We start from the raw sequence: 57,147 nt of genomic DNA, 5'->3' as shown, positions 1-57,147 counted from the left end.
ACAAAACCAGAGGAAACAAAGCCAGAACAAACAAATAAAGATGCAATCAGTGCGAAAGTAACATCAGATTGGGGTAGTGGTGCTGTTGCAGACTTTACAGTAATAAATACAACAGGTAAAGATTTAAACAACTGGATATGTACATTTACAACAAATCGTAAAATCACATCTGTATGGAATGCAACAATTGTAGCAGAAGAAGGTAATACTTATACAATTACAGGTCCTAGCTGGCAAGCAAATTTAGGAGCAGGTCAAAGTTATACATTTGGTTGTCAATTAGAAAGTGGTTCAGGTGAAATTATTATAGCTAATGTAGTGCTTAAATAATAGTCTAATAAAATAATAAGTTGTTTAAAAGTAGCATAACACAAAAATTAAGTGTTCTTAAAATCTTAAAAATATGTGTTATGCTATTTTTTGTTTACCAATATTATAAATGACTATTGAATAAATTTTATGTAGTGGAAAATTTTGTATTATATAAAAATTATAAGTTTATAGAAAATTTTGAGAAGTGTGTGAATCTTATGGATTTAAAAAGTTTTGAAACAGTATATGAAATGCGTAGCATTAACCGTGCTGCCAAAAACTTATATATTAAGCCACAAGGCTTAGGAAGCATTATTAGAACGTTAGAAAAGAAATTAGATATTACTTTATTTGAGAGAAATCAACATGGGGTTACCCCAACAGCAGGAGCAGAATTATTACACAAACGCTCTGAAGGACTTATTGAACAGTTTGAAGAGATTCAAAATGAAATGGAACAGTTTAAAGATTAAGAGGTGAAATTGCGTGTAGGATGTGCCTGTGGTGCATTTAATGTGATGCCTTTTGAGCAGCTTCAAATATTTATGAAGAAGAATTCACAGATTAAAGTGGAACTTTGTGAATATAGCAATGAGGAAGTGAAGCAGCTTCTTTTAGCTTCAATGCTAGAATATGGATTTTATCATAGGGAGCTGGCAGAAACTAGGAATCAAAAGTGATAAGGCAGCAAGTTGCAGTGTGCTGAGCATTTTACAATGTATCATGAGCTTAGAAAGTGCTGTCATATGAAAGGTTTTGAAGCTAATATTATTGCTAAGACGGCAGATATTAATTTTCAACATAAATTATGTAGAAAGAAGATGGGTGTGGCCTTTTACCTGATTTTGTAAAGAAAGATTTCAATATGACTCATTTAAAGGCCATTCCTTTTAAGGAGAAGATAAAATGGGAACTTTAGGACTTGCTGATATACAAGGTGGATTTGGTCGTGTAACTATTCCTACAAACTTAGGAGAATTTCCACCGGTAGCACCATCAGCTATTCTACACCGCTGGCTTAATAAAACTTGTCGTCCTTTAACAAAAGAGGAGATTAGAAGCATTATAAAATCTTTCGGAGATGGTGCTTTTAATGCAAAACGTGTCGGATTTGATGAGGTTGAAATTCATGCTGTACACGAAAGCTATTTAATTGACCAATTCGCTATTTCTATGTTTAATCAAAGAACAGATGAGTATGGTGGAAGCCTTGAAAAACGCTTACGTTTAGCTAGAGAAATTGTAGAAGAATCAAATTAAGATGTGGAGAAGATTTCCCAGTAGCACTTCGCTTCAGTGTGAAGAGTATGATTAAAGATTGGCGTGAAGGAGCACTTCTAGGAGAAGAATTTGAAGGAAAAGGCCGTGACATTGAAGAAGGTTTAGAAGCCGCTAAATTATTAGTACAATATGGCTATGATGCATTAGATATAGATGTTGGTGCATATGGATAATTTTGATATGGCTTTAGAAGCATTTGAAAATGGAGATTGTGATATCATCAGTTTAGGTAGACCAGTACTCGCAGATCTTGATTACGTTAATAAATTACGTACAAATAGATACTGTGAAGTGCGACCATGTATTTCTTGTCAAGGAGCTTGTATGGGACGTATTCAAGAATTCTCTATGATTAACTGTGTTGTTAATCCACAAGCAGCTAGAGAACGTGTGACACGTTATGAACCAATTACAAAAGCTAAAAAAGTTGCTAATATCATGTACAGCATTTGGGATGCTTTTGAAGTAGCAAATCATATTTAATAAACGATGAAATAGATTCATATTAAGTGAATAGATAAAGAAAAAGAAGCTATGGTGAAGGAAAGCATGCACTATAGCTTCTTTTTTGATTATTTGGGATGTTATAAAGGTGATTCTTTTTACTTTAAAAGGTCCTAATTATTTAAGTTAGCAAGTAAATCAACGATTCTCTGCCTTAAAAGCGGGTGAACTTTATAAGGTGAAATCTGTGCAAGGGGTTCTAGGACAAAGCCTCTTTTATGCATTTCCGGATGAGGAATAATAAGCTGTGGGGAATCTGTGATTAAATCATCATAAAAGATGATATCTAAATCTAAAGTACGAGGTCCCCAGTGAATAAGGCGTTCACGTCCTGCAGCACCTTCAATCTCATGCAATAAATCTAGTAATTCATCTGGTGGAAGTAATGTACGTAGTTCGAGGCAGGCATTTAAGAAATCATCTTGTTCAAGATAGCCTACTGGCTTTGTACAAATAAAATCAGAAACCTTAGTGACCTCACAGTTAGGATTTTGTTTAAGTGCTAAAATGGCTTCCTCTAAATAGTTTTTTGTATTGCCTATATTAGAACCTAAAGCAATGATAGCTGTATGCCATTTTCTGGTGAGGCACACGGAAACATAATCTACAGGTAGACCAATAGGTGCCCAAGGTTTTTTAATCTCTAATGTGATTTCTTCAAGATTTTTAAAGTTTAAAAGTAGTTTATGAGCTAAATGTTCTGTTACGGTTTCAATAAGCTGATAAGTGTTTTCTTTCATAAACTTTGTAATGAATCCAGCCACTTCACCGTAATGAATAGAAGCGGTTAAATCATCTTTTAATCCAGCTTTTCTTACAGAAGTAAAAAGGGTAGCATTTATAATAAATTTTTGTCCAAGTACATTTTCTTCTTTAAAAACGCCATGGTTTGCAAAAACTTCTAGATTAGTAATTTTGATTTGATCCATGATATACCTCGGTTAATTAAGCGTTTAAGATAGCCTCACTCATAAGGAGGGCACGTTTATTTTCTTTTACATTATGTACTCTAAAGAAGCAGCAGCCTTTCATAAGTCCCATAATAGTTGTGGCTATAGTACCTTCGATACGTTCATCAGCAGGCAAGTTTAAAGCAAGGCCAATCATAGATTTTTTGAAGCACCTAGTAAGATTGGATAACCTAAAGTTTGTAAACGCTCTACTTGCTGCATAACTTTTAAGTTAGTCTCATAGTCTTTGGCAAATCCAATGCCTGGATCTACTAAGATTTTATCTTTCGCAATGCCTGCGCTTAAAGCAAGGTTGATGCTTTCTTGTAAATCTGATAAAACATCTTCCATAAGATTGTTATAACTGTCTGTAGTGCGATTATGCATTAGGCAGCAAGCGACCCCAGCAGTGGCTACAATGGATGCCATATTAGCATCATATTTAAAGCCCCATATATCATTAATTAAATCAATGCCAGAAGAGATGGCACTAAAGGCTACTTTACTTTTATAAGTGTCGATGGATAAAGGCGTATCAAAACGTGATTTAAGTGCTTCGATAACTTTGCAGACTCTTTCAATTTCTTCTGCGTCAGAAATCTGGGTATAGCCTGGTCTTGTAGATTCGCCACCTATATCAATAATATCTACCCCTTCTAATATCATTTGTTCAGCATGTTTTAAGGCAGCATCTAAGTTGTTGTATTTGCCACCATCAGAGAAGGAATCGGGTGTAACATTTAAAATTCCCATAATGTAAGCATGATGCTTTGTATCAAAATTTTTATTACCGATAATCACTTGTCATACACTCCTATACATAATTGTTTTATAATGATAATTTCCTATATAAAGGTTCCTTTAAAGTATAATTTCTAGATTTTTCTTTTCATTAGGCCAGTTACAAGTAGAATGTGCATTGCAAGCAAAGCACATTCTAGATTGTTTATCAGCTTCTTGAAAGAGAGCTATAATGCGTTTGGTTTCAGCGCTTATAGGCGCATTGGTGTCATCTACATCCAAAGTAAAGCCGCGATGATAGCGAATCATTTGTACAATGAGTTTAATTTCAGCATTTGTATAGCCACAGTCCTTTAAGATAGCTGGCGCTAACTGTGCACTTGCTTTCTCGTGAGGAATACTTTCTTTATATTGTTGAAATTTACCGATGTCATGGAGTAATGCTGCGGCATAAATGATGGACTGATCTAAAGAAATTTCTGCTGTTAGTATTTTGAGATAGGTTAGTCTGGCCACATCCATAAAATGACTCATATTATGCTTACAATAAATACGTTTGTTTTCACACGCTTTTATAGCATGTACATAGGCCATAAAACTTTTGTGCTTCAAGATAAGATTGACACGTTCCATTCTTTGTGTAATCAAGATAATCCTCCTAAAGTTTGATTTGATTTAATTATTATATATTAAAGTGAAAAAGTTGTAAAATCTTAATTTATTTAAATTCTTTTATTTGTAAATAATTAGCAAAAAAAGTTTCTTGACAATAATAACAATAAAGCAAAGTGGAATAGTTAGATTAAAGACAAAGTTATCACAATGGCGAGTATTCCAGTAGTTGCGGTAATTTTACTTGCTGCATTTTCATTAAATGTGGCGATTGAGGCAAGCCGTGCTGGTGAAAGTAGTAAAGGCTTCGCAGTAGTAGTTGCTGAAATTAAAAAATTATCTGAATAAACAAGTATAGAAACAAAAGTGATTGATAACCTTATCAAAGAAATTAATCAAAAAATTGATAAAGTACAATTAGTAAATAAAGCTGTAGTAAGTAATATTGATAGTACACTTGAGATTACAGACCAGTTTGCGAAAGCGGTTACAGATGTAACTAAGGCAACTCAAAGTAGTACAGGTGCAATTAATGAGTTATTTACAACAATCGAAGAACAAAATAAATCAGTTTTAGAGATTGCTAGTGTTGTAGGAGAAATTAGTGAAGAAGCTAAAGAAGTACAAGAACAAGCACAAATTACAACTGAGATTACAAATAAAGTATCTGAAGCGATGGTGGATAATATTGAAGAGATTGAGAAGCTTATGAAAGATACAACTCAATTAAAAACAGAAATTGAGTTCTTTAAAACAAATAATTAGTATTCAATACTATTTAATACATAGAGTTAGTGCCGAAGGCACAAAAATATAGAGTATAAAAGTTTCATAAAAGTAGGCTATTTAGTTGTTAAGTAAATAAGCGCTATTATCTTGGATTGTAGAAAATACATTAGCATTATTAGCATCTAAAGGTAATTTAATCATTTTATCATTTTTTGGATAAATATAGAAGCTTTATTAAGTGCGCTTGTTTTAATCTCAAATATGAATTCTGTAGCACTATTTACGTAAATGCTAGAGATAAGTGAATCATTTTGTGCATCTAAGTTTATTGAAGATAATAGATAAGGTCCGACTGAGTTAGCAGCGTATTGTGGGTTTTTAAAACTTGTATCTGTAAAAGATACTAAGATTGCTACAGTATCTTGATCAAAGTCAGAGAGATTAAGCTTGAAGTATTAGCTACAGAATAAGAAGCCATAGAGCTTGCAGTGCTATGTGGATTATTGAATGATGTACCTTCTAATGTTACTTTGATACCGATATGAGCTTTATAATATATAAGCTTGAACCTGTTGTCATAGAGTAAGGTGAAACACTTACCTTTACGTCAGGCTTAATTTGAATAGCAGGGCCAGTTGTTACCAAAGTTCTAGAAGGCGTTGTAGTGGCTGCAATTCTTTCTCTATGTAAGCGACCAGAATATGTGTCTAGAGGCCCTGCATAAATGTTAGAAAATGATCCAGTTACTAATAAATAAGTAATACGTTTGTTTATTATTAAAGCCTTTCTTCATAAGTTAAGTGTATTATTATATATTGTTAAAAAGTGTAAAAAATACCGATTATTATATTGGATAAAATAGGGTCTTGTTTTAGTTATATAAAATATTGGAAATATTATTTACAAAACATAGTGTTTAACTTATCATAGAATATATAAAAGAAGTACTAAGCAAGACGAGATTTAAAAATAGATATATTAATAAAGTTTGTATTAATAGAGGGAGATTAATATGAGTTTAAAAAACAAAAAGTATAAGATTGCAGTAGCTGGTACAGGATATGTAGGCTTATCTAATGCTATTTTATTAGCACAGCATCACGAGGTAGTAGCGGTAGATATTATGCCAGAAAAAGTGGCACTTATTAATGAGAGAAAATCACCTATTGTAGATAAGGAAATTGAAGAATATTTACAAAATCATGAGCTAAATTTGGAAGCAACATTGGATGCCGAAAGTGCTTATCAAGATGCAGATTTTATTATTATTGCAACACCAACTAATTATGATCCTGTTAAAAATTATTTTAATACAAGTTCTGTAGAATCGGTTATTGAACTTGTGACTAAACTTAATAGTACAGCAACTATTGTGATTAAATCAACGATACCAGTAGGTTATACAAAGAGTGTACGTGAAAAGTATCATAATGAACGTATTATTTTCTCACCTGAATTTTTACGTGAAGGCCGTGCATTATATGATAATCTTTATCCAAGCCGAATTATTGTAGGGAGGCCGGAAACAGAGGAAATGATGGCTGTTGCTGAAATCTTTGCCGGCTTATTAAAAGAAGGGGCTATCAAAGAAGAGGTAGAAATATTATTTACGGATTTAACAGAAGCAGAAGCTATTAAATTGTTTGCCAATACATATTTGGCCCTTAGAGTAAGTTTCTTTAATGAATTAGACACATATGCAGAAGTGAGAGGATTAAATAGTGGGGAAATTATAGAAGGAATAGGACTTGATCCTAGAATTGGTACACATTACAATAATCCAAGCTTTGGATATGGTGGCTATTGCTTACCTAAAGATACGAAACAACTTTTAGCTAACTATAGTGATGTGCCACAAAATATTATGACAGCTATAGTAGATGCCAATCGTACAAGGAAAGATTTCATTGCAGAACGTGTCCTTGAAAAAGCAGGATATTACGATAATGAAGATTCAAAACAAGGTATATAGGAGTAGATGGCATCCCTGGAAAGCAAGTAACTGTAGGGATTTATCGTTTAACTATGAAAGCTAATAGTGATAACTTTAGACAAAGTTCTATTCAAGGGGTTATGAAGCGAATTAAAGGCAAAGGTGTAAATGTGGTGATTTATGAACCAACCTTAGAAGAAGGCAGCATGTTCTTTGGCAGTGAAGTAATTAATAACTTACAAGTATTTAAAGAAAAATGTGATTGTATCATTGCTAATCGATATAATCCAGAGCTGGCAGATTGTGAGCAAAAAGTTTATACACGGGATTTATATAGAAGAGATTAGATATAAAAAGGCATCAGTATAAAACACTGGTGTCTTAATTTTTATATATTTTTAAAATTAATCATTTTATTTAAATATTCTTGAATATTGTAAAATGTATTATGCTTTTGCAAGCTTTTAACACAAAGCAAATGGTTGGTTTAAATAATAGCGTGGTAACTGAGACATTAACTAAAGTAGAGACTGCCCAAGATAGCTTATTAAATAAAAGGTGAGAAGTTAATTAGCCCCACAAACAAACTTAATAAGAGTGCAAGTAGCAACAGTTATGGTATGTTTATTAGATGTAGTGTACTAAACTGCATAATAGTTAATAACAAGTTATAAAAAAGCTGCTAATGAAGGGAAGACTTTCATTAGCAGCTTTTTTATGTGTATGTGAGCAAACTTAGAAGAGAGGCACCATGAAGTAAAGGGCTGAAATTGCAGGAATATCAGAGGGTGAACGAAAGGCTATGGGAAGCATAGGAGGTGTAGGAAGTGCTGGCATAATAAAAGGATCTTTATGGGTGTAAGTTATTGTTTTTAAGCCTTCCTCCCCATTTTCAGCAATGATATAACTATATTCTTCTCCAGATAGAGATTGCCAAGTAAGTTTTTTCATGTGGCATGCCACATGGAAAATAAGTTGAAATGACTAATGTTTGATTATGAAGGGTTTCAAAACTGCCAAGTGTTTGAAAATCATCAAAAGAATCTGTTTGTTCATTATAAACTAATCCAGTAAGCTTGACATTTTTAATAGTACCAATAACCTTAACTTCTAAATATTCACCATAGCCCATTCCCTGAAGTGTTAAAGTGTCTCTATCTTTTAATGAAGTTGGCTTTTTATAACAAGGTGTGAGTTTGATAAAGGTTTGAGAAAGTGTGTTAGAAAAAGAAGTAAGTGAGTGGGCAAATATAGGAAATGTTAGAAAACAGCTAAATAGCAAAAGTAAGCTATATATTAAGAGAAATTTAATAAAAATACATAAATACCGCTTCATTATAATCACCTCATTGATAAGTAGTCCTAACTTTAGTCTATGAAAATATAGAAATAAATATGAGAAAATAGTATAAATGATAAACGCATAGATTTGTCTCAAATTGCAAAAGTTAAAGCTAGACAATAATTTAGTGAGGTAAAATTATGAATGAGACAAATGTTACAATAAGTGCCAATGAGCTTTTGGTACTTTTGGGCGTCGTTGGGATAATCGGAATTATAGGAGGCTGGTTAAGTCATAAAATTAAAATACCAGATGTAGTAATTTATTTACTAGCAGGTATAATTGCTGGGCCTATATTTTTTAATTTTATCAATGTGACAAGCTTTCCAGTAGCTAATGAAATCATTGTTAGCTTTGGCTCTTCATTCATCTTATATGAAGGGGGGAGGGAAGTGAAGCTCAAGGTATTAAGCGAAGTTAAATATACAGTGGCATTATTGGCCACAGTAGGGGTAGTTATTTCTATGTTGATTGTAGGGATAGGTGTTTATTTAATATTTGGGGTACCATTTATATATTGTTTATTATTAGGTGCTATTATTGCGTCTACAGATCCAGCCAGTTTGATTCCTGTATTTAGCCAAGTAGACATTAAAAAAAGCTGAAACAAACAGTTATTAGCGAATCAGCTTTTAATGATGCAGTAGGTGCTATTTTGGTAACTACACTGATTTCAATTGTTGTATCAAGAACTTTTGTAGCAAGTAGAAGTGTAATAGAACTTTTAATTATGGTGTGTGTAGGTGCCATTGTGGGTATTGCTACAGGTTTTATTTCGGAGTTAGCTTCAGCAGAAAAGGTTTATGGGATTTTTAGAGAATTTGGACCTATTATTTCTGTACTAGAAGTTATTTTTGCTTATGAAATTGCAGAATCATTACATGGTAGTGGCTATATGTCTGTATTTATAGCGGGACTCATTTCAGGAAATAAAGCAAGATTTGGATTATGGGCACCTAAAGAAAGCTTTGAATCAGCTACACATTTTAGAGAAAATATAGCGACACTTTCTAGAATGGCTATTTTCGTTGTTTTAGGAACACAAGTGGATATAGATATTTTAGTTTCTTATGCATCACGAGCTGTTTTAGTTGTACTCATTTTAATGTTTGTAGCAAGACCAATTGTTATTTTAGTTTGTGTTGCATTGGACCGTAAAGCAAAATGGCAGAAAAATGAACTTTTATTTATGATGTGGGTCAGAGAGACAGGCGTTATTCCGGCAGCTTTATCTGGTGTAGTGAGTTCTATGAGGATTGCAAATTATGAAATGATTTCATCTGTGGTTTTTATGACTATCTTAATTACCTTATTATTACAGGCAAGTACTACAAAGTGGATTGCTAAGAGATTAAATGTATTAGAAAAGTAAATGCATTAAATCAAATATAAAAGTGAATAATGATGATAGAGGAGTATTGGCATTAAGTAGCATATGCTCCTTTTTATATAAGTATATTAAAAATAAATTTACATAAAAAATTAAATAAGTTAAAATATATTATATAATTATTGAAAATAAAAACATATCACCATTTATAAAAGGATATTATTTAGAAGGAGGAGAAGTTTATGAAGATTAAGTTGATTTTTTTGGGCGATGAAGTAGTGGATTTAAGAGAAGCAGGATTAATGTATGGTTTGAAATCAACGCATTATTATAAAAAGGTATCAACTGATCTTTATGAATATGTCCATGTAAAACAAGCTGAAGTCAAAGCACTTTATCATGAAGTAAGCATTAAAAGTGAAATGACTGTACTAGTGGTATTAGAAACTTTAAATGAAGAAAGTATAGCTATTATTAAAGACTTAAAGACAAGGTATTTAGGTAAACTTCATGCATTTATAAAAGATTTAGGTGCGAATAAAGCGGCGGAACTTAAGGTGTTAAATCAAGCCTATAATTATGTACCAGATATAGGAATTAAGGAACTGGTGAAACAAATCTTTAAAAACTGGCAATATGTTTATACATTACCATGTGTGACGCTGAATTTATATAGTAAAGATGAAGTTGATTTAATTAAGATTAGTGAGATTGAAGATGTGTTTTATGACTATGTAGGTGAAGAAACAAAATTTATACTTAACTGGTATAAGCATGATAGCGCAGGTGAAGAAGTGTATTTTTTAGCTGAAGGAAGTCAAAATAATTAAATAAAAATTAAAGAAGATATCGTGTTTTAGCGATATCTTCTTTAATTTTTATAAACATCTAAGAACTTTACATAAATTGATATTATTGGTGAATTGAGATAAAATTAAAGAGAATGAAATGTTAAAGTTAGCTGTGTGTGCTACGATTTTATATGGGGAAAAGAGTTATATTGTAGGTATGACATTATGTTTTGGTTCAATAGGTTCTCATTTGACACCATTACTATTTTGTAAGGAAGTGTAGGGAAAGAGCATATAAACATATTGGTATCATGTCCACCAAGCATTGCGCCAAGTAAATTTGTGCAGTACTTGAAAGGAAGAAGTTTTAGATTATTACAAGAGCAATTTCCTGAATTGCAGAAAAGGTATTGGGGACAACATCTATGGGCAAGAGACTACTTTTGTGCAACAGTAGGAAATATAACAGAAGAAATGATGAGAAATTATATTGCTAATCAGGAAACTGATGAGAAAGATCAAATCTTCAAGATAGAAGATGAGTTTCAGTCATGATAACAAGCTTAAGCTTAGGTCTTTGAGAAGACTGAAGTCTTACATAGCGACTTTTAGTCGCACACATTTATGTGTAATTCCACCTACTTTAGTAGATTGGTTGTTTAAAAGGTTTTGAAGCACTTTTAAGATGGAAATCAGAAGAATTTGGGTTTGTTTTACCAGCTGATTTTATTCCGTTAGCGGAGAAGAATAGCCATATTATTCAAATAGGCGAATGGTTTTTAGAAACAACTTGCATACAGTTTAAAAAGATGTTAGAAGAATATGATACAAAGAAAGTATTATTCATTAACAATTTCTGTACTTAAATGAAAAGGAATGCGATTATGTGCAAGGATACCTCTGAGGAAGACCAGTGATAGAAGCGGATGTTAATGCATTATTAACGGCATTGGCAGAATAAGATTCTAGAAAACAGAAGCAGGCTAGCAGGGGATGAAGAAAAAGATACTACTGAGCTTAAGTATAATAATCACGTTCTTGGGTATAGGAATAATTAAATAAGAAAGTGACCTTAACTATATAGTAAATGTGGTAGTTGGAAAGGCAGAAAAAAGTAGTGAAGAAGAAACATACATTACAGGTATATTAAGAGAGCATTTCCTATTTATCTAGAGAAATCTATGAGAATATATTGCTGATTATGAATAAATTGTATTTTGAAAATTATTATATTAGTGAAGAAAATATAGATGAAGCAATGTAAGTATTACAAAGGGTAGAAGTATATAAAAGTGAAACTAAGCAGATTGGAAAATATACATTAAAGAGATTAGTAAGTGCATTAGATAAATCTGGGCAGTATGAAGGAGCTAATCGATATGAAGCAGAGCTTGTAAAGTATTATACTGCAGCGTCTGAAGTATTAAATATTGATTATGAATTATATTTCCTAATAGGGATAGTAAGTATTTTGACAATAAATATAGCATTTAATAAAAAGGGAGAGCAAAGAGCTAATAATATCATTAATATGATAACAGTAGGCAGTGAAAATAATGTAAAATACGAAAAAGTTAATTCTAAAAGAAGAGAAGGATTAAAATTGCAATGGGTGAGTTAGATGGTATATAAGAAGAATTACAAAATATTGAAAAAACAAATAGAAGAACTTCAAATTGTAAGGTACTTAGGAATCAGTGCAAATTATAGTATGGCTAGAGCAGAACTTGCCCATGCAGAAGGCAATATAGAAGGAGTTATGAAATTTTATACTAAGGCCTTAGAGGCAGAAGATAGATTGTTTAGGAAAAGAAGTCATTAATATGCTCAATGAAGTTGGCGCATATAAGCAAAGCAGCAGTTACTATGAACAGCCACAGCAGTGGTATGAGCATGAAGCAGAAACGATTAATAAGGGCTATTTTGATTATGTAGTGTATAAATATGAGTATATTAGTGTATATGCCAATTATAAATTGTTATGTGCCCAAATGGCACAGGTGAATGGTGATATAGAGGTGGCAATAAATTTTTATAAAGAAACTTTGACTCTAAATGAAATGCCATTTACTAAATATACTTTAAACAAGCTAATTAGTCTATTAAGTGAATATGAGAGATATGAAGAGGCCAATGAATATAAAGCAGAGTTGATTAAACATTATGGTCAAGAGGCTACTACATTGGGACAAGATTATTCTGATTATGCACTTTATAAATATGAGTATAATCAGAATATTTTAAAAGAGACAAAATTTAAAATACGTATGTATATTTATGTAATTTTTGTGGCGTGCCTTGTGTTAGGAGGTATTATTCGCTTTTATTTAAGGAATAAAAAGCTTGTAGAAGTGAGTAGATTAGATGGACTTGCGAAAGCCTATAATAGAAGATATTTTGAAGAATATTGTAATGCCTTAAAAGCAGGAGAAACAGCATTTGCTATTATTATATTTGCTATCGATTATTTTAAAAAGATTAATGGCACCTATGGGCATTTAGTAGGCGATTATACTATTAAACAAGTTGTAGAAATTAGTAAACAAGTCATACTAGATCAAGGAAAAGTCTTTAGATATGGCGGTGAAGAATTTGTAGTCATTGTAGAGAATAAGACTATAGAAGAAGTAAGACAAATAGCAGAAGCTATCAGAAAAAGTATAGAAGACTATACTTGGGAAAATGAAATGCATGTTACAGTAAGTCTTGGAGTGAAAGAAACAACCCATGATTTGCGAGACATTTTTAATAGTGCGGACCAAAACTTATATGTAGCTAAATCAAATAGAAGAAAACAAGTGATAGATACTAGACTAGTATCAGCAATGCATTTGGCGAGTTATATTGCTATTAATATAGGAAGTGTTGAGGGTATCTTCTTATTTTTTTGGATTGTGGTAGAATGGGCATGATATGTTAGAAGACAATAGGATAATAGGTAGGAGCGTGTAGACATGAAGGATTTAACAAAAGGAAGTCCTAATAAACTTATTGTGCAGTTTGCAATTCCTATTTTGATTGGGAATTTGTTTCAACTGTTTTATAGTTTAGTGGATACAAGAATCGTAGGAAGTACGCTGGGAGATAAGGCATTGGCGGCAGTTGGAGCTACTAGTACTTTAAATAATTTGATTATAGGATTTTTAATAGGACTTACTAATGGATTTGCTATTATTGTAGCGCATAGATTTGGTGCTAAGAAATATGATAGTATGCGCAAAGCTATAGCAGGCACTTTAAAGCTTGGCATTTTAATTGCTTGTATTTTAACAGTACTTAGTATAACCTTTTTAACAATTATTTTAAGATGGCTTAATATGCCAGAAGAACTTATGGCAGATGGCAGTTTATACATACGCGTTATTTTAATGGGAATGAGTGCAGCTATGCTTTATAATGTATGTGCCAGCATTTTACGTGCCATAGGCGATACAATGACACCACTTATGTTTTTAATTGTTTCAACTGTATCCAACGTATTTTTAGATTATTTATTTATTTTAGGCTTTAAAACAGGTGTAGAAGGCGCGGCGTATGCCACAGTTATTTCTCAAATAGGAGCGGCTATATTATGTTTCTTATATATGTGGAAGAAATATCCGATTTTACATTTAAGCAAAGAGGCATTCAAAGGAGAAGAAGGCCTTACAAAAGAGCTTTTAAGTTCAGGTCTTTCTATGGGACTTATGCAATCATTTGTTTCCTTTGGAACTGTAGCACTTCAAAGTGCAATCAACACATTAGGAACCAATACAATTGTAGCCCATGCAGGTGCTAGAAAAGTGACAGAAATATTTATGCTACCATTTAGTGTACTGGGAATGACTATGGCAACTTATTGCTCACAAAATTTAGGAGCAGGTAAACCAGAGAGAATTAAAAAAGGATTATGGCAAGCTTTAATAATGGCTTGGGCATGGTGCGCTTTAGTAGTTATTGCAAGTTATACAATTGCACCAATATTAATTAAAGGCATTACAGCAACTAAAGTAGATGAAGTTGTAGAGACAGGAAGTTTATACTTACGTATTGATACACTTTTATATTTTGTACCAGCAGTTATTTCTATTATTAGAAATTCACTTCAAGGTATAGGCGATCGTATTACACCAATCTTCTCAAGTTTCATTGAGCTCATAGGCAAAGTGATTATCGCCATCTGGCTCACACCAATTCTCAAATACATGGGCATAATCTTAGCTGAACCAATCGTCTGGATACTGATGGTCATTCCACTTATAATCAAAATATTCACAACTCCAAAACTCAAAACTACCGAACCAATAGAAGAGGCTATATCACAATAAAAAATAAGATGATTTATAAATCACTTCATAAATAAAGAGGTACTGCAAAATAAAACCATGCAGTACTCTTATTTTTATATACGATACTAATCTACCTGTGGAGTGATTTGATGATAACCTTAGTGAAGAGAAGCAATGCGTTTTTAGGTCGAGTGTCCGAGCAAAGCGAGTTTTCGACCGTTGCATTGCTTCTCAAACTTAGGCTATCACAAATCACGGAAGGTGTAGTTAGTAGCAACGACTACTCCTGCGGCCTATTTATCCCAATCTTACAAAGAGATGTCCATAAAGATTCCTAATGTTGCTAATGAGCAATAATAGTTACCTAGGGCTCTAGGATTTTTGGCGAGTTTCATAAAGTCCTCATATGTAGCATTATTGTATTCTGATGATTTTGTAGCAAGTGCTTTGTTTTGCTCTGTTATAAGTGTAGATTTAACTGTATTTGTTGCCATTTTTGTACTAACTTCTGTACGGCTGGCTGTGCTACTTAAAGTACGTTTGGCAAATGTATTATTTGTAGCTAAAGCTTCACTTAATTTCTTTTCATCAAGTTTTAATGTACCATCAGTTGCTTTTTGAATACCAATACTAGCAAGATTGCCTGCACTTACAGTAGTAGTAATATCGTTAGAAGCCTTAAGTGTATTAAGACGTGTTGTATTACTATTAGAATTAGCATCTAAGAACTTGGTTGTACTATTATAGGCAGCTACATAATTTTTAGTAGCAGCTACAATATCAGAAGAGTTTTCTTCCGTAGCTGTTAAAGTGGATTTAAGTTTAGTGGTAGCCTTATCTAAATTTGAATAGTTTGTATCAAAGGTAGATAAAAATTTGCTGGCAGAAGTAGTAGTTTCTGTAGAAGCTACTTGGTTTGGATGAGATGTACTTCCATACTTAGCTACAATAGCATATTTGCTAAGGGTATTATAGTGTCCGATTTGAGACATAAAAGTAGAAGTAGAAATACTTGTACGATTAGCAAATATGTTATTTGAATAAATACTATTTCCATAGCCTGAAATATTCATATCAATCACCTCCTTTATTTGTATATCGGAAATATAAAATAATAGAATATATTGGAATGAACTTAATATAATTATAATGTAATAGTGCCTAGCAAAGTGAATGTTGTCTATTTTATGGAGGAGATGATTACTGTGAGCAAAGAGAATAATAATTGGCTTGTTAAATTGGATTATGGTTCTAAGAAAAAGCTTACAACTAGGAAGAGTAAAAAAGAGGCACAAACAATGGTCTTTATTAATACAAAAGTAAAAAATATAGACTATGAAAAGGAAGTAATCTTTCATTATCGCGACAGTAATTCAAATGAGTGGAAACGACATGCTGCTAAATTTAAAAAGATGATTAATGATGAAGAAGAAATCTGGAGCGATATATTGAAGTTTAAAGGTGAGTATGTAGAGTATGCCATTCAGTATGAAGTAGGCGGAAATACATACTGGGATAACAATGGCGGAAAAAACTATAAAACCTACAAAGATGGTGCAACAATTAAATAAGATAGAGAAAGAGAATATTACAAAATAAACTGGTACCTATAGATTAGATACATAGAAAAAGTGTGCGTAGTCTATAGGTACTTTTTGTGTATACTTATAAATGACTTGGAGGAAATACGGGATTATGAGTAATTTAAACGTTTATTTATAGAAGATTATTTACGTGAAAAATCTCCTAAATGAAATTATTGAATGCCAAGATACTAAAAATCAAGCTATTAGAGAAGCAACTAGAACTGTTAAAAAAAATTAGACGTGATAGAAAGGAGACTGGTAAACAACAGCTTAAATCTAACAAATCAAGAAACATATAAACATAGAAAAATGGCTAGAGCAACTAAAGAACATAGAGTAGTCCCAAACTTACTTAATAGAAACTTTAAGCAAGGTATACCTGAGAAAGTATTATCAACTGATATTATATATCTGCCATATGGTAATAACTAGATGGCTTATTTATCATGCATAAAAGATGGAAGTAGTAATGATATTTTTGTCCATTATGTTTCTGGGCGTATTACACTTGATATTTGCAACAATAACTATAGAGAAGCTTATTAAAGCTCATAAAGATGAACTGCATAAGGATGCATTTATTCATTCGGCTCAAGGCGTTCATTATACAAGTCCAAAGTTATTAAAGGAAAATAATCTAGGCCAATCAATGTCAAGACGTGGTAATTGTTAGGATAATGCACCTCAAGAATCTTTCTTTGGACATATGAAAGATGAGATAGATTTTAGTGCATGTAACACTTTAGAAGAAGTCATTACTGCAGGTGATGAATATATAGAATACTATAACAATCATAGAAGCCAATGGGGATTAAAAAAGATGACTCCTAAACAATATAGAAGCCATCTTTTAAATCTTGCTTAATCTCTTTTTTATTGTGTCCTTGACAAAGGGTCCAGTTTAAAAATGTCCTTTTTTTATATTTGAAAATATAAATGAATAGTAGAATTATATGATTTTTATAGAAATATAAAAAGACTTGACAAAATCTTAAAAAAAAAAGATACTATAGTAGTACTAGATAAAACTACTATGACGAGTAGGGATTAGTAGTTCGTAATTAATTTATAAAAATTACATATAATATCTGTATAAGAAAGGGGATCTATATGAGTAAAATTAGAGTAGGAATTGTAGGATATGGAAATGTAGGAAGAGGTGTAGAGGTTGCACTTAGACAAAATCCAGATATGGAGCTTGTAGCAGTATTCACAAGACGTGCACCAGAAACATTAACAATTCAAACACCTTCAGCAGCAGTAGTATCTATGGATGATATTAAATCATATACAGATAAAGTTGACGTAGTTATCTTATGTGGAGGTTCAGCAACTGACTTACCAGTTCAAGGACCAGAAATGGCTAAATTATTTAACACAATCGATAGTTTCGATACACATGCAAGAATTCCAGAGTACCATGCAAGTGTAGAAGAAGCGGCTAAAAAAGCTGGCAAAACAAGTATTATTTCAGTAGGGTGGGATCCAGGTTTATTCTCAATGATTCGTATGATGTCAGGTGCTATCTTACCAATGGGTGAAGATTACACATTCTGGGGTAAAGGTGTAAGCCAAGGACACTCAGATGCTATCAGACGTGTTAACGGTGTTAAAAATGGTATCCAATACACAATCCCTGTAACAGAAGCAATCGACAAAGTTAGAGCTGGTGAAAACCCAACACTTTCTACAAGAGAAAAACACACAAGAGAATGTTTCGTAGTAGCAGAAGAAGGTGCAGATAAGGCACAAATCGAAAGCGATATCAAAAATATGCCAAACTACTTCTCTGATTATGATACAACAGTTCACTTCATCACAGAAGAAGAACTTAAAGCTAACCACAGCAAAATGCCACACGGTGGATTTGTATTTAGAAGTGGTATAACAGGTGTAAATGAAGAACACAAACAAATCATTGAGTTCTCATTAAAACTTGATAGTAACCCAGAATTTACAGCACAAGTATTAGTAGCATATGCGCGTGCAGCTGTAAGAATGAACAAAGAAGGAAACACTGGTGCTAAAACAGTATTCGATGTACCTCTTTCTTACTTATCAGCTAAATCTTCAGCAGAGCTTATCAAAAACTTATTATAATACCCTTTATAAAATCTCAAATAGCATGTATAATCAGATAAGAAAGTACATGTTAAGGAGAAAGATATGTATCAAGAAGAACCATATGAATTATTTGAAGGCGATATTAGAAAGTTAGACGAGCTTATTAGTCAATTAGAACTTTGGAGTGATGAATATACAGTCAATCACAAAAAAGAAGAAGTAAGACTTCCAGAATATATGGACTTACATGAAAATCTAGAAGAACTTAAAGGTGGGCTGAAAGCTTTTATTGATGAAAGACGCGCAGAAAACGACGAAAAAATCGAAGCTTATGCAACAAGTATTGTTGGAAAACTTGAAAAATATAAAGAAACAGAAGAAGTGATTCATGAATGGATTAGAAATATTAAAAATGTATATGTAATTGTTATGAAATCACCAATTCTTGAGAAAAATAGAGCGTATATTAATGATATTATGAACGCTTAGTAAGGAGCTATAAGCCAACTTAATCTTGGTTTATAGCTCCTTTTGTTAAGATATAGTCAATATATTATATTGTAAAAGTTAACATATGAATAATATAATGTAGTAATGATAGAGAAAGAAGGGGAAAATGTAATTTTATATAAAAATAATAGGAAATGAAGAAACAGCAAGTAAAGTAACAAAATAAATGCTTGGTCTAATAGGAATAGTTGTTATACCACTAGGACAATGCATTCCATCAAATTGGAAGCCTAAGGAAGGCTATACACTTACTAAAATAGACTTAAATGGTGTTCCAATTGAACGTCTTACACCAAAAGGCGGTGGAAATGGAAAATTAATAGTTCTCTTACATGGCGGTGGATATGTATGGCCATTAACAGATAGAGAAAGAGAATCGGCTATTACATATAGTGAGTTGGTAGACGGTGCAGAAGTCATTAATGTGGATTACCGTATAGCCCCAATAGATGTTTTCCAGCAGCATTAGAAGATTGCGTTGCAACGTATAAATGGATTTTAAAGCAAGGCTATAAAGGAAAAGATATTTTACTTATAGGCGGATCAGCAAGAGCTGGACTTGTACTTTCTTTGCCACTTTATTTAAAAAATCATGGTATTGAAATATCTAAAGCTTGTGTAGCCATGTCACCATGGCAGATTTAGATGATAAATCATCATCAAGACAGATCAATTTAGAAAAAGATGTACTATTGCAGATCAGGTTTAAAAACATAATTATGCAGGGGAATGGGATTTGAAAACACCTTATTATGGAGATTATACAGGTTTTCCAGATTTACCAGAAAGTAAAATGGCTTGGAAAGAAATTAGAGATTTTATGAGAGAGCAGCTTTCGAATTAGATAAATAAAACAGCCCTAAAGTATTTTAGAATGTATAATGGTAGTAATTTTAGGCAAACCTTTAAAGTGAGAGTTAATCGACTTAAATAATTAAATGAATGCCTTGCGCATGGTGAAAGGAATGACAGTTAGAATGAAAGTTAACTTTAAAGGAACTGAAGTAACACTTCAAGGACATCATGTAGAAGTAGGAGAATCAGCACCAGATTTTAATGTGGTGGATAAAAATTTACAAACTGTAAAAGCCAGCTCATTTCAAGGGAAACGCATTTATGTCAGTGTACCTTCTGTAGATACCTCTGTATGCGATATGGAGATTCGACGTTTTAATGAAGAAGCAACTAAATATAAAGATGCAAAAGTCTATGTAATTTCAATGGACTTACCGTTTGCACAACAAAGATGGTGTGGCACTAGCGGTGTAGCTAATGTAGAAGTTTTATCTGATTATAAATATAGAAATTTTGGTCAAAATTTCGGCACTTATATAGAAGAACTTGGTCTTTTAACAAGAGCTATTTTTGTAGTAGATGCTAATGATGAAGTGATTTATGTAGAATACTGCGAAGAAGTGGGCAATGAACCAAATTATGAAGCAGCTTTAGCAGTGTTATAATTTTAAATTCCTTTATTTGCAAAAACTTATAGACCTATATAGAAAAGTGGTGTTATAGTGAAGAGAGTAAAGTATAAAGAATAGAGGATTTAGAACATGGGAAATAAATTGACACATTTTGATCAACATGGCAATGCTGTCATGGTAGATGTATCTGAGAAAAGTGTTACAACACGTATTGCAACGGCTCAAGGAAGATTAAAGTAAATCAAGCTGTATTTGATGCTATCGTCAATGAGACAAGTAAGAAAGGCGATGTTTTGGGTGTTGCCCGTGTCGCAGGTATTATGGGTGTAAAGAAAACATCTGAACTTATTCCAATGTGTCACCCGCTTATGATTACAAAGTGTCATGTGGAATTTGAGTTAGATGCGGAGCATTTAACAGTTATAGCAAGCTGCACGGTAAAAGTAAATGGACAAACAGGGGTAGAAATGGAAGCCTTAACAGGGGTAAATATTGCACTTCTTACAATTTATGATATGTGTAAAGCTATAGATAAAGGTATGATTATTAGTGATGTATGCCTTATGGAGAAGCAAGGCGGTAAAAGTGGACACTATATAAGAGAAGAGGCTTAAGTAGTGAATACTCAGGTGAAAAATGGACCTAAAGTATTTGCCGTAAGCGGCATTAAAAACTCTGGGAAAACAAATTTAGTAAGTAAGCTTGTAACTGTTTTAACTCAAAAAGGCTATAAGGTAGGTGTCATTAAACATGATGGCCATGATTTCAAGGCAGATCACGAAGGGACGGATAGTTATAGACACAAAGTCGCTGGTGCTCAAAATGTCATCGTCTATTCTGAGACGAAGTTTATGATGATACAAGATGTAAAAGAACCTACCATTGAGGAGATGATTCAGTTACAGCAGAATATGGATATTATTATTTTGGAAGGTATGAAATATTCTAGTTTCCCTAAAATAGAAGTTGTACGTAAGGGCATTAGTCAGGAAACTGTCTGTGACCCGTGTACATTATTAGCAGTAGCTACAGATGTAGAAATGGAAGTTGGAGACATACCAATTGTTAATATAAATGACTTAGAGGGTATTTTAAAAATTGTATTAGACTATGTTCAAAAATAAATAAGATAAATGATTAATATGGGATATAAAAAGAGGCATTATGAGAAATCATAGTGCTTCTTTTTGAATACAAGTTTATTTTTTAGTATATAATATAATGGGATTTTGAAAATTAAGGAGATAGATATGAAAAAGCTATTAATTGTGGAAGATAATGAAAAGTTAAGGAATGAAATAGGGGTTTTCTTTAATAATAATGGGTTTGAAGTAGAAGTGGTGACGGTTTTTGAGGATGTAAAGGAGCAGATTTTAAGAAGTGAAGTGGATTTGATTTTATTAGATATTAATTTGCCTGGGGTGGATGGTTTGTATTTATGTAGGGAAGTGCGTAAGGCTAGTGATGTGCCAATTATTATTATTACGAGCCGTAATACAGAATTAGATGAACTCATTAGTATGAACTATGGGGCAGATGACTTTATTACGAAGCCTTTTAATACGCAGATTTTATTGGCACGCATGAATAATATTTTTAAGCGTATAGATAGAAGCTCTGGGACACGTATTGATGCTGGAAGGTTTATAATTGATGTGACTAGAAGTAGCTTTATTCATAATGGGGAAGAAGTAGAACTTACACGTAATGAGTTTAAAATTTTATATTTATTAGTAGAAAAGAAGGGAAGCATTGTCTCAAGAGATGAGATTATGAATGGCTTATGGGATAGTGAACTCTTTATAGATGATAACTCCCTAACAGTAAATATTAATAGACTACGTAATAAACTTAGAGAATCAGGGCTTGAAAATGTTATAGAAACTAAGAGAGGACAGGTACATAATCAAATGAGTTTTTTAGCGTATTTAAAGGATAAGCAGGGGTATTTAATAGCCATGTGTATAGGTATGGGTATTTCAGAGGGGTATTTATGTATCTTTAGTATGAATCTATTTTTGAAGCTTTTAATAGGGATGATTTTTTTAGGCAGTACGTTTATGCCACTTTTGGGAGAGTATTTAAAAAAGCTAAGATTTTATACTTATTTAAAGAAGGCAGAAGAAGGGCTGGATAAGAAATATTTATTTACAGAGCTTATTAATCGGCCTGATTTTCTAGAAGGACAGATTTATTATGATGCAGCAGTAGAAGTCAATCATAATATGAGTGATGAAATCAATTTGTATAAACGTAATATTAGGGAGTACAAAGAGTATATAGAAATGTGGGTGCATGAGGCTAAAACTCCTATTGCTACTACGAAACTTATTATTGAAAATTATCCAAGTAGTGTGACAGAAAACATTGGGGAGGAAATCGAAAAATTAGAAAATTATATTGAACAGGTTTTATATTATTCCAAGATTGATATGGTAGAAGAGGATTACAAGATTACAAAGTATCATTTGAAAAATATTGTACATAAAGTAGTGATTCACAATAAGAAAGCCCTTATAGGTGGAAAGATTAAAATGGATTTACATGACCTAGATTATGAAGTTCAAACAGATGCAAAATGGTTAAGTTTCATATTAAATCAAGTCATTAATAATAGCATTAAGTATGGAAGAGCGGAAGGAGCTTGTATTGAGATTTATGGAGAAAAAGCTCATCAGCAGCTTAAGTTGATTATAAAAGATAATGGCATTGGTATCAAAGAAGAGGAGATTAAGAAAGTATGTCAAAAAGGGTTTATAGGTACTAATGGACGTAGAAATGAGGCCTCTACAGGTATGGGGCTATATATATGTCAGAAGCTGATGGAAAAAATGCAGCACAATATGCAGATTACTTCTAAGCTTAATGAATATACAGCTGTGACCTTGATATTTCCATTAAGCAGCTATTTTTTATTAGAAGCATAATTCTTATATATAAAGCAGTATGTCATGTTTCTTACAAATATGTAAGATTAGCTTAAGGCGGAGCAATGGTCTGTAAGGTATGGATACTTTATACTGTGATTATCAAATAAGTAAAGGAGTAAGCAAAATGGAAATAGTATTACAAGTAAATGGAATTGAAAAGTATTATGGTAATAAGAACAATCTTACAAAGGCCATAGATCATATATCTTTTAACGTAGAACAAGGTGAATTCATTGGAATTATGGGGGCATCGGGAAGCGGTAAGACAACGCTTTTAAATTGTATTTCTACTATAGACCGTGTTACAAGTGGTGAAATTAAAGTAGGTGGCAAAGATGTCACAAGGCTTAAGGGCAATAATTTAAATAAATTTAGAAGAGATGAGCTTGGTTTTATCTTTCAAGACTTTAATTTACTTGATACACTAACAGCTTATGAAAATATTGCATTAGCACTGACAATCCAAAGAATTAGTGCTAAAATGATTGATCAAAGAATTAAGGATGTAGCCAAGAACTTAAATATCACGGAGGTCTTAAATAAATATCCTTATGAAATGTCAGGGGGACAAAAACAAAGGGTAGCTTGTGCAAGAGCACTTATTACAAATCCTAAAATGATTTTAGCAGATGAGCCAACAGGGGCATTAGATTCTAAGTCTGCTAGAAACCTACTTGAAAGTATGGAAGCTATGAATAATACACTAGATGCCACTATTTTAATGGTAACCCATGATGCTTTTTCAGCCAGTTATTGTAGCCGTATTTTATTTATTAAAGATGGCCGTATCTTTAATGAGATTGTTAAAGGAGACGATAGCCGCAAAGAATTTTTCAGCCGTATTATGAGTGTGCTTGCCTTATTAGGAGGTGAGGGAGATGTACTTTAAGCTTTCAATGAAAAATATGCAAAAAAGCTTCAAAGACTATGCGATTTACTTTTTAACACTTATTTTTGGCGTATGTATCTTTTATACTTTTAACTCTATAGGTTCACAAAGTGCCATGTTTAAACTTTCATCAGCTAAAAATGAAATGGTTCAAAACCTGGTTTTAGTGATGCAGCCTATTTCAGTAGTGGTTTCTGTGATTTTGGCTTATCTTATTGTATATGCCAATAACTTTTTAATCCGCCGTCGTAAAAAAGAGTTTGGTCTTTATCAAACATTAGGTATGGGCAAATGGCATATTGCACAGATTTTATCTTTTGAAACACTTATCGTAGGAATCTTATCTTTAGGTGTCGGTTTATTAATTGGGGTCATAGTTTCACAGGGTGTATCCGTAGTCATTGCTTATATGTTTCAAGCTGATTTAAGGGACTATACCTTCACATTTTCCAATGATGCCTGTATTAAAACATGTATCTATTTTGCAATTATGTATCTTTTAGCACTTGTATTTAATATGATAACAATCTCACGTTATAAACTCATTGATTTATTAACAGCAGGACAAAAGAATGAAACATTAAAGGTGAGAAATCCTTATATCACACTTATGCTCTTTATATTAGCCATTGGACTTATTGGCACAGCTTATTATTTATTAATAGGTGCAGGCGCACTTAGAGGGGGCAGCCTTACAACAATGAGTGTCATGTTTATTACAGGTGCTTTAGGCACTTATTTCTTATTTGCTTCTTTATCAGGTTTCTTATTACGTATGGTACAAATGAATAAGAAACTTTATCTGAAAGATTTAAATATGTTTGTATTAAGACAGTTTAATAGCCGTATTAATACGACAACTGTGTCTATTACAATAATCTCATTAATGTTACTTTTGACAATAGGGATTATGTCCTCAGCACTTTCAATCATTGGTACGTTCAATCAAGATTTATCAACGAATAATTTAACAGACTTTTCAGCATTAGCGTATGTGGAGGATGAGAAAGACCGTGATAAGGAGCAGCCATATAGTATACTTGCTCATTTTGAAGCAGAAGGCTTTGACTATAATGACTTATTTGAGAACATTGTAGAATATGGTAATTATCATGTAGAACGCCAGGAAGCCACACTTACACAATTAATGGGAAAAGAAGCGATTGATAAAGTACTAGCACAATATGGTGGAGCTGTAAACTTTAATGAAGATTATCTGCCAACAATTTTAGAATCTGATTATAATAAACTTATGGAGTTATATGGTAAACAAGATCAAAAAATAGAACTTGAACCTAATGAATATGCAGTTGTTTGTAACTTTAATGGTTTATTAGAATATGTAAATGCAGGTTTGAAGGCAGGGCATACTTTAGATTATGGTACAGGAAAGTTAGTGCCAAAGTATGATACAGCTATTGATATGCCACTTAGCAATACAAATACAGATTCAGAATTAGGAACAGTTATTATAGATGATAGTCTTTTTAATGATAGCTTTAAGCAAGAAGCAGCTTATATATGTGCCAACTATAAAAAAGCTGGTCAAACAGTAGAACAAGCAGAAGAACATGTAAGAGCAGAAATTAAGAAGTTCTATGAAGAAAAAGTTAAACCTTATGACTATATGTATACAAAGCTTCAAATGGAAGCTTCAAGTGTAGGGATATCAGCCATGATGGCCTTTATCGGTTTATACCTAGGTATGATTTTCTCAATTACATCTGCTGCAATCTTAGCCATTAGACAGCTTTCAGAGGCTTCAGATAATAAAGTCCGTTATAATGTGTTACGTAAAATTGGAGTAGATGAAAAGATGATTAATTTCTCACTTCTTTTACAAATTGGATTATACTTTATGTTCCCATTAGCCGTAGCCATTATTCATAGCATTGTAGGACTTACTGAAATTAACAAGATGATTGTACTATTTGGACACATCAATATTGCTAAAAATATTTTCTTTACAGCAGTATTTCTTATACTTATTTATGGTATGTACTTTATTGCAACTTATTTAGGTAGTAAAAATATTATTAAAGAACCAGAACGCAGAAAATAAATAGACAAGTCTGTAGAAAATACATGGCTTCTTATAGAATACTCATAAGCTAGAAACTTGGACATATAATGTATGGAGTAAATGATAAGGAGCAAAAAATGAAAGAAAAACATGTTAAACAGATTCCCAAAATAGCAGTGATTATTAGTTTAACTGTGCTCGCAACGTTACTACTTATTTACTTAGGCTTGGCAATTTATTTTATAGGGCATTTTTATTGGGGAACAAAAATTAATGAATTAAGTGTAGGGGGACAAAGCATTAGTAAAGTTGAGAAGAAATTTACAAATCAAGTAAAAGCATATGCTTTAACATTACAAGAACGTGGGGGAGAAAGTGAGACGATTAAAGGCAGTGACATAGGGGTAGACTTTAATGCATTGGAGCAATTAAAAGGGCTTAAGAAGAAACAAAATGGGTTTATGTGGCTATTTAAGTTAGGAGGGAAGAAAGAGTATGACTTAGATAAAGTCTATACTTATGATGAAGCCAAATTAAAAAATAAAATAACCGAATTAAAATGCTTAGATGATAAACATCAGATGGTGCCAGAGAATGCAAGTGTTGTTTATGAGAAGGAGTGCTTTATAATCAAGGCAGGGGATAAAGGTAATCTCATTAAACAAGACGTATTATTAACAAATCTAGAAGAAGTCATAAAACATGCAGGCAAAGAGATTGATTTAGATGAAGCAGCATGCTATGAAGAGGCTACATATCAAGTGGACTCTAAAGAAATCGTAAACTTAGAAAAAACTTTTAATGCGTATCTTAAGTCTGAAGTAACGTATACTATAGGGGACAATACGGAAACGATTACGAAAGAGCAAATTAAAGATTGGCTTTGTGCAGATGATAAAATGCAGCCACAATTAGATAGAAAGCAAGTAGAAGGATATATTGATACCTTAGCCAATAAATATGATACGGTTGGTGGGACACGTCATTTTAATACATCTTCAGGTACAACTGTTGAAGTAAGCGGGGGCGATTATGGCTGGAAGATTGATAGAGATAAAGAAACACATGAGCTTGTCAAAGCTCTAAAAGGCTTTGAACCGGTGAAACGTACACCAATATGTACCCAACAAGGGGTGGCTTATGGACTTGCAAATGATATAGGCGGTACGTATGTAGAAATTAATTTAAGCAGTCAATACTTATGGCTTTATAACAATGGTAAAAAAGTTACAGAAGGCAGTATCGTTTCCGGTACAGCAGATGGCAGACACAATACACCACCTGGTGTTTATAAAATCGATTATATGGAACGTAATGCCACATTAAAAGGGCCAGGTTATGTTTGTCCAGTATCTTTTTGGATGCCATTTAATGAAGATATCGGTTTACACGATGCCACCTGGCGCGGCAGCTTCGGCGGCACCATTTATAAGTACAACGGTTCCCACGGCTGTATCAATTGCCCATATGGCTTAGTAGAAACAATCTTTAATACAGTTAGCTCAGGCACACCAGTTGTATGTTACCATTAAAAATCGAAAATAACGTATCTAAAATAGATATGTTTAAGATAAAAAAGGCTACGACAAGTCTTACATCCAGTAAGCCATTGCAGTAGCCTTTCATTATTCCAATTAAGAATGGGTAAGCTTTTACGAAGTTTTTTAAATACTACTAGAGTATCCTTAACCCAAGTTTTCTAATATCAATAAAGTATCTTTAACCTTACTTTTTACTCCAGAGTTCTGGAATAAGTAGGAGTAAGATAGGATAAATTTCAATACGTCCAATGATCATAAGTAAAGAAAATACAATCTTACTTAAATCAGTGAAAGTAGAGAAGTTACCTGTAGGCCCCACAATTCCGATACCAGGTCCTATGTTATTCAGCGTTGCTAAAACTGAAGTAGCGGTTGTTCCGAAATCAAAGCCATTTAAAGAGATGATAATCACCGCTATAATAAAGACAATGATATAAATAAAGAAGTAACCTAAAACGCTGAGCACTGTTTCATTTTCTACCGTTTTATCATTAATACGTACAATTGTACAAGCATTCGGATGCAAGATACGTTTAAAAGTATAACGCGTAGTCTTAAAACCGATTAAAAATCTAGATACTTTAATTCCACCGCCTGTTGAACCGGCACAGCCACCCATCACCATAAGTGAAAGTAAAATGACTTTGCTAAACATAGACCATGTATCATAGTCTGCTGTCGCATAACCAGTAGTTGTCATTACTGAAGCTGCTTGGAAGGCTGAAAAACGTAAAGCTTCGCCTGCTGAGTTATAATAGCCACGAACTAAAAGGTCAATGGTAATAAATAAAATACCAGTTCCCATAACGGTTAAGTACAATCTAAGTTCTTGGTCTTTAAAAAAGCTTTTAAAGTTACCTTTAAGTATTAAATAATAGAGGGAGAAGTTAATCCCTGATAAAATCATAAAGATTGTAATAATCCAATCTATAGGTGCACTATTATAGTGTCCTACACTGGCATTCATATTAGAAAAACCACCGGTTCCTACAGTACCAAGTGCATGAATAAAAGCATCATACACAGACATTCCTGCAAGACAAAGTAAGATGACTTCTAATAATGTAATCCCTAAGTAAATACTATAGAGGATTTTAGCTGTTTGGCCGATTTTAGGTACAAGTTTGCCTACAATAGGTCCAGGACTTTCCGCTCTTAAGATTTGGAGTGACCCTACTCCTAGAGAAGGTAAAATCGCAATGGCAAATACTAAGATTCCCATACCACCTACCCAGTGAGTAAAGCTACGCCAGAATAAAATACCACGAGGTAAACCTTCGATTTGTGTCAAGATTGTAGAACCAGTTGTGGTAAAACCTGAACTTGATTCAAAGAAACAATCTATAAAAGAAGGGATTGCACCACTGAAATAAAATGGTAGGGCCCCGAAGAAAGAAATCAGGAGCCAGCCAATAGCTACAATGGCAAAACCATCTTTTGTAAAAATCGTCATTTGGCGCGTTTTGAGTAAAGCAAGGGGACAACCTATTAAAAGGAGCAATCCAATGGTATAAACAAAGGATAAGAAATCCCCATCACCATACCCTAAAGCAACTAAAGTCGAAGGTATTAAGGCGATGGCCTCACATACCAAGAGCATTCCCAAACTTCTTAATACTATTTTTAAGTTCATTTGTGAATCCTCCTGCCTTAGTAGCAATTTCTTTTAAACTTGTAATATGCTGTTTTGTAATAATTAAAACACGGTCACCTTTAAAGATACAATCATTACCTGTAGGAACGATTACTTCATTTTTACGTACGATTGTTGTAATAAGTACATCAGGGATAAATTCAAGTTTTGCTAAAGGAATATTTAAGATGCCATCTTCTTCAGAAGCAATAAACTCAATCATTTCGCCATCTGTGCCCATCATACGGTGAAGGGTTTCTATAGCGTGTCCACGCACATTTTTTAAGATGTTATTTGTAATAATGTCTTGTGGTGTGATAACAGTATCAATACCTAAATCAGAGATCAGTTCAGAGCAGTGATTACGGCTAATTTTTGTAATAACACGTTCCACATTGTGACGTTTGGCAATAAGGGTTGCAATAAGGTTTTCTTCATCACGTCCAGTTAAAGAAATGAAAGCATCAGTACTTTCAAAATGCTCAGATTGAAGTAATAAACTATCTGTACCATCACCATGAATAATTAAAGCTTGTGGTAAATTTTCAGCAAGTGCTAAGCAAGTCTCTTCATCTTTTTCGATAATTGTTACTTTGATATGCATTTGTCCAAGAAGTCTCGCAAGATAATAAGCAATTCTACCACCACCTACAATCATAACATTACGTACTTTAGTAGAGACACCTTGAAGACTCTTACAGAAACTTAGCATACTTGCTGTTTTACCTACGACATAAATCGCATCATTAACTTGTAATATATCATCTCCTTTAGGAATGATTAAATTACCATTTCGAATAATTGCACCGATAAGTAGTGGATCTGGGAATTTCTCAGAAATATGTTTTAGCTGCATACCAGCTAAAGGCATATTTGCTTTTACAATGAGTTCCACCATACGTACACGGCCTTTTGCAAAGTTTTCAATTTTGACAGCACTACCAGGAAGAGCAGTAATGATACGTGCAATTTCATCAGCAGCGGCTTCTTCTGGATTAATGACCATATCGAGGCCTAAGTCTTCTTTAATAAGCAGTAATTCTCTAGCATATTCTGGGTCACGAATACGTGCAATAGTACGTGCTACACCTAACTTTTAGCAGTCAAACAGCAAAGCATATTAATCTCATCACGGCCCGTTACTGCGATGAGTAAGTCCGCAGTTTGACTGCCAGCTTCGATAAGTGTACTAGTGCTGAAGCCTTTTCCTTTGATAGGCATAACATCTAATGCATTTTCTACCTTTTCGATTGCCTTAGGATTTGGGTCAATAACAGTTACATCATTATGTTCAGAAGCAAGATGCAACGCTAATGTGTAACCTAATTTACCCACACCCACAATAATTACATTCATAATAATTCTCCTAGTAATAATTTGTAGTCTAGTAAACCTATTTTTATTATATAATTTTATATTAGAGATAGTAAATATAAAATCAAATTTTTATTAACTTCTATAATAATGTGACAAAACTAATTTAAGGTCTTCATCTTTTTCACCATAAGTGAGAAATTCTTTGTTGATATTGACAGACTTTTGAAAATCTGTTAGTGCATTATTTAATAAAGTTTCATCTAGAATGTGATTTTTATTTAAATCAAGAGCCCAAAAGCATGCACGATTGTAATAAAGAAAGCCACAATCGGGATTTTCATTAATGCCTTCTGTAAGATAATGAAGTCCTTTGTCAAGAAAGCCAATGTCTTTATATAAAACGGCTAAATTTAAAAAAGTATAAGGTGAAGGCTCCAATTTTAATGCCTTCTTATAATATAGTATGGCATCTTCAAAACGTTTTAGTCGGCCACATATGACACCCATATTAAAAAGTGAGGTGGCATCTTGTGCATCAATTTCATAGGTTTTGTAAAAAAGATTATAAGCTTCTTCATATAAACCATTATTTTCATAAATTGATCCTAGATTTGTAAGCCCCCAAAAGTCATCAGGTACCAGATTTAAAAGTTCTTTATAATACATAATAGCTTTTTCAGTATCACCTAATTCATCATAACCACTAGCTAAAAAGAAATAAGCACGATCATAAAAAGGATTAAGGGCGATGGCCTTTTCATAATAAGGCAGGGCAGCCTTCAAATCGTTACGCTCATCTAAAATGCTGCCAATGCCATAATAAGCACGGCATTCATCTGGGTCTATGAGAGTAAGTTCTTTAAAAGTTTTCATGGCTTCTTCATCATTTCCTAAAGCTTCATAAGTTAATGCTAAATTTAATAAAAGTTCACTACTACGGTCGCCTAAAGAATAGGCTTTTTGAAAATAATTCAGTGCTTTAAGATACTTTTCATCATCGAAAGCATCTTCTCCTAAGTGTTTATAAGGCATAATAACTCCTTTATCTGTAAATTATTTGAAATTCAATTTAAGTATAATAATAATTGTAACATTAAAGATATATAATTTTACAAGATATATTTTAGCATATTCGATGTAATAAGAATATGAAAGAGGATTTATATGAAAAAGTGTAGGGAGGCAGAAAGAAAAATTAGCCTACTTGCTATTATAGTATGATTGCTATTTTGTTATGTACCAACAATCTTGGCAAGTAATGGCGGATTTTATAATCAAGCTCAAAGACTTCGATACAACTTATCACACCATACGTTTTATAACTTACAATGAAAAAGATAAATTAATAAATCAAATAAATGAAGGTTATACTCCCATTAACTTTGTAGATTACAAAGCTTATAAAGAAGGCAACAAGGGACTATCTAAAAAAACGATTTTAATTACCTTCGATGATGCAATTACACCAATGCCTATTCTGTACTTGTGGCCCAAAATATAGAAGCCACCTTCTTTGTGCCAATGAAAGTAGTAGGCAAACAAACAACAGCCAATAATCACTTCAACTGGCAAGAAGCCAAAGAAATGGAAAAGAGTGGCCTTATCGATTTCCAAAGCTACACCTATAGCCACTGCAATATGAGTTACTTAAACAAAAACAAACTTTTACTAGAAATCACAAAATCCTTTGAAACTATCGAAAACCATCTAGGTGAAAAATCTAGACAAGTATGCAATGATGTAGGCGTAGATTTCCAAATCACCGAGCTAGCCACCCGCACCCATCAAAACTCCGCCGCATCCACGTTCACAACAACCTAAGCGGTAAAGAGTTAGTAAGAGAAATAAGAAACTTAACTATGTAAGAGAGTTTATTAGGTTATAGATTTTTTATATACAATGTAATAACATAGATACTCATATAAAATATGCCCCGAAATCTCGAGGCATATTTTTTAAAAGTGGAATAATTCACATCTTCTTTTAAACGTCACAGGTTACTAGATGGAGCGCAGTTGGACTCGAAGCTGCCAGCAAACCCCTAAAGTAATTCTATTGACAATCCAAAGTCTTAGAAAAAACGTCAAAGTTACGGAATAGAGAGTTGTGGAACTGAGGGGGACTAGTCTACCTGTGGAGTAATTTTATGAGACTCTTAGAGAAGATAATGAGTGCGGTTTTAAGTTGATTGTTTGAGTAAGCGGAGTGCGTGAGTTTTCAACTGTTGCACTTATTATCAAACTTAGAGTCTCAAAAATTGCGTAAGGTGTAGCTAGTCACCCACAGTTTCACAGCTCGCCTAAGGGGTAACTTAAAATCTTTTAAAACTTTGGTTACTAGCTGGCAGCCCTGCGTCAAACCGCCCCCGTTGGTAAACTGCCTTTACTCGATGTAAGTATCAGCTAAATCAATCTGAGAGTTAGGGGAGAACTTGGAGAATACGAATTTAAGTTGATTGCCTCCTGTTAGATCTAAATCGATTTTTCAGGTAAGCTGTCGCTATTTAGAGTATAAGTTGCTAAAAGATTGTCATCTAAATAAACGCTGATGATACCACTTGTTGATTTGAAATCTTCACAGCCGAGAAGTCCTTTTAAATGATGATAGTGTCCACTCAGATTAAATGAAGCAGACTGGACATTAGAAAATGAATAGCCTAAGTTATGGGTGATATTGCCCATACACATGGGTTTATTGGTTTTTACATCAGGTGCATAGAGATAAGCCCGATTGTTGTCATAGTCATAATGATAAACTTTTAAAATATCACTCATAGCTTTGGAATTGGCCAGATTACCAATGGTAAGGGTCTGATCTTCTGGGTCCCAGCAGACGTCTTCATTAGTAATGACCTCCAACGTCTCATAAGGAATGAAAATCAAATCATCCTTTACAGCAATATTTTGTTTGATGGTACGCCCATCAGGAAGGATAATATCTGCTGTATTGTATTCCAGTTCTACCGTTTTGGGTGGAAAGATATTGGCAGTGCAGACTAAAGGAATACCGATGGCTACACATAAAATAAAGATTATCCTTGAAATTTGATTTGAATGTCTATTAAAGAAATGCATAATACAACCTCCTATTAAAATATACAGGTAATTTATGCAAAAATTACAGAATTATACTTTTTATTTTCAAAACAAGTAGTATAATTGAATACAAACAATATTGAATAAATAGAAAAATGAGGAAATTGAAAAGATGATAAGATTAAGAAAAGCAGAACTGGAAGATCAAGAATTTATTGGAAAGGTATGTTTAGGAACGCATAAATTATATGCCCCTTTTATGGGGGATGCTTTTATTAAACAGGCGCATAAATACGAAGATGCCCTGCCTTCAGGTTATCATATTGATATTATAGAGGATAATGAAAAACAATTAGGTTTTGTGGGCTATAAGCGTAAGACGGAAAAAGTCATGTATATTACAGCGTTTTATTTGTTAGATATTTATTATGGTCAAGGTTATGGGACTAAAACGATGAATTATTTAGTAGATGAATTTCAAAAAAATGGTATGAAAGAAGTGTTATTAGAAGTTCATAAAAAAGCTAATTGGGCACAGAAGTTTTATGCTAAACAAGGCTTTAAAATTGCTTATGGCATAGATATTTATAAAAATGATGTTTATGAAAAGGAAATGACATTACTTTACAAAGAAATAGTTTAAAAATAATAAATTTATATAAAATATTAACTATTGTGATATAATAAAGTATCCTAAAAGATAAAAAAGCTTCTAGGAATAAGGGATTATTACACGAATAAGTTGATTAAAATTCATACATAAAAAAGGAGAGAAGCACAATGAAATCAAAGAAAATGTTCACAGTATTATTAGGAATGATAATGGCAGTATCTACAAATGTGATGGCAGCGCCAAAAGCTATTAATGTAACAATTAATAATGAAGCTGTTCAATTTGAAGGGGTGAAACCATTTGTAGATAAAAATAATTGCACATTAGTACCATTACGTTTTATCAGTGAAAAATTAGGGGCAGATGTAAAATGGGATGCTAAGGTGCAACAAGCGACTATTTCTCAAGAAGGCAAAGAAGTCATCTTAACTGTAGGTAAAGCAGAAATGTTGATTAACGGCAAAAAAGCTTCAATGGATACAAAACCTGTTAAAAAAGAGGGTTCTATTTTTGTACCAGTGAAATGCATAAGGGAGGTACTTGGTGTAGAAACAAAATGGGTTAAAGAAACAAGTACAGTAGCTATTTCAAAACAAGCTGTAGAACCAGTGAATATGACAGATATTGTAGCAAAAGTAGGGGATGAAGTCATTACAGTTAGAGAAATAGAGGCGCAAGTAAGCTATGAAATAGCAGTTATGCAGCTTCAATATCAGTATGAATCTTCTTTCTTTAAATCAGAAGAAGGTAAAAAACTTATAGCAGATCGCAAAAAAGAAGTTGTAGATTACATTATTAAAAACAAAGTTGCGCTCATAAAAGGAAAAGAACTTAAATTAGAGCCTAAAACTAGTGAGGTAGATACTGAATTTAAAGCAGCTAAGGCAAGTTATCCTTCAGAAGCTGAGTTTAAAGCAGCATTAAGTACTACAGGATTAACAGAAGAAGGTTATAAAGAACGAATTAAAGAAAATATGACAATTACAAATATCATGGATAAGATAAGCAAAGAAATTACTGTATCAGATCAAGAACTTAAAGATTATTATAATGCCAATATAGTAGATTACATGTATGCGCCAGGTGCAAATATGTATCATATTTTAGTAGCAACAGAAGAAGAAGCTAATAAAATTAAAGAAGAATACAATAGAGGGGCAAGCTTCGCTGATTTAGCTAAAAAATATGGTACAGATGGTACAAAAGATGAAGGCGGTGCATTAGGTTATATTCAATATGAATCAAGAGCTTATGACCAAGACTTCTTAAATGGTGCTAAAGAATTAAAAGAGGGAGAAGTCTCTGCGCCAGTTAAAACACAATTTGGTTACCATCTTATCAAAGTAACAAATGTACATAAAGACATTTATACCACACCTTTAGAAGAAGTAAAAGATCAAGTGAAAGAAGCTGTTATTTCAGATAAAGCGACACCAGCTATTTATGAACAAATTGAAAAATGGGAAGCTGAAATGCAAATCGAAAGAAATGAAGATATCATTAATAGATTATAATTTGTAAAGAGAGTAGTAAAAGCCAGCAGTAAGACGATAGGAAACAGAAGAATTTAGGGGAGAGTAGAGTATGGGAATTCAATTTTTTCAGGAAGCACAGATATTTAAATTAGACGCCAATCATACTACATATATGATGGCACTTGTGGATCAGGAGAAATTTTTAGGCCATGTTTATTTTGGCAGGAAGATTAGCGATGGCGATGCCAGTTACTTAATGCGTACTGAGGAAAATCCTTTTACACCAGAAATCAATAATCGTGACCGTTTATCTTTTTATGATGCTTTTCCTACAGAATATAGTGGCAGTGGCTTAGGGGATTTTAGAGAACCTTCTATAGAAGTAACAGATGTAAATGGAGACCAGGCTTGCCGTTTCACTTATGTGAGCCATGAAATTTATAAGGGCAAACCAAAGCTTCCAGGACTTCCTGCTACATTTGGCAAAGAGGATGAATGTGAAACCTTGGAGATTACATGTATAGATGAAGTTTTAAAACTGAAAGTAGTGCTAGTATATAGTGTCTTTGAAAAATTAGATGCCATTACAAGAAGTGTACGCATTTATAATGAAAGTCGTGAGAGATTTATTTAAATAAAGTCATGTCTTGCTGTATAGACTTCGATAGCATAGATTTTGAAATGATTACATTACACGGTTCATGGGCAAGAGAAAGACATATTCAGCGTAAGAAAGTAGGTTATGGTAAAAATCAAACCGCTTCTACAAGAGGAGAATCAGGGCATCAAAATCATCCTTTTATGGCCCTTGTCAAACCAGAAACTACAGAAGATATGGGCGAAGCTTATGGTTTTAACCTTGTTTATTCAGGGAATTTCATGGCACAAGCTGAAGGCAGTCAATTTGATACAACCCGCTTTGTTATGGGTATCAATCCTTGGCACTTTAGATGGCAGCTTAAAAAGGGTGAAAGCTTCATCGCCCCAGAGGTTGTGATGGTTTATTCTAATGAAGGAATTGGTCAGATGAGCCGTACCTTCCATGATGTATATCGTCAGCATCTCATCCGAAGTTCGTATAAAGACCTTAAGAGACCAATCTTAATCAATAACTGGGAAGCGACTTACTTTGACTTTGATACCAATAAACTTTTAGCCATTGCAGATGAAGCGGCGAAAGTGGGTATTGAAATGCTCGTTATGGATGATGGCTGGTTTGGCAATAGAAATGATGACAATTCCTCATTAGGAGATTGGTTCGTCAATGAAGAAAAGCTAAAAGGAGGTCTTAAATATTTAGTAGACGAAGTGAATAAACGTGGTCTCAAATTTGGCATATGGTTTGAGCCGGAAATGATTTCACCAGATTCTAAGCTCTATGAAGCTCATCCAGACTGGGCATTTCATATTGAAGGTAGAGTGGCAGGACTTGCAAGAAATCAATATGTATTAGATTTAACAAGGCCTGAAGTCGTAGACTATGTCTATGGTTGTTTAAAAAACATTTTAGAAAGCACTAATATTACCTATGTGAAATGGGATATGAATAGACCGCTGACAGATGTGAGCAGCTGTAAACTGCCAGCTGAGCAAAAAGGTGAAATTTATCACCGCTATGTGTTAGCTGTCTATGAACTTTTAGAACGTTTAACTACAGACTTCCCAAATCTTTTATTAGAGGGATGCTCTGGTGGCGGGGCAAGATTCGACCCTGGTATGTTATATTATAGTCCACAAATTTGGTGTTCAGATGATACAGATGCTATTGAAAGACTTGAAATTCAACAGGGCACAGCGATGATGTATCCATTATCAAGTATGGGCGCCCATGTGAGTGATTGTCCAAATCATACAGTAGGACGTAGTACACCATTTAAGACGAGAGGACATGTAGCTTGCGGGAACTTTTGGCTATGAATTAGATGTGACACGTATTCCAGAAGAAGATAGAAATCAAATTCTAGAGCAAGTGGCTTTGTATCATAAATATAATGATTTAATCCGTAGGGAGATTACTATCGCCTTAAAAATTATACGGACAATCATTATGAAGATGCATGGTCAGTGGTAGCGAAAGACAAGAGTGAAGCGCTCGTAACTTTCGTACAAGTATTAGCAAGACCAAACCGTCACAGTACCCGCCTTACATTAAAAGGCTTAGATCCAAATGGTAAATACCAAGATGAGGCAACAAAGAGAATCTATAGTGGGGATACCCTTATGTATGCTGGCTTATTGATGCAAGGCATTCATGGTGATTTTACAAGCAAGCTCATTCATCTTATAAAAGTTGAAGTATAAATAAGATTAACTGATATAGTAGCAAAACAGGAGAACCGCAAATTAAATTTTGCGAGTTCTCCTGTTTAATTTTACACTTTGCTTTCAGAAGAAATAGAAGTGGAAGTGTAATTCATATCTACTGTAATCACTGTATAGTAAGTGTTATCAATGGTTTTGACTAAGGCATCAATTTGCGCGGCTAAGTCTTTCGGTGAAGTTTTAAATCCTGCTGGAACGGCTACATCGAATATAAGATTTGTATGAGTTGTCCCTAATACAACGCGAAAATCGTGAAGGGAAAGATTGGGATGTAGGGTTTGGATAAGCTGTGATACTTTATAACGTAGTGCCATTGTTTCAGGGTCAGAGATAACGACTGGATCTGGATGAATGACTAAATCTACATTAAAGTTAGCTTTAAAATCACGCTCAATAATATCTAACTTATCATGACAGCTTAAAAGGGCTTCTTCAGAAGAAACTTCCACATGGACAGAAGCAAAGTATTGATTTGGACCATAGCTATGAAGGACTAAGTCATGAAAACCTAAAATGCCGTTATAACTGAGCAGTGAGTAGCCAAGTTCACGTACTAATTCTGCATCTGGCGCCTGGCCTAGAAGTGGACTTGTTGTATCTTTTAAAATGCCATAACCGGAATATAAAATGAATAATCCTACAAATACTCCCATATATCCATCTAATTGTATGTTGGTAAAGTATGCAATAATCATGGCGATTAAAATGGCTGATGTAGCCACTACATCATTGCGGCTATCTACAGCAGTAGCTTTTAGGGTAGATGAGTTGATGATTTTGCCTAGTTTATGATTAAAGTAACTTAGCCATAGTTTCAAAAGAATTGAGAACACTAAGACAAAAATCATAGGACTTGTAATAGCTATAGGATCAGGATGTAAAATCTTATTAATCGAAGACTTAATGAGTTCGAATCCTAATATAAAAATGATAAAAGAAATAATAAGTCCTGAGATATATTCAATGCGGGCATGGCCGAAAGGATGATCTTCATCAGCTGGTTTACTAGAGAGTTTAAAGCCTACTAAAGTAACGATAGAAGAACCTGCATCTGATAAGTTGTTAAAACCATCGGCTAAGATAGCAATGCTATGAAATAGGAATCCCACACCTATTTTGGTCGTACATAAAAGAAGATTGGCTAGTATGCCTATAGTACTGCCAAGACGTCCGTAAGCTTCACGAACACTGGGAAGTTTAGTTTCTGTATGATCTTTAATGAACCACTTAATAAGTAATCTTGTCATAAACTCCTCCTTTATAATTTGAATTAAAATGCCAAACGTTTCCTCTATTATAACAAGATTGAAATAAAAAGAAAGTTTTATGAAAAATAAAATTCCACAAGTCTATTTTATATAAACTTAAGGAATTTTATTTAAATATCTTCTATATTAAAAGATAAAGTAATCTGTTTTGTATCTGTTTGAAGTTGTGTGAGCTTAACTCCAGCTGCACTAAACATTTTTTTAGAAGCTTTGACTGCATCTGTTTCACTGTATTTATCAGAAAGATAAACAACCTCTCGAATACCAGATTGAATAATAGCTTTACAACATTCATTACATGGAAAAAGCGCCACATAGATTTTTGCACCAGAAAGTGATTTGCCACGTGCATTTAAAATGGCATTTAATTCTGCGTGTACAACGAATGGATATTTTGTATCGAGAAGGGCTCCTTCACGTTCCCATGGAAAGAGATCATCAGAACATCCGATTGGTAAGCCATTGTACCCCACACTTAAAATAGTATTGCTATTCTCAGAGTTTTCCCCACTTACAATACATGCCCCAACTTGTGTACTAGGTCTTTACTACGCTTAGCAGCTAAAAGGGCAATTCCCATAAAATAATCATCCCACGAAATATAATCAGCTCTTTTCATGAATATGCCTCCATTAGTTAAATATGTTATACTCATAGTAGCTTGAAAGCAGTAAACTGTCAATAAGGATAATAATATTGACGGAAAATACAGAAAAGGAGATAGAATATGGCGAATATAGAACTTGTAATTTTTGATATGGATGGCTTGATTTTTGATACAGAACGTATTTATTATAAGGCTTGGCAAGAAGCTTCTAAGTCACATGGTTATGAGATGACATGGGAAGTTTATACACAAATTGTAGCCAGAAATAGCCGCTATATTGAAAAGACTTTAAAAGAAATCTTTGGGGCAGAATTACCTTATAAAGCTATTGAACAAATGAAACGTGATTTATCAAATGAGATGGTAAGAAGTGAAGGGATTCAAATTAAAAAAGGGCTTCTAGAACTTTTAGATGCTCTAGAAACAAAAGGCATTAAAAAAGCAGTAGCCACATCAAGTCAAAGAGAAAAAGCCCTTAATTACTTAGAAATGGCAGGTATTAAAGAACGCTTCGATGATATTATTTGTGGAGATGAAGTCATGGAATCTAAACCAAACCCAGAAATCTTTGTGAAAGTAGGCAGTAGACTTGGTGCAGATCCAGCCCATACTTTAGTATTAGAAGACTCAAGATTAGGACTTGAAGCAGGTAAAAAAGGCGACATGAAGACAGTGTGCATTCCAGACTTAGTGACACCTGATGAAGAAATGAAGAGAAATGCTGACCATATTTTAGAGTCTTTAGATCAAGTCATTACATTACTAGATTAATTATTTTTTGTATGAGTTTCTTCTTTATTAATAGAGAATTGGATAGTTATTAATAGAGAATTGAATAGTTTTAGAAAAAAATTGTAAAATTCAATTAGATGAGTAATTTAATGTAAAAATACAAATCAACAAAAATAAAAATAGGATATCCGAAATGGGTATCCTATTTTTACATGATTATTTCATTAAAACAATTTTTTTTGTGAATAAATGCTATCTAATTCTGCATGTATTCTTTCCATGTATGGTTTGAATTCATCGAGGAAAATACAGGTTACTTTAGAAGGACGAACCTCTTTTGGCAAGACGTAGGAAAATGTGGAGTGAATCCCCCCGCCTAGTGAGATGACTTTTAAATTGGTTTCCGAAAGATTTTGGGTAAGCAAAACATGGGTAGAAATAAGGGCAATCCCTAAATTATTTTTCACAGCTTGCAGTAAGGCAAGATTACTATTAAAAACCATTTTAGATCTTGGTACAATACGGTGACTGGTTAAAAAGTAATCTAAAGCTTCACGAAGTCCAGAACCATATTCACTTGTAAGCCATCTTTGATTTTGAAGCAGACTAAAGTCTGAAATATGACTAGGCAGCACAGAGCATTTTGGGGTAATGAGAACGAGAGGGTCCTCTAAAACATACTGCTGAATAAGTTTATCCGAATGAATATTCCCCTCAATGAAGGCAAGGTCTATCTTGAAAGCTTTGACCATACTTGTAATCTCTGTAGTATTCCCTATAATAACCTCAATATCAATATCAGGATACTTCTTACAAAACTCCCCTAAGAAATGTGGGAGTAAGCACTCCCCGATAGTAAGACTTGCCCCTATACGTAAATGCCCCTTTGGACTATTTGAAAGGTTCTTGAGTTCTTTCTCAGTCATTTCAAGTAAAGAGAGAAGCTCCTTACTGCGGCGGTATAAAAGTTTCCCACTATCTGTGATCAGTAGCTTCTTTTGTTTTGTACAGCGGGTAATTAGCTGCGTTCCAAAATAAGTTTCTAAATTCTTGATATGTACACTTACACTCGGCTGTGAAAGATTAACTTTTTCAGCTGCCTTGGTGAAATTTTTGGCTTCTACAACAGCCATAAAAGTTTTTAATTCTTCAAGCATTTTAGACTCCTTTCGAAAAAATAGTATTAAAAAAATTAATAGATACAATCAAAATAATTTATTTTACTTATATTAATTCTATTATTATACTAAATGAGGCTTATGTAAACAGGAAAAAGGAAGAAAGTTTGCATATCATGAATATTATAAGGAGATGACAAAAATGTCGTATCATTATTTACTTGATCTAGCAATTATATTAATCAGTACAAAATTGTTCGGTCTTATGACTAAGAGATTTAATATGCCACAAGTAGTTGGAGCGCTACTTGCGGGACTTATTTTAGGGCCAGCTGCATTTAACGTATTGCAAGAAACAGAATTTATCAAACAAATAGCAGAATTAGGCGTAATTGCACTCATGTTCACAGCCGGGTTAGAGACAGATATAGAAGAAATGAAAAAATCAGGAAAAGCAGCATTTATCATTGCATTATCAGGTGTACTTTTCCCATTAGCAGGTGGATTTTTAGTTGCTATGATTTTCAACAAAGGAGATCTTACAAGTACAGTAACACCAGTTCATTTACAAAACATTTTCATTGGTGTTATTTTAACAGCAACATCTGTAAGTATTACAGTTGAAACACTTAAAGAAATGGGCAAACTTTCAACTCGTGCGGGAAATGCAATTTTAGGTGCAGCTATTATAGATGATATTTTAGGAATTGTTGCATTAACAATTATTACAAGTATGGCAGATAGCTCTGTTGATATTGTATTAGTACTTATGAAGATTGTATTATTCTTTATTTTCTCAGGTATTGTTGGATTTGGATTCTACAAGTTCTACAAAAACTGGACAGAAGAAGAACGTAACAAAAGAAGATTCGTTATCGTTGCTTTCGTATTCTGCTTATTACTTGCATTCTGTGCTGAAGAATTCTTCGGTGTAGCAGATATTACAGGTGCATTCATTGCAGGTCTTATTATTTCTAATACAGACAAAAAAGAATACATCACACAACGTTTTGAAATCATGTCATACATACTTTTATCACCAGTATTTTTCGCAAGTATTGGTTTAACAGTAAATGTACCACAAATGACACCAACAATTATTCTTTTTTCACTTATACTTTTAGTAATGGCTATTCTTACAAAAATCGTGGGATGTGGATTAGGTGCTAAAATTTGTGGTTACACAGGACGTGAATCACTTCAAATCGGTACAGGTATGATTTCTCGTGGAGAGGTTGCTTTAATCGTAGCAAGTAAAGGTGCTGCACTTGGATTATTAAGTACAGTACAATTCGGACCAATCGTAATCATGGTTGTTATTACAACAATCATCACACCAGTTTTACTTAAAGTAGTATTCAAAGAAGAAGGTGTTGAAGCGGCTGAAGGCAAAGTTGCATTAAACAAATAATCAAACATTAAAATTTCTTTTTGCTATATGCGTGCATGGAAAAAGAGGGTGTCCTGAAAACAGTTTTTGCGTATACTAATTTATGACACACTAAATAAGCTCACCTTTGGTGGATTTATTATTATACTCATATTTAAATTAAAATTATTGTATAATAACCTGATAACCTAAATTTTATAGGGACTTTATATTTTGTTTTTTATTTTTTCATAATCTAAGGCTCTTTTTCCACCACATCTTGCAGCTATTTTTTGATATCTTGCATAAAAGTAGGAGTCCTTTTTTCTAATAGCTGCTCTACCACATTTAACAATTGTAGCCTTAAAAAATTTATTACCTTTCCGTATTTTCGTAGACATTTTCTTTCCTGCACTTTCTTTACATTCAGGTACAATTCCAGCCCATGAACAAAAATGATCTGCATTTCTATATGTTCTAACTGATGATTTAACATAACTCTTTGATGTTCTTGAATGCTTCCTTTTAAAGCACATTGTAATTCATCAATCTTATTATGTGCAATACCACATGCTAATTGACTTAAACTAACTAGATTTGTATTTCCTGAAACAATAGATTTTAAAATAGTAATACCTGTTTTCCTACTAATATCAGTTATAACACTACTAAATCTTAATATTAGCACCTTCTAATACAGATTGAATTCTATTAATTTCTCTAACATGTTCTTCGATTAACTCTTGGCGATAACGTGTTATTTTTCGTAATTCACGCTGTTCTCTACTTGGAATATAATTAGACTTCACTAATCTATGACGAACTAAATCTGCAATCCATTCAACATTCTTAATATCAATAAGAACAGGGAGTGTTGCAAAATTATAATTTTGCAACACTCCCTGTTTTTGATGTTTATTTTAGAGTTTGGTACCAAATAGGATATAAGTCAAAAGTACTGCGGGGTACTTCTAAGAGACTGCCTAGTATGGCTTTATAAAGATTGACACCTTCTGAAAGGAGAAGGGATGATAAAAGGTAGGCTGAGGAATGCATAATAATCAATATAATAAGGAATGCGCTCAATATGTGTATCTTTCTGTGTACTTGCATATTTAGGTCCAATAATGGTGCTAGAAGAAGTACGCAGAGCATCTGGATTATTGGTTTCGTAAGGGGCAGCTGTTAAAATATAAATACTATTGGTATCAACGAGATATTCAAGGACTGTATGATTGTTGGCAGTTGGTGTAGTCATTGTAGGATTTAAAATGATTTGACAGCCCATGCCTGTATAATAACGAATAAGCTCAATGCTATTTAAAGTATCTATTCCTGTACTTAAACCGATTTTACCCCAAGGGGTTTCAACGATGGTTGGGGTATCGCCTTCTGTTAAGAAGGCTTTTTCAGCTTTGGTTAAATGAATTTGACGATATTTGTCGATGATGCCAGTAGGCCCTATAAAAACCACTGTATTATAAAAGTAATCAGTAGTTACATCTTTTTCAAGGAGGCCAATGCCTATGTAGAGGTTATATTGTTTGCAAAAGGCAGCTAAAGTTTCGGTGGAAGGCCCCGGCACTGTTTCAGCTAAGGCTTCTAGGACATCTTTGTTCCAGTTGGCGCTATAGCCAGATAAACTCATTTGTGGGAAAACTAATAAGTTGGTATGGGCTTCATAAGCGGCTTTCATGGTACGGGTAATATTAATCAGATTGGCTTTAGGTTGGCCATTTATAGGGGAAAAGTTGGCTACGGCTAAGTTTAAGCTTTCCGTAGAAGGCGTAGGAATGTCTCCATGGGCTAAAGTATCATACCAAGAAGCATAAAGTTGAGGCTTATAGGTGATGGATGAATCTGTATAAGGAATTGTATTAAAATCAATATCCCCTAAGAAGATACCTTCTGACTTTGCAAAGATACTGGCATGTTTCATCGGATTTAGAAGATTAACTCCCAGTTCCACTTTATCAGGCCGATAATCATACTGCCGCCAGGAAATTCAATAGGTACAATCGTGGCATCAGCAGTAGGTATTTCTTCCCCAGTTAAATTGCTGCTGGCAATATAAACATTTTTAAGAGAACTTAAACCATGCAAGCGGGTTTTATAATACCAACCCCATTTATTAGGGTTATTGGTACGATAGTCATACGTTTTCGCACTGGCAGTAGGATTTAAAATCAGCTTACAGCCTTTAGCGGCATAGTAACTGGCTAGTTCTGGATAGCCATATGTATCATAGCAAATGCTAATGCCAATAGGTCCCCAAGGCGAATCAAAGGTAAAAGGTTCTGTGCCCATAGTGCACCAATCTCCTTCATTGCCATTAGGATGCACCTTATGATAGCTACCAATAGGGCCATTAGGACCAATGACGGCAGCAGAATTATAGAGGGTAAGGGGATTGGCGCTATCTTGCTCTGCAAAGCCATAAATCACATACATATGATACTTTTTGCAAAGGGTGGCAATCTCATTAGAAGCTGCATGGATCTCTTTACTTGGAAAAGTTTCAGCTAACTTATAGTGCATTTTAGAAGTCTTAGATAAAACATTTAAGGCCTGACCATTTTCATGGGTTTGATCCGAATAACCTGTAAGGGCCAATTCAGGGAAAACAAGCATTTGGACTCCACGTTCCCCAGCCAAGGAAATCATATGTTTCATTTTCGTTAAGTTAGCAGTTTTATCACCCCAAGTACTATGGAAATTCACCACACCAATACGCAAAGTGGAAAGAGGTTCTTTAGGGGAGAAATAAGCTTTGAGGCTTACTATAATAATTAATAAAAGCAAAACGCAAGGTAATAAATATGGCCATAACAAACGGTAACGTATACGCATGATAACACCTCAATCATTCATAAATAGTATAAAAAATTACATAAAATTACTAATTATAGTATGAAATTAAGTCGACATATTGTCAATAATAATAATAAAAGAAATATGAATTAAACATCGAAATCTTAATACAGCTGGTATATAATAAAAGAAAGTTAAACACTAAGAGGAGAACATATGATTACTTTAAAACAACTTAAAGAAGAAATTATCACTTATGATATTATTACTTATGATGAAAATGGAAACGATGCAGGCTATGTAGAAGTAACACTTACAGATCGTATTATTGAAGTGCCTATGAACTTAAAAGAAGTAAATGTAGGGCTTATTGCAAGAGAAATCCTTGCACAAAACCTCTATAAAGAAGACTAAAAGTAATTCTAAAAGGAGCGTGGGAGTAGTCGCTGCTACTAACTACACCTTCCGTAATTTATGATAGTCTAAATTCGATAAGCCATGCAACAGTCGAAAACTCGCTTCGCTCAAACACTCGACTTAAAACCGCATTGCTTATCTCCATTAAGACTATCATAAAATTACTCCACAGGTAGATTAGTATCAGCGACTACTCCCACTTCATTTAGGAATAACTTGTTAGAGGGCGAAGGGGCCAAAGCAAAAGCTACTAGAGGGTGAAAAAAAGATAAAACCTGCTAGTGGGATAGAAGTGTACTAGCAGGTTTTTTAATGATTATTTACCTAGAGATATCAATTTAACTTTGGAAGAAATAAAATCACAAAAGTCTTGAACTTCATTTTCGTGCAAATCCTTTTTTTGTAAAATCGTTACATAGCCTTGGTAAGTTAATAAAAAAGCATCTTCGGTTTCAATTATATACTCAAAGTCTTGATACTGAATGACATTACTATTATTCAGTGTCTTAAGTTCTATTTGATTTTCATCAACGATTACTTCTTCTTGGACTTGTAAAAGTTGTTTTGCTGACTTAATAAATTTGTTTTTATTGTTATTGCGTTTTTTAAGGAATGTTTCTGATGCGTTGCCTTTTGTATTTAACTTATCTGTGTAAGTCCATATTTGGGAGAACCTTTCTCTTGAAATAAGCTCCATTCTCTTTTCTAATGCAAAACTAATTTGCTCCAAAAGTTCATCAATGTCGATTGGAATTATGTAAAAAGTATATTTTTGGGCGTCTATCATACTCATTATCTCCTATGCCAAATACAAATAATCTTTACTAAGCAAATATCTATTTTATTTACTTTAACATACTTGCAAGTAAATCTATATAGTGAGATAGACTTATCTTTAACAATACTTTCTACATGACTACCCCTTATATAAGCACGAATACAAAATTATTACTTTGAAGAAGTTTTGACGAGTTTGAGGAATTCTTCTTCATTCATAAAGTCAATTTTTTGACCTCTTCCGATGAGGGTCATGGCGCGGCGGAGTTTGGTGCTCATTTGGTCTGGGTCTAGGGTCATTGGATTTTTGACATTGGTGATGACAAGATTTGTTTTAAGGGTTACGGATGGTGTGTAGTTGCCCCCTAATTTTTCGATGATGCCGATAGCCTCATGACGGGCCATGGATTGGAGTGGACCGGTGAAAGCTACGAGTTTATCTTTGAAACAATCTGTGTCATTAAAGGTTTCTGGCTTTTGAGCTTCTGATTGTTCACGGCGTTTTGAGACTTTACCGATGCCGAGAGAACCGGCTGGTGTGTAGCCGCCTTCATAGAGGGTCCCAATGTTGAAGCCTATGGTGTCACTTAAAACGTCTAAGTCTGTAGTGCCCAGTTCTTTGGCGATTTCTAGAAAGACATAGGCACAAGCTGTGGCATCGGCTGAGGCGTGGTGATGATTGAAGCTAAAGCCTAAGTTACAGTATTTAGTTTAGCATTTGGTAAGTAGCAGAAGAAATGGCGTGACATGACCATAGTACAGCAGTAGCGAAGGCTTGGAAATGGAATGTCATATAAGTTTAAGGTACCGCGTAAGACGCTCATATCAAAGGAAGCATTATGTGCTACTACTAAATTATTTTCAAGGTAAGGTAAAATCTCAGGCCAGAGTTCATTAAATTCAGGGACATCTATAACGTCATTAGGACGAATGCCGTGGAGTATAATGTTCATAGGTGTGAAGTGCATTTCTTTTGGGCGGATGAGCCAGTATTTTTCATCTATAATTTTGCCGTCTTGTACAATAGTTAAACCTAAAGAACAAGGGCTATTGCGTTTTTCGTTAGCTGTTTCAAAGTCGATTGCAACAAAATTCATAAGAACCTCCGTTTATAATACAATATTTTAGTATTATAACATATAAAGGAAAGAGGGATATAAGGAATTATTTACTCAGTCTCAAAAATTTAAGCTACCCCAATAGACTAAAGTATTGTATAATAAGGAGAATTATAAATAAAGAATATTTATAAGACATTATTAAAGGAGCGAAAATCACATGGAGTTTATATGGAATATGATCTATGGCGCAATTATTGGGATTGCCAACATTATTCCTGGCGTGAGCGGTGGAACAATGGCTGTTATTCTCAATATCTATGATGAACTCATTAGCGCTGTAAGTAACTTCACAAAATCGTTTAAAAAGAGTTTAACCTTACTTATACCTATTGGTATAGGTGCAGGAATTGGGATTATCTTATTTAGTAAGTTAATCGGTTTCTTATTAGAAACTTATCCAATGCCACTTAACTTCTTTTTCATGGGACTTATTATTGGTAGTATCCCAATGATTTATAAACGTGCAACAGTTCAAAAATTTAAAGTAGTAAGTCTGATTCCATTTGTCATTACTGTAGCAATTATGGCAGGAATGAGCTTTTTAAGTAAAGACGAGGCAGTAGCAAGTGCCCTCATTACAACGGTTACATTTGGAACTGCACTTAAACTTATTGCATGCGGTGCTATTGCAGCAGCATGTACGATTTTACCAGGTGTAAGTGGTTCACTTATTTTAGTAGTATTAGGTATTTATACAAGTGTATTAAATGCTATCGATACATTTAATATACCTGTTTTATTCTGCGTAGGAATCGGGGTATTAATCGGACTTTTAGGCGGAGCAAAGTTAATTGATATTTGCCTTAGAACAAATGAACAACTTACTTTCTTTGCAATCTTAGGTTTAGTCGTTGGTTCAGTGGTGCCAGTATTTAAAGCATCAGGATTCGCATTTGGTGTGCAAGCAGTGGTATCAATTGTGACATTAGCATTAGGTATGGGAATTTCATTACTTTTTGCATCAGAGAAATTCCAAGCACACGTGAGAAGAAATAAAGAATTAGTTAATGCATAAGAAAAATTAAGATAAAAATATTGATAAGTTATACATATAAAAAGATAAATTATATATAAAAAGATAAAATAAATACATTTAGGGATTAGATATTTTCATCAAAAATCACATGCAAATATTAGTGAATGATTCATTAATACGTGCATGTGATTTTTTATATAATCTATCTTATTTTAATAAGCCATATGCTTCAAGTGTTGATTTTAGGAAAGCTTCATTGTGGGCTTCCATTGGTACCATAGGTAAACGACATCCGCCTACGTTCATACCAAGCATATTCATAGCCGTTTTAATAGGACTTGGGCTGGCTTCGATAAAGAGTGCAGTGACCATATCAAGTACTTTGATTTGTGCATCGCGGCTCTTTGCAACATCCCCATTTAAGAAGTCCATAACAAGATGATGTGTGTCTTTAGGAATAATATTGGCCATAACAGAGATGACACCGATGCTTCCCATTGAAAGCGCAGGAACAACGTTTGATCATCTCCTGTATAGATGGCAAAGTCAGGTCCACAGAGCTTACGAATTTCACCAATGTTATTGAAAACACATTCTTTAATACCAACGATATTTGGAATGCGTGAAAGTTCTTTCACTGTTGCTGGGCTCATACTTGCAACTGTACGTCCTGGAACGTTATAAAGAATAACAGGAATATCTGTACTTTCAGCAATAGCTTTAAAGTGGGCATAGATACCTTTTTGAGTTGGTTTATTATAATAAGGAACGACTGATAATACAGCATCAGCGCCAACTTCCTTAGCAAATTTTGTAGTACCGATAGCATGCATTGTATCATTGCTACCAGCACCAGCGATAACTGGAATAAGACCATTTACTTTTTTTACACAGCATTCAATGAGTGCCTTATGTTCTTCAATCGGCAGTGTAGCAGATTCTCCTGTTGTACCACATACAATGATGGCATCTGTACCTTCTGCGATGTGCCACTCTACGAGTTCTTCAAATTTATTAAAATCGACTGTGCCGTCTGGTTTAAAAGGTGTAACAATTGCAACACCAGATCCAGTAAATATTGGTTTTTGCATAAAATTTCCTCCAAATTTTTTGGGATTTACAATAATATTATAAGGAGTAAATTAAGGATAGACAAGAAAAAGAGCGTGTCTTAAAATACTCTATGTTTTGTGAAAATTCCGAAGGCATTCTGAATAAAAGTTAGTATAATATATTGTATTACAAAAATGGAAAGAGGTTACTTTTTAGAGGGTAAAACATAAAAAATACATAATCTGATGTTAGCATGAGAACATAAGAAATAAGTTTGCTTACAAACATAAGAAAAATGAAAACAAAAGTAAGAAAGACTAAGTAATAAGGGAGGAATAGCATGACGCTATTTGATGTAATTGGAGGCATTCTAGGATTTGGAGTGAATCTCATCTTTTTATTTGTTCGAGTGATACTAGCATTAGTTGTTGGAGGCGTTGCTAGTTTTAAAGGAAGAAGTGCATTTATTTGGGGGATTTTAACATTCATCTTCCCATGGGTATTCTTAATCATTTGGTTTATACCAAAGAAATATCCGAAACTGCCAAGAGAACTTAGAAAAAATCCAGCATTTGAAGGCAAAGATCCAGCTGTCGCATCCATTATGGCACTTTCAGCGATGATTGCCAAAGCAAACGGCAGCGTTTCAAAAGAAGAAGTACGTTTTATCAAAGATTTCATTATTGGCCAATTTAACATTAGCGGGGCAGAGTTGAATACTTATGCCGATGCCTTCGACTATGGTAAAAATCATCCAGAAGAATACAATGTATTTACACAAATGGTACGTGATTACTGTTCAGCTTGGACAATCAATGCCCTTGCCTTCTTATTTGTAGGCATCAGCTTACAAGGCAGTGACAATGGCCAAAAAGAAAGCGAAACAAAGAAAATCTTATATGCATTAGGTGTATTAACTTATGAATATGAAAGAATCAAAGCTCATTTCGCAGGGACAAGCAGTGGCGGTGGAAATTACAACCAAAGTTACAATTACTATGGTGGCGGCGCAGCAGCGCCTGGTGAAAACCTCATTAAGAAATACACAGCAGTTCTTGGCGTAAGCGAAAATGCAAGCTTAGCAGACGTGAAAAAAGCTTACCGCAAACTCGTTAAAGAATATCACCCAGATAAACTTGCAGCCAGCGGTATGCCAGAAGACTACATGGAATTTGCCAACCAAAAAATCCGTGAAATCAATGAAGCTTATGAATACCTAGAAAAAAATCTTAAATAATCCATTACTAAATGTATAAAAGCTAAAAAACTTGTTCATCCTCTAGAAAACAAAAAGGAGGCAACATATGAACGAAGTACATTTAGTAGGTGGTATTACTAGAGACCCAGAACTCAAGGAAGCAGCAAGTGGCACAAAATATGTCCAATTCACCTTAGCCGTCAATAGCGGTGTAAGAAAAGTTGTGACAAACTATATAGATATGGTGGCTTTTAATCAAGAAGCCGAAAAACTAGCAAGTACCGCAAAGAAAGGTACCAAGCTCTGCATCAGAGGGCATCTCAACCAAGCCCAATATATCGACCAAGAAGGCAATACGAGAAATAACCTCAAAGTCATCTTAGAAGACTTCAGTATTGTCACCAAGAAAAATCCAATACCTATAGAAGAAGTCGCAGCTTCAGAAGAAGAACAAAACTAATAGGCACACAACAAAGGGATATGTTGCAAAGAATTAACTAGCAACATATCCCTTTTGTTAAGACTTCTTTCCCTCGCTCGCCTAAGATAGGTTATCAACCTTCTTAAAGATGTTTATTAGAGTTATTAGAGGATTGAGCAATAATAATGATGATCCCAATAACGACAAGTGCAATTGGCCATACAAGAGAATTGTGGAAGAGTAAGTCCCAAATACCATCAATACTAATACCTAAGAAGCACATCCCCCCTACAACACCTAAAATACCAACAGGAATTAATAAGGCATTATTATGTGGTTTCTCAAATAAGTAGAGTTGAAAAAGACCAATAGCAGGTGCAAAAATATAAACAGGCCAAGTACTGCCACTAAAACGCCAATCGGTAAAAGTCTCAAAGAAGAAGAGTAGACCAATTGTCGTTAAAATTCCTCCAGGCACGAGCATAGCAGCAGGACTCTTACCACTAAAGAAACCAAGCTCAAATAAAAGCCCAGGCACAAGCACAAATATAGGCCAAAAATTACTCCAATTCAAATCCCCAAACCCTACAAAATGGCCCCACAATCCAAGTAGACCAATAACAATTAAAATAAACCCTATATTACTTTTTTCATTATTCATAAAAACCTCCACTTGGTAAAAATAGTAAATTCTAATAATCATTATCTCTAGTATAATATAGTAGAATTGCTTTTTAAAGATATTAGTCTAAATAGATGAAAATATAATAAAATTAATTAAAAAATTTAAAATAAAGTATTGCAAAACCCAAAAAATAGGACTATACTGAATAAGTAAGGCCCATTGGTCAAGCGGTCAAGACGTCACCCTCTCACGGTGAAATCATGGGTTCGATTCCCGTATGGGTCATGACATAAGCGATAAAGAGTCCAGCACTTAGGTGCTGGGCTTTTTTGCGTGTAACTGCAAATTTTAGATTTATGAATAAGCATATTAATTAAAATAGACTGATAGAAATAGATTTAATTTAAAATATCAGCACCATGTTAATGGTAAAATAGAACTGTATTTGTCAAGTGAATTCGGAACCAAAATGCATTTGAAAATGGATCCACCTTAAGTTAAAAAAGAATAGTGATATTCGATATTGTAACTGCAAATTTTGCTGCAAATAAATTTAAATAAACACCCATTATTCAAAGTGAAAGATGAAAGAAGAAATAAAGTAAGCTACTCTTAAATACTTGAGCATCCTAGCTTTCCATTGATTATCAATCACTTTGTCACAAATTCTTTTTCACACTCTCACGGTGAAATCATGGGTTCAATTCCTGAATGGGTCATGATATGAGCGACAAAGAGTCCAGCTAGAAATAGCTGGACTTTTTTAGTGCTTTTTAGGAGAAAAATAATTAGTTATGTGACTTAATCACATACGCCGCTTAATATTTTATATAAAATACAGCCATAGCAAAAAGTGATATACAAATAATATGCTAAACAAATCATTAGAATAGGAGAAGAATATATGAATAAAGAAATTACAGTAACATATGCTGCTGAGGAAGCGGTCGATTATAAACATGAAGGACATAATTGTGCACAGGCAGTTATTCATGGGTTATCTAAATTATATGATATGGATGCTGTGGCATTGGAAAAGATAGCTGCGGGATTTGGTGTTGGAATGGGGACTATGGGAGCTACTTGCGGTGCACTGATTGGGGCTAATATGGTGATGGGTGAATGTACAGGTGGTCAGAAAACTATGATGAAATCAAAACAATTATTTTCTAAATTTGAGCAATCTAGTGGCGCAACTATATGTAAAGAATTAAAGGGGATTGAATCTGGGAGGGTTTTATATTCTTGTGATGATTGCGTTAGAAATGCAGTAATTGCGGCAGCATCTATTTTAGAATAATGAGTCTGTTGATGTGATTTTCCGGCGAGTACAGTGGGAGGTATAAAGTATGGCAAAAAGATATGCCGAAGTGAATAAAAACAGATGTGTAGCTTGTGGAGAGTGTATGTATGTCTGCTTAAAAGGCGCTATAAAAATAATACATGGAAGATATGCTTTGTCTAACAGCGACAAGTGTATAGGGTGTGGGCTTTGTGAAAAAAGCTGTCCTGCAGGATGTATTACTATGATGCATAGAGAGCAGGTGTCAGAATGAATAAGAAAGTAAAGAAATGGTATGATTATCTTTGGATTTGGTCCATTATATATTTTGTACTTGGATTCTTTAACATTTTGTGTGCATGGCTTGGGATGATTGATTTTGTTGTGCCACTTATTTTTGCCATAGTAGGCCATAATAAGAATTTTTGTAATACATATTGCGGGCGTGGTCAGTTATTTAGAAAGATTGGAAATGATTACAAGTGTTCAAGAAAAAATCAAGCACCAAGTTGGATTGCTTCTAAATGGTTTCGATATGGATTTTTAATCTTTTTCTTGACCATGTTTGGAAATATGATATATCAGACATATTTGGTTGCGGCTGGTGCAACTGGACTAAAAGAGGTGGTCAAACTCCTTTGGACATTTAAAGTACCATGGGGATGGGCATATACAACAGGAGCAGTAGCAGACTGGATTGCACAGTTTAGCTTTGGTTTTTATAGTTTAATGCTGACATCTACTATTATTGGTTTATTTGTAATGATGTTGTACAAGCCAAGAACATGGTGTACTTTCTGTCCAATGGGAACTATGACTCAGAGTATATGCAAAATAAAAAATGATAATGATCAAGTAAAATTGTAACGCTATATGGATAGCAATTAAATTTATTAGTAATTTTTTAGGAAAAATTATTTTTCATGGCATATATAAGAGTGTAAGGACGGCGGTTGAAAGTTAATGCTATAAAGCTTAATCATAACCTATAAACCATAAACCTATACTATCATTTGACGATATGCGGTAGCGGCAGAGAGGATGCTGGAGGCTAATACAGTAGACCTAAGAAAATACACAACAATTTTTATTTTATAGTTTGTAAAGCATTTTACAAAGTATATTTACGAGCAAGGTTGCTTTTATCATAGGTCTTAAGCTTGTGGTACCATTTTTCATGAAGGGCTTAAGAGTTATGCCCTCCCACCATGATGATTTTAAGCTGCTAAGAGGTGCTTTGCGTCTGTTGGAGGTTAGCTTTGGTGAAATAATTGGGAGGCTATTTGATCAGGGTTAAAGGAAGGCAGATGAGAAATATTACGAGGCGTTTAAGGTTGGAGCAGTTAAAGCAGCACAGCATGGAACTAAGTGGAATGCTATGAAGAGCGTAGCCATAGATTTATGGCTACGCTTTTTGTGTGCTTATTAGTAATAATCAATACATGAATGACTTAGACGGTGAGTTATATATCAAATTTTTACGAACAGATATATGTAGAAGTATTATAAAGCAAAACATGAAATAGACCATAATATAGGGGATAAGGGATCTAGCTAGTAATACTTATTTTTGAACAACTGTAGATTTTAGTTTTATAAGAGAGTATAATCTTACAAATGAATTATTAATATAAGGGGGAGTGGCATAATGAATGCTAAAGAAATGTTAGAGTTCTATGTAAAAGATCCATACATACAGACCTATAGTAAACGTGTATTAGATATAGCTAAGGGTATAGCACATACTGCGCAGGAAGGCAAATGTAAAAAGCCCAATGAGTGCAGATATGAAAAATATAGCCGATTAAGACTAAGCCAAGTTTAGGGATTTTATAGCCTTTAATCAATATAGTACCCCTTTCCCCATGCAGTCTTAATATATTGCGGATTGCGATTATCTTTTTCTATTTTTTTCTAAGTTTTTTCATATGTACCATAACGGCATTGTCACCTACAGCTTCTTCTTCCAATACGTTATTAAAGATTTGATCGATAGAAAATATTTTTTTGCGGTGTGTAATGAGGAGTTCTAAGATTCTATATTCTGTATGCGTTAGTATAATATGCTCACCACTGCATATGACTGTTTGTGGAGTTGTGTTCATAGATAAATCTCCTATAGTGATTAGGGGATACAGTTTTAACTTGTGGTTCATAAATACAGTAGCGTCTAAGAAGTACTTTGACCTTTAGGAGTAATTCTGAATTTGAAAAAGGATTGGTGATATAGTCATCTCCACCAGTTGAGAAGCCCATGGTCTTATCAGAGTTTCCTGTACGTGCAGTGAGAAATAAAATAGGGGCCATTGTTTTCTTCTGAATCTCTGAAGTGGCTATAAAACCTGATTTTTGAGACATATTCACATCTAAAATGATTAAGTCGATGGTCTTATCTACTAGCTGAATACATTTTTCACCATCACAGGCTAATACCACTTCAAAGCCTTCACCATTTAATAAGATATGCAGTATTTCCCTGATTTCAGCATTATCATCTGCGATTAATATTTTATGTGTTTGCGTATTGTTCATTATGAGTCCTTTCAAAAGGGACTAAGAGAGGACTATCTTATAGCTTACTTTTTTGTAAATATCATATGTTTATTATATTGTAACTTATTGATGGACAATAGGTACTTTTAAGAATTTGATTATACGACTTTTTATTTTTTATGCCCTATGATAAAGAATATAACGGTAATGAGTATGTACAGGGCATAGATTGAGAATGCTACAAGTTTACCACCAATAAACGACAATTTAGGATGGTCTAATGCATAACTTATAAAAATAATTGCTCCGGCAGTCATAAGACAACCCATAGTTGAAAATATTCTTGATTTGTCCATAGGCAAGCTCCTTTTCTAAATCGAATTTTATAATTAAATTATAACCTAATGAAAGTAAAAAAAAGATAGAAAAAAGTAAAAGATAAAATTTTTTTAAACAGCAAGCCCCAAAATTATAGGGAGAGATTTTAAGCAGCCAAGCAATGTTTCAAGTAGTCTGGAAGCTTAACTTTGGTTAAATAATTTGAAGGCTATTTGGGCAAAGTTGAAGGAAAGGATTGCTAGAAACAAGGCAAGGCAGCTTAAAGTTAAGGTGGCAGGTAGTATAATATGGCTACGTCCTTTTTGTAGTTACGTAAATTTCATATAAATGGTGATAAAATATTGTATAAAAAAATAAAGGTTCATCACCATGAACTGTGTTT

General features: G+C 33.7%; 63 protein-coding genes, 1 tRNA gene and 8 pseudogenes (1 of these 72 only partly in view). 47 read left to right on the top strand and 25 right to left on the bottom strand.

Annotation, left to right across the window (positions count from 1 at the left end; translation table 11 throughout):
• The 6 genes from JCM14822_RS19105 to JCM14822_RS23590 form a co-directional block, all read left to right on the top strand.
• Positions 1-330, top strand: partial view of an RICIN domain-containing protein gene (locus JCM14822_RS19105; RefSeq protein WP_083461274.1) — the 3' portion only. It extends 1,371 nt beyond the left edge of the window; only the last 330 of its 1,701 coding nucleotides appear in the window; its start codon lies off the left edge, out of view; it ends in the stop codon at positions 328-330.
• Positions 331-530: 200 nt separating this feature from the next.
• Positions 531-785 (top strand): LysR family transcriptional regulator, encoded by a 255-nt coding sequence (locus JCM14822_RS05035; RefSeq protein ID WP_054740233.1) that lies wholly within the window; start codon positions 531-533, stop codon positions 783-785.
• A 9-nt stretch (positions 786-794) separates the two neighbouring features.
• On the top strand, positions 795-992 hold the full coding sequence (locus JCM14822_RS05030) for a hypothetical protein (protein ID WP_054740231.1): 198 nt from the start codon (positions 795-797) through the stop codon (positions 990-992).
• 226 nt (positions 993-1,218) lie between these two features.
• Positions 1,219-1,572, top strand: a complete 354-nt coding sequence (locus JCM14822_RS23600; RefSeq protein WP_330377327.1) for an oxidoreductase — start codon at positions 1,219-1,221, stop codon at positions 1,570-1,572.
• Between the two features lie 47 nt (positions 1,573-1,619).
• A complete protein-coding gene (locus JCM14822_RS23595) occupies positions 1,620-1,766 on the top strand; it encodes a hypothetical protein (protein ID WP_330377326.1) in 147 nt (48 codons plus the stop codon).
• A complete protein-coding gene (locus JCM14822_RS23590; RefSeq protein ID WP_330377325.1) occupies positions 1,759-2,076 on the top strand; it encodes a hypothetical protein in 318 nt (105 codons plus the stop codon). The genes JCM14822_RS23595 and JCM14822_RS23590 overlap by 8 nt, the downstream gene beginning before the upstream one ends.
• A gap of 134 nt (positions 2,077-2,210) precedes the next feature.
• On the opposite strand, the gene folK is transcribed toward JCM14822_RS23590, so the two are convergent.
• The 3 genes and pseudogenes from folK to JCM14822_RS05010 all read right to left on the bottom strand — a co-directional run bounded on the left by folK (position 2,211) and on the right by JCM14822_RS05010 (position 4,436).
• Positions 2,211-3,026, bottom strand: coding sequence for a 2-amino-4-hydroxy-6-hydroxymethyldihydropteridine diphosphokinase (gene folK / locus JCM14822_RS05020; protein ID WP_054740229.1), 816 nt, complete (start codon positions 3,024-3,026; stop codon positions 2,211-2,213).
• Between the two features lie 16 nt (positions 3,027-3,042).
• Positions 3,043-3,848: pseudogene (folP, locus tag JCM14822_RS05015) on the bottom strand (dihydropteroate synthase).
• Positions 3,849-3,908: 60 nt separating this feature from the next.
• Entirely contained in the window at positions 3,909-4,436 is a 528-nt protein-coding gene (locus JCM14822_RS05010) for an HD domain-containing protein (protein WP_054740226.1), read from the bottom strand.
• A 174-nt stretch (positions 4,437-4,610) separates the two neighbouring features.
• Between JCM14822_RS05010 and JCM14822_RS23580 the strand changes: the two genes are divergently transcribed.
• From JCM14822_RS23580 to JCM14822_RS05000, 3 genes and pseudogenes are all read left to right on the top strand, one after another.
• Positions 4,611-4,748 (top strand): methyl-accepting chemotaxis protein, encoded by a 138-nt coding sequence (locus JCM14822_RS23580; RefSeq protein WP_278287179.1) that lies wholly within the window; start codon positions 4,611-4,613, stop codon positions 4,746-4,748.
• 18 nt (positions 4,749-4,766) lie between these two features.
• Complete coding sequence (locus JCM14822_RS05005) at positions 4,767-5,165, top strand: methyl-accepting chemotaxis protein (RefSeq protein ID WP_054740224.1); 399 nt, start codon at positions 4,767-4,769, stop codon at positions 5,163-5,165.
• A 976-nt stretch (positions 5,166-6,141) separates the two neighbouring features.
• Positions 6,142-7,409, top strand: a pseudogene (locus tag JCM14822_RS05000) (nucleotide sugar dehydrogenase).
• A 560-nt stretch (positions 7,410-7,969) separates the two neighbouring features.
• Here the strand turns inward: JCM14822_RS05000 and JCM14822_RS20915 are convergent.
• Complete coding sequence (locus tag JCM14822_RS20915; RefSeq protein ID WP_054740220.1) at positions 7,970-8,398, bottom strand: hypothetical protein; 429 nt, start codon at positions 8,396-8,398, stop codon at positions 7,970-7,972.
• A gap of 146 nt (positions 8,399-8,544) precedes the next feature.
• Between JCM14822_RS20915 and JCM14822_RS23025 the strand changes: the two genes are divergently transcribed.
• The 9 genes from JCM14822_RS23025 to JCM14822_RS04960 all read left to right on the top strand — a co-directional run bounded on the left by JCM14822_RS23025 (position 8,545) and on the right by JCM14822_RS04960 (position 14,832).
• Positions 8,545-9,009 (top strand): cation:proton antiporter domain-containing protein, encoded by a 465-nt coding sequence (locus tag JCM14822_RS23025; RefSeq protein ID WP_306307289.1) that lies wholly within the window; start codon positions 8,545-8,547, stop codon positions 9,007-9,009.
• A gap of 50 nt (positions 9,010-9,059) precedes the next feature.
• A complete protein-coding gene (locus JCM14822_RS23020; RefSeq protein WP_306307288.1) occupies positions 9,060-9,776 on the top strand; it encodes a cation:proton antiporter domain-containing protein in 717 nt (238 codons plus the stop codon).
• 200 nt (positions 9,777-9,976) lie between these two features.
• The gene (locus JCM14822_RS04980; RefSeq protein ID WP_054740218.1) at positions 9,977-10,564 is read left to right on the top strand and encodes a hypothetical protein; all 588 of its coding nucleotides are present in this window, start codon (positions 9,977-9,979) and stop codon (positions 10,562-10,564) included.
• A 118-nt stretch (positions 10,565-10,682) separates the two neighbouring features.
• The gene (locus JCM14822_RS22470; RefSeq protein ID WP_278287178.1) at positions 10,683-10,808 is read left to right on the top strand and encodes a hypothetical protein; all 126 of its coding nucleotides are present in this window, start codon (positions 10,683-10,685) and stop codon (positions 10,806-10,808) included.
• A 20-nt stretch (positions 10,809-10,828) separates the two neighbouring features.
• Positions 10,829-11,080 carry an IS200/IS605 family transposase gene (gene tnpA / locus JCM14822_RS04975; protein WP_054740216.1) on the top strand — a complete coding sequence of 84 codons (252 nt, stop codon included), beginning with the start codon at positions 10,829-10,831 and terminating at the stop codon, positions 11,078-11,080.
• A 95-nt stretch (positions 11,081-11,175) separates the two neighbouring features.
• Positions 11,176-11,391, top strand: a complete 216-nt coding sequence (locus JCM14822_RS24835; protein ID WP_083461282.1) for an EAL domain-containing protein — start codon at positions 11,176-11,178, stop codon at positions 11,389-11,391.
• Positions 11,392-12,146: 755 nt separating this feature from the next.
• Positions 12,147-12,347 (top strand): hypothetical protein, encoded by a 201-nt coding sequence (locus JCM14822_RS04970; RefSeq protein WP_054740214.1) that lies wholly within the window; start codon positions 12,147-12,149, stop codon positions 12,345-12,347.
• Between the two features lies 1 nt (position 12,348).
• Entirely contained in the window at positions 12,349-13,437 is a 1,089-nt protein-coding gene (locus JCM14822_RS04965; RefSeq protein ID WP_054740213.1) for a GGDEF domain-containing protein, read from the top strand.
• 42 nt (positions 13,438-13,479) lie between these two features.
• Complete coding sequence (locus tag JCM14822_RS04960; protein WP_054740212.1) at positions 13,480-14,832, top strand: MATE family efflux transporter; 1,353 nt, start codon at positions 13,480-13,482, stop codon at positions 14,830-14,832.
• Positions 14,833-15,101: 269 nt separating this feature from the next.
• Here JCM14822_RS04960 and JCM14822_RS04955 read toward each other — a convergent pair whose 3' ends face one another.
• Positions 15,102-15,866 carry a hypothetical protein gene (locus JCM14822_RS04955; RefSeq protein WP_054740211.1) on the bottom strand — a complete coding sequence of 255 codons (765 nt, stop codon included), beginning with the start codon at positions 15,864-15,866 and terminating at the stop codon, positions 15,102-15,104.
• Between the two features lie 132 nt (positions 15,867-15,998).
• Here JCM14822_RS04955 and JCM14822_RS04950 point away from each other — a divergent pair, with 132 nt between their 5' ends.
• From JCM14822_RS04950 to JCM14822_RS04890, 14 genes and pseudogenes are all read left to right on the top strand, one after another.
• Entirely contained in the window at positions 15,999-16,364 is a 366-nt protein-coding gene (locus JCM14822_RS04950) for a hypothetical protein (RefSeq protein WP_054740210.1), read from the top strand.
• Between the two features lie 523 nt (positions 16,365-16,887).
• Positions 16,888-17,052 (top strand): hypothetical protein, encoded by a 165-nt coding sequence (locus JCM14822_RS24830; protein WP_408606177.1) that lies wholly within the window; start codon positions 16,888-16,890, stop codon positions 17,050-17,052.
• A gap of 12 nt (positions 17,053-17,064) precedes the next feature.
• Positions 17,065-17,244, top strand: a pseudogene (locus JCM14822_RS21570) (IS3 family transposase); the annotation flags it as partial.
• A gap of 245 nt (positions 17,245-17,489) precedes the next feature.
• A complete protein-coding gene (locus JCM14822_RS04935) occupies positions 17,490-18,479 on the top strand; it encodes a diaminopimelate dehydrogenase (RefSeq protein WP_054740207.1) in 990 nt (329 codons plus the stop codon).
• A gap of 66 nt (positions 18,480-18,545) precedes the next feature.
• Complete coding sequence (locus tag JCM14822_RS04930; protein ID WP_054740206.1) at positions 18,546-18,932, top strand: hypothetical protein; 387 nt, start codon at positions 18,546-18,548, stop codon at positions 18,930-18,932.
• A gap of 187 nt (positions 18,933-19,119) precedes the next feature.
• The gene (locus JCM14822_RS04925; protein ID WP_054740205.1) at positions 19,120-19,422 is read left to right on the top strand and encodes an alpha/beta hydrolase family protein; all 303 of its coding nucleotides are present in this window, start codon (positions 19,120-19,122) and stop codon (positions 19,420-19,422) included.
• A gap of 26 nt (positions 19,423-19,448) precedes the next feature.
• The gene (locus JCM14822_RS24825) at positions 19,449-19,598 is read left to right on the top strand and encodes a hypothetical protein (RefSeq protein WP_408606178.1); all 150 of its coding nucleotides are present in this window, start codon (positions 19,449-19,451) and stop codon (positions 19,596-19,598) included.
• A 320-nt stretch (positions 19,599-19,918) separates the two neighbouring features.
• Positions 19,919-20,413: a thiol peroxidase gene (tpx, locus tag JCM14822_RS04920; RefSeq protein ID WP_330377321.1), complete on the top strand. Its 495-nt coding sequence runs from the start codon at positions 19,919-19,921 to the stop codon at positions 20,411-20,413.
• 96 nt (positions 20,414-20,509) lie between these two features.
• Positions 20,510-20,994, top strand: a pseudogene (gene moaC, locus JCM14822_RS04915) (cyclic pyranopterin monophosphate synthase MoaC).
• A 3-nt stretch (positions 20,995-20,997) separates the two neighbouring features.
• Complete coding sequence (gene mobB / locus JCM14822_RS04910; protein WP_242861403.1) at positions 20,998-21,504, top strand: molybdopterin-guanine dinucleotide biosynthesis protein B; 507 nt, start codon at positions 20,998-21,000, stop codon at positions 21,502-21,504.
• A 126-nt stretch (positions 21,505-21,630) separates the two neighbouring features.
• Positions 21,631-23,307, top strand: a complete 1,677-nt coding sequence (locus JCM14822_RS04905) for an ATP-binding response regulator (RefSeq protein WP_054740203.1) — start codon at positions 21,631-21,633, stop codon at positions 23,305-23,307.
• 127 nt (positions 23,308-23,434) lie between these two features.
• Positions 23,435-24,199, top strand: a complete 765-nt coding sequence (locus JCM14822_RS04900) for an ABC transporter ATP-binding protein (protein ID WP_054740201.1) — start codon at positions 23,435-23,437, stop codon at positions 24,197-24,199.
• Complete coding sequence (locus JCM14822_RS04895; protein ID WP_054740199.1) at positions 24,189-26,261, top strand: FtsX-like permease family protein; 2,073 nt, start codon at positions 24,189-24,191, stop codon at positions 26,259-26,261. Before JCM14822_RS04900 ends, JCM14822_RS04895 begins: the two co-directional genes overlap by 11 nt.
• 98 nt (positions 26,262-26,359) lie before the next feature.
• Positions 26,360-27,754, top strand: a complete 1,395-nt coding sequence (locus tag JCM14822_RS04890) for a L,D-transpeptidase family protein (protein WP_054740197.1) — start codon at positions 26,360-26,362, stop codon at positions 27,752-27,754.
• 193 nt (positions 27,755-27,947) lie between these two features.
• Here the strand turns inward: JCM14822_RS04890 and JCM14822_RS04885 are convergent, their stop codons facing one another.
• The 4 genes from JCM14822_RS04885 to JCM14822_RS04875 form a co-directional block, all read right to left on the bottom strand.
• Complete coding sequence (locus JCM14822_RS04885) at positions 27,948-29,396, bottom strand: TrkH family potassium uptake protein (RefSeq protein WP_054740195.1); 1,449 nt, start codon at positions 29,394-29,396, stop codon at positions 27,948-27,950.
• Complete coding sequence (gene trkA / locus JCM14822_RS04880) at positions 29,347-30,432, bottom strand: Trk system potassium transporter TrkA (RefSeq protein WP_242861407.1); 1,086 nt, start codon at positions 30,430-30,432, stop codon at positions 29,347-29,349. Before trkA ends, JCM14822_RS04885 begins: the two co-directional genes overlap by 50 nt.
• 53 nt (positions 30,433-30,485) lie before the next feature.
• On the bottom strand, positions 30,486-30,752 hold the full coding sequence (locus JCM14822_RS21565) for an NAD-binding protein (protein ID WP_242861402.1): 267 nt from the start codon (positions 30,750-30,752) through the stop codon (positions 30,486-30,488).
• A gap of 93 nt (positions 30,753-30,845) precedes the next feature.
• The gene (locus JCM14822_RS04875; RefSeq protein WP_054740193.1) at positions 30,846-31,745 is read right to left on the bottom strand and encodes a tetratricopeptide repeat protein; all 900 of its coding nucleotides are present in this window, start codon (positions 31,743-31,745) and stop codon (positions 30,846-30,848) included.
• Positions 31,746-32,183: 438 nt separating this feature from the next.
• On the opposite strand from JCM14822_RS04875, the pseudogene JCM14822_RS04865 reads away from it, so the two are divergent.
• Positions 32,184-32,534 (top strand): annotated as a pseudogene (locus JCM14822_RS04865) (polysaccharide deacetylase family protein); the annotation flags it as partial.
• Positions 32,535-33,184: 650 nt separating this feature from the next.
• Here JCM14822_RS04865 and JCM14822_RS04860 read toward each other — a convergent pair.
• A complete protein-coding gene (locus JCM14822_RS04860; protein WP_054740187.1) occupies positions 33,185-33,787 on the bottom strand; it encodes a hypothetical protein in 603 nt (200 codons plus the stop codon).
• 133 nt (positions 33,788-33,920) lie between these two features.
• On the opposite strand from JCM14822_RS04860, the gene JCM14822_RS04855 reads away from it, so the two are divergent.
• The 3 genes and pseudogenes from JCM14822_RS04855 (at position 33,921) to JCM14822_RS24420 (ending at position 38,137) form a co-directional block, all read left to right on the top strand.
• Entirely contained in the window at positions 33,921-34,391 is a 471-nt protein-coding gene (locus JCM14822_RS04855; RefSeq protein ID WP_054740185.1) for a GNAT family N-acetyltransferase, read from the top strand.
• A gap of 137 nt (positions 34,392-34,528) precedes the next feature.
• Complete coding sequence (locus JCM14822_RS04850) at positions 34,529-35,875, top strand: stalk domain-containing protein (RefSeq protein WP_054740183.1); 1,347 nt, start codon at positions 34,529-34,531, stop codon at positions 35,873-35,875.
• Positions 35,876-35,945: 70 nt separating this feature from the next.
• Positions 35,946-38,137 (top strand): annotated as a pseudogene (locus JCM14822_RS24420) (alpha-galactosidase).
• 71 nt (positions 38,138-38,208) lie between these two features.
• Here the strand turns inward: JCM14822_RS24420 and JCM14822_RS04840 are convergent.
• Positions 38,209-39,405: a cation diffusion facilitator family transporter gene (locus JCM14822_RS04840; protein WP_054740181.1), complete on the bottom strand. Its 1,197-nt coding sequence runs from the start codon at positions 39,403-39,405 to the stop codon at positions 38,209-38,211.
• A 131-nt stretch (positions 39,406-39,536) separates the two neighbouring features.
• A pseudogene (locus JCM14822_RS04835) lies at positions 39,537-40,045 on the bottom strand (deoxycytidylate deaminase).
• Between the two features lie 108 nt (positions 40,046-40,153).
• Between JCM14822_RS04835 and JCM14822_RS04830 the strand changes: the two are divergent.
• Positions 40,154-40,804, top strand: coding sequence for an HAD family hydrolase (locus tag JCM14822_RS04830; protein WP_054740179.1), 651 nt, complete (start codon positions 40,154-40,156; stop codon positions 40,802-40,804).
• Positions 40,805-40,989: 185 nt separating this feature from the next.
• Here the strand turns inward: JCM14822_RS04830 and JCM14822_RS04825 are convergent, their stop codons facing one another.
• On the bottom strand, positions 40,990-41,922 hold the full coding sequence (locus tag JCM14822_RS04825) for a LysR family transcriptional regulator (protein WP_054740177.1): 933 nt from the start codon (positions 41,920-41,922) through the stop codon (positions 40,990-40,992).
• 163 nt (positions 41,923-42,085) lie between these two features.
• Between JCM14822_RS04825 and JCM14822_RS04820 the strand changes: the two genes are divergently transcribed.
• On the top strand, positions 42,086-43,294 hold the full coding sequence (locus JCM14822_RS04820; RefSeq protein ID WP_054740175.1) for a cation:proton antiporter: 1,209 nt from the start codon (positions 42,086-42,088) through the stop codon (positions 43,292-43,294).
• Between the two features lie 185 nt (positions 43,295-43,479).
• Here the strand turns inward: JCM14822_RS04820 and JCM14822_RS24820 are convergent, their stop codons facing one another.
• The 4 genes from JCM14822_RS24820 to JCM14822_RS04800 form a co-directional block, all read right to left on the bottom strand.
• Entirely contained in the window at positions 43,480-43,788 is a 309-nt protein-coding gene (locus JCM14822_RS24820) for a transposase (protein WP_083461269.1), read from the bottom strand.
• Between the two features lie 132 nt (positions 43,789-43,920).
• A complete protein-coding gene (locus JCM14822_RS04810) occupies positions 43,921-44,148 on the bottom strand; it encodes an IS110 family transposase (RefSeq protein WP_054740171.1) in 228 nt (75 codons plus the stop codon).
• Between the two features lie 98 nt (positions 44,149-44,246).
• A complete protein-coding gene (locus JCM14822_RS04805) occupies positions 44,247-45,221 on the bottom strand; it encodes a carbon-nitrogen hydrolase family protein (RefSeq protein ID WP_172674768.1) in 975 nt (324 codons plus the stop codon).
• Positions 45,197-46,102, bottom strand: coding sequence for a carbon-nitrogen hydrolase family protein (locus JCM14822_RS04800; protein ID WP_054740167.1), 906 nt, complete (start codon positions 46,100-46,102; stop codon positions 45,197-45,199). The genes JCM14822_RS04805 and JCM14822_RS04800 overlap by 25 nt, the downstream gene beginning before the upstream one ends.
• Before the next feature lie 177 nt (positions 46,103-46,279).
• Here JCM14822_RS04800 and JCM14822_RS04795 point away from each other — a divergent pair, with 177 nt between their 5' ends.
• On the top strand, positions 46,280-46,477 hold the full coding sequence (locus JCM14822_RS04795) for a hypothetical protein (RefSeq protein ID WP_054740165.1): 198 nt from the start codon (positions 46,280-46,282) through the stop codon (positions 46,475-46,477).
• A gap of 319 nt (positions 46,478-46,796) precedes the next feature.
• On the opposite strand, the gene JCM14822_RS04790 is transcribed toward JCM14822_RS04795, so the two are convergent.
• From JCM14822_RS04790 to JCM14822_RS23555, 3 genes are all read right to left on the bottom strand, one after another.
• Positions 46,797-47,267: a YcxB family protein gene (locus JCM14822_RS04790; RefSeq protein WP_054740163.1), complete on the bottom strand. Its 471-nt coding sequence runs from the start codon at positions 47,265-47,267 to the stop codon at positions 46,797-46,799.
• A 161-nt stretch (positions 47,268-47,428) separates the two neighbouring features.
• The gene (locus tag JCM14822_RS23560; protein WP_330377335.1) at positions 47,429-47,776 is read right to left on the bottom strand and encodes a BRCT domain-containing protein; all 348 of its coding nucleotides are present in this window, start codon (positions 47,774-47,776) and stop codon (positions 47,429-47,431) included.
• 173 nt (positions 47,777-47,949) lie between these two features.
• Entirely contained in the window at positions 47,950-48,354 is a 405-nt protein-coding gene (locus JCM14822_RS23555; RefSeq protein WP_330377319.1) for an exonuclease domain-containing protein, read from the bottom strand.
• Between the two features lie 181 nt (positions 48,355-48,535).
• On the opposite strand from JCM14822_RS23555, the gene JCM14822_RS04780 reads away from it, so the two are divergent.
• A complete protein-coding gene (locus tag JCM14822_RS04780; RefSeq protein WP_054740161.1) occupies positions 48,536-49,393 on the top strand; it encodes a DUF368 domain-containing protein in 858 nt (285 codons plus the stop codon).
• Between the two features lie 168 nt (positions 49,394-49,561).
• Here JCM14822_RS04780 and dapA read toward each other — a convergent pair.
• Positions 49,562-50,445 (bottom strand): annotated as a pseudogene (dapA, locus tag JCM14822_RS04775) (4-hydroxy-tetrahydrodipicolinate synthase).
• Positions 50,446-50,747: 302 nt separating this feature from the next.
• Here dapA and JCM14822_RS22465 point away from each other — a divergent pair.
• Positions 50,748-51,644 carry a DnaJ domain-containing protein gene (locus JCM14822_RS22465; protein WP_054740159.1) on the top strand — a complete coding sequence of 299 codons (897 nt, stop codon included), beginning with the start codon at positions 50,748-50,750 and terminating at the stop codon, positions 51,642-51,644.
• A 67-nt stretch (positions 51,645-51,711) separates the two neighbouring features.
• Entirely contained in the window at positions 51,712-52,065 is a 354-nt protein-coding gene (locus JCM14822_RS04765; RefSeq protein WP_054740157.1) for a single-stranded DNA-binding protein, read from the top strand.
• A 103-nt stretch (positions 52,066-52,168) separates the two neighbouring features.
• Here the strand turns inward: JCM14822_RS04765 and JCM14822_RS04760 are convergent, their stop codons facing one another.
• Positions 52,169-52,687, bottom strand: coding sequence for a hypothetical protein (locus tag JCM14822_RS04760; RefSeq protein WP_054740155.1), 519 nt, complete (start codon positions 52,685-52,687; stop codon positions 52,169-52,171).
• Positions 52,688-52,864: 177 nt separating this feature from the next.
• Between JCM14822_RS04760 and JCM14822_RS04755 the strand changes: the two genes are divergently transcribed.
• The 5 genes from JCM14822_RS04755 to JCM14822_RS19985 all read left to right on the top strand — a co-directional run bounded on the left by JCM14822_RS04755 (position 52,865) and on the right by JCM14822_RS19985 (position 55,758).
• Positions 52,865-52,936, top strand: a tRNA-Glu gene (locus JCM14822_RS04755).
• A 619-nt stretch (positions 52,937-53,555) separates the two neighbouring features.
• On the top strand, positions 53,556-53,951 hold the full coding sequence (locus tag JCM14822_RS04750) for a C-GCAxxG-C-C family protein (protein WP_054740153.1): 396 nt from the start codon (positions 53,556-53,558) through the stop codon (positions 53,949-53,951).
• Positions 53,952-54,000: 49 nt separating this feature from the next.
• Positions 54,001-54,207 carry a 4Fe-4S binding protein gene (locus JCM14822_RS04745; protein WP_054740151.1) on the top strand — a complete coding sequence of 69 codons (207 nt, stop codon included), beginning with the start codon at positions 54,001-54,003 and terminating at the stop codon, positions 54,205-54,207.
• Entirely contained in the window at positions 54,204-54,800 is a 597-nt protein-coding gene (locus JCM14822_RS04740; RefSeq protein WP_054740149.1) for a hypothetical protein, read from the top strand. Before JCM14822_RS04745 ends, JCM14822_RS04740 begins: the two co-directional genes overlap by 4 nt.
• Before the next feature lie 781 nt (positions 54,801-55,581).
• Positions 55,582-55,758 (top strand): hypothetical protein, encoded by a 177-nt coding sequence (locus tag JCM14822_RS19985; protein ID WP_157047626.1) that lies wholly within the window; start codon positions 55,582-55,584, stop codon positions 55,756-55,758.
• Between the two features lie 79 nt (positions 55,759-55,837).
• On the opposite strand, the gene JCM14822_RS23015 is transcribed toward JCM14822_RS19985, so the two are convergent.
• From JCM14822_RS23015 to JCM14822_RS04730, 3 genes are all read right to left on the bottom strand, one after another.
• The gene (locus tag JCM14822_RS23015) at positions 55,838-56,038 is read right to left on the bottom strand and encodes a winged helix-turn-helix domain-containing protein (protein WP_306307287.1); all 201 of its coding nucleotides are present in this window, start codon (positions 56,036-56,038) and stop codon (positions 55,838-55,840) included.
• The gene (locus tag JCM14822_RS04735; RefSeq protein ID WP_306307286.1) at positions 56,001-56,465 is read right to left on the bottom strand and encodes a response regulator; all 465 of its coding nucleotides are present in this window, start codon (positions 56,463-56,465) and stop codon (positions 56,001-56,003) included. The genes JCM14822_RS23015 and JCM14822_RS04735 overlap by 38 nt, the downstream gene beginning before the upstream one ends.
• 131 nt (positions 56,466-56,596) lie before the next feature.
• Positions 56,597-56,782 (bottom strand): hypothetical protein, encoded by a 186-nt coding sequence (locus tag JCM14822_RS04730; protein ID WP_054740147.1) that lies wholly within the window; start codon positions 56,780-56,782, stop codon positions 56,597-56,599.
• Positions 56,783-57,147: the final 365 nt, after the last annotated feature.

This window comes from Cellulosilyticum ruminicola JCM 14822, from assembly GCF_001311925.1.
In the GTDB taxonomy this organism is placed as follows: Bacteria; Bacillota; Clostridia; order Lachnospirales; family Cellulosilyticaceae; genus Cellulosilyticum; species Cellulosilyticum ruminicola.
The sequence above is the reverse complement of the archived record's forward strand: the minus strand, read 5'-3'. Positions and strand labels throughout refer to the sequence as shown.

What these genes read in the sequence shown, in the direction of transcription:
- JCM14822_RS05035 (WP_054740233.1), top strand. Translation starts at nt 531, where the DNA reads ATGGATTTAAAAAGTTTTGAAACAGTATATGAAATGCGTAGCATTAAC.
- JCM14822_RS23600 (WP_330377327.1), top strand. Translation starts at nt 1,219, where the DNA reads ATGGGAACTTTAGGACTTGCTGATATACAAGGTGGATTTGGTCGTGTA.
- JCM14822_RS23595 (WP_330377326.1), top strand. Translation starts at nt 1,620, where the DNA reads ATGATTAAAGATTGGCGTGAAGGAGCACTTCTAGGAGAAGAATTTGAA.
- JCM14822_RS23590 (WP_330377325.1), top strand. Translation starts at nt 1,759, where the DNA reads ATGGATAATTTTGATATGGCTTTAGAAGCATTTGAAAATGGAGATTGT.
- folK (WP_054740229.1), bottom strand. Translation starts at nt 3,026, where the DNA reads ATGGATCAAATCAAAATTACTAATCTAGAAGTTTTTGCAAACCATGGC.
- JCM14822_RS23580 (WP_278287179.1), top strand. Translation starts at nt 4,611, where the DNA reads ATGGCGAGTATTCCAGTAGTTGCGGTAATTTTACTTGCTGCATTTTCA.
- JCM14822_RS20915 (WP_054740220.1), bottom strand. Translation starts at nt 8,398, where the DNA reads ATGAAGCGGTATTTATGTATTTTTATTAAATTTCTCTTAATATATAGC.
- JCM14822_RS23025 (WP_306307289.1), top strand. Translation starts at nt 8,545, where the DNA reads ATGAATGAGACAAATGTTACAATAAGTGCCAATGAGCTTTTGGTACTT.
- JCM14822_RS04980 (WP_054740218.1), top strand. Translation starts at nt 9,977, where the DNA reads ATGAAGATTAAGTTGATTTTTTTGGGCGATGAAGTAGTGGATTTAAGA.
- JCM14822_RS22470 (WP_278287178.1), top strand. Translation starts at nt 10,683, where the DNA reads ATGTTAAAGTTAGCTGTGTGTGCTACGATTTTATATGGGGAAAAGAGT.
- JCM14822_RS04970 (WP_054740214.1), top strand. Translation starts at nt 12,147, where the DNA reads ATGGTATATAAGAAGAATTACAAAATATTGAAAAAACAAATAGAAGAA.
- JCM14822_RS04965 (WP_054740213.1), top strand. Translation starts at nt 12,349, where the DNA reads ATGCTCAATGAAGTTGGCGCATATAAGCAAAGCAGCAGTTACTATGAA.
- JCM14822_RS04960 (WP_054740212.1), top strand. Translation starts at nt 13,480, where the DNA reads ATGAAGGATTTAACAAAAGGAAGTCCTAATAAACTTATTGTGCAGTTT.
- JCM14822_RS04955 (WP_054740211.1), bottom strand. Translation starts at nt 15,866, where the DNA reads ATGAATATTTCAGGCTATGGAAATAGTATTTATTCAAATAACATATTT.
- JCM14822_RS04935 (WP_054740207.1), top strand. Translation starts at nt 17,490, where the DNA reads ATGAGTAAAATTAGAGTAGGAATTGTAGGATATGGAAATGTAGGAAGA.
- JCM14822_RS04930 (WP_054740206.1), top strand. Translation starts at nt 18,546, where the DNA reads ATGTATCAAGAAGAACCATATGAATTATTTGAAGGCGATATTAGAAAG.
- JCM14822_RS04925 (WP_054740205.1), top strand. Translation starts at nt 19,120, where the DNA reads ATGCTTGGTCTAATAGGAATAGTTGTTATACCACTAGGACAATGCATT.
- tpx (WP_330377321.1), top strand. Translation starts at nt 19,919, where the DNA reads ATGACAGTTAGAATGAAAGTTAACTTTAAAGGAACTGAAGTAACACTT.
- JCM14822_RS04905 (WP_054740203.1), top strand. Translation starts at nt 21,631, where the DNA reads ATGAAAAAGCTATTAATTGTGGAAGATAATGAAAAGTTAAGGAATGAA.
- JCM14822_RS04900 (WP_054740201.1), top strand. Translation starts at nt 23,435, where the DNA reads ATGGAAATAGTATTACAAGTAAATGGAATTGAAAAGTATTATGGTAAT.
- JCM14822_RS04895 (WP_054740199.1), top strand. Translation starts at nt 24,189, where the DNA reads ATGTACTTTAAGCTTTCAATGAAAAATATGCAAAAAAGCTTCAAAGAC.
- JCM14822_RS04890 (WP_054740197.1), top strand. Translation starts at nt 26,360, where the DNA reads ATGAAAGAAAAACATGTTAAACAGATTCCCAAAATAGCAGTGATTATT.
- JCM14822_RS04885 (WP_054740195.1), bottom strand. Translation starts at nt 29,396, where the DNA reads ATGAACTTAAAAATAGTATTAAGAAGTTTGGGAATGCTCTTGGTATGT.
- JCM14822_RS21565 (WP_242861402.1), bottom strand. Translation starts at nt 30,752, where the DNA reads ATGAATGTAATTATTGTGGGTGTGGGTAAATTAGGTTACACATTAGCG.
- JCM14822_RS04875 (WP_054740193.1), bottom strand. Translation starts at nt 31,745, where the DNA reads ATGCCTTATAAACACTTAGGAGAAGATGCTTTCGATGATGAAAAGTAT.
- JCM14822_RS04860 (WP_054740187.1), bottom strand. Translation starts at nt 33,787, where the DNA reads ATGCATTTCTTTAATAGACATTCAAATCAAATTTCAAGGATAATCTTT.
- JCM14822_RS04855 (WP_054740185.1), top strand. Translation starts at nt 33,921, where the DNA reads ATGATAAGATTAAGAAAAGCAGAACTGGAAGATCAAGAATTTATTGGA.
- JCM14822_RS04850 (WP_054740183.1), top strand. Translation starts at nt 34,529, where the DNA reads ATGAAATCAAAGAAAATGTTCACAGTATTATTAGGAATGATAATGGCA.
- JCM14822_RS04840 (WP_054740181.1), bottom strand. Translation starts at nt 39,405, where the DNA reads ATGACAAGATTACTTATTAAGTGGTTCATTAAAGATCATACAGAAACT.
- JCM14822_RS04830 (WP_054740179.1), top strand. Translation starts at nt 40,154, where the DNA reads ATGGCGAATATAGAACTTGTAATTTTTGATATGGATGGCTTGATTTTT.
- JCM14822_RS04825 (WP_054740177.1), bottom strand. Translation starts at nt 41,922, where the DNA reads ATGCTTGAAGAATTAAAAACTTTTATGGCTGTTGTAGAAGCCAAAAAT.
- JCM14822_RS04820 (WP_054740175.1), top strand. Translation starts at nt 42,086, where the DNA reads ATGTCGTATCATTATTTACTTGATCTAGCAATTATATTAATCAGTACA.
- JCM14822_RS24820 (WP_083461269.1), bottom strand. Translation starts at nt 43,788, where the DNA reads ATGTGCTTTAAAAGGAAGCATTCAAGAACATCAAAGAGTTATGTTAAA.
- JCM14822_RS04800 (WP_054740167.1), bottom strand. Translation starts at nt 46,102, where the DNA reads ATGCGTATACGTTACCGTTTGTTATGGCCATATTTATTACCTTGCGTT.
- JCM14822_RS04795 (WP_054740165.1), top strand. Translation starts at nt 46,280, where the DNA reads ATGATTACTTTAAAACAACTTAAAGAAGAAATTATCACTTATGATATT.
- JCM14822_RS04790 (WP_054740163.1), bottom strand. Translation starts at nt 47,267, where the DNA reads ATGATAGACGCCCAAAAATATACTTTTTACATAATTCCAATCGACATT.
- JCM14822_RS23555 (WP_330377319.1), bottom strand. Translation starts at nt 48,354, where the DNA reads ATGAATTTTGTTGCAATCGACTTTGAAACAGCTAACGAAAAACGCAAT.
- JCM14822_RS04780 (WP_054740161.1), top strand. Translation starts at nt 48,536, where the DNA reads ATGGAGTTTATATGGAATATGATCTATGGCGCAATTATTGGGATTGCC.
- JCM14822_RS22465 (WP_054740159.1), top strand. Translation starts at nt 50,748, where the DNA reads ATGACGCTATTTGATGTAATTGGAGGCATTCTAGGATTTGGAGTGAAT.
- JCM14822_RS04765 (WP_054740157.1), top strand. Translation starts at nt 51,712, where the DNA reads ATGAACGAAGTACATTTAGTAGGTGGTATTACTAGAGACCCAGAACTC.
- JCM14822_RS04760 (WP_054740155.1), bottom strand. Translation starts at nt 52,687, where the DNA reads ATGAATAATGAAAAAAGTAATATAGGGTTTATTTTAATTGTTATTGGT.
- JCM14822_RS04750 (WP_054740153.1), top strand. Translation starts at nt 53,556, where the DNA reads ATGAATAAAGAAATTACAGTAACATATGCTGCTGAGGAAGCGGTCGAT.
- JCM14822_RS04745 (WP_054740151.1), top strand. Translation starts at nt 54,001, where the DNA reads ATGGCAAAAAGATATGCCGAAGTGAATAAAAACAGATGTGTAGCTTGT.
- JCM14822_RS04740 (WP_054740149.1), top strand. Translation starts at nt 54,204, where the DNA reads ATGAATAAGAAAGTAAAGAAATGGTATGATTATCTTTGGATTTGGTCC.
- JCM14822_RS19985 (WP_157047626.1), top strand. Translation starts at nt 55,582, where the DNA reads ATGAATGCTAAAGAAATGTTAGAGTTCTATGTAAAAGATCCATACATA.
- JCM14822_RS23015 (WP_306307287.1), bottom strand. Translation starts at nt 56,038, where the DNA reads ATGAACACAACTCCACAAACAGTCATATGCAGTGGTGAGCATATTATA.
- JCM14822_RS04735 (WP_306307286.1), bottom strand. Translation starts at nt 56,465, where the DNA reads ATGAACAATACGCAAACACATAAAATATTAATCGCAGATGATAATGCT.
- JCM14822_RS04730 (WP_054740147.1), bottom strand. Translation starts at nt 56,782, where the DNA reads ATGGACAAATCAAGAATATTTTCAACTATGGGTTGTCTTATGACTGCC.